The sequence below is a fragment of the Weissella uvarum genome (assembly GCF_016908785.1).
Taxonomy (GTDB): domain Bacteria; phylum Bacillota; class Bacilli; order Lactobacillales; family Lactobacillaceae; genus Weissella; species Weissella uvarum.
This window is the reverse complement of record NZ_JAFBEO010000001.1, coordinates 57,672-115,342: the sequence shown is the minus strand read 5'-3', so window position 1 is coordinate 115,342 and position 57,671 is coordinate 57,672. Positions and strand designations below refer to the sequence as shown.

At 40.8% G+C, this 57,671-nt stretch carries 55 protein-coding genes and 2 tRNA genes (1 of these 57 only partly in view); 44 read left to right on the top strand and 13 right to left on the bottom strand.

What is annotated here, in order from left to right; translation table 11 throughout:
• A protein-coding gene (locus tag JOC36_RS00585; protein WP_205144566.1) for a LacI family DNA-binding transcriptional regulator crosses the window boundary here: on the bottom strand, positions 1-101 show its start. The gene continues 895 nt to the left of window position 1, outside the view; 101 of the gene's 996 nt are visible here — the first part of the coding sequence; its start codon is at positions 99-101; the stop codon falls past the left edge of the window.
• A gap of 139 nt (positions 102-240) precedes the next feature.
• Here JOC36_RS00585 and JOC36_RS00580 point away from each other — a divergent pair, with 139 nt between their 5' ends.
• From JOC36_RS00580 to JOC36_RS00525, 12 genes are all read left to right on the top strand, one after another.
• Positions 241-1,590: an SLC45 family MFS transporter gene (locus JOC36_RS00580; RefSeq protein ID WP_205144565.1), complete on the top strand. Its 1,350-nt coding sequence runs from the start codon at positions 241-243 to the stop codon at positions 1,588-1,590.
• A gap of 13 nt (positions 1,591-1,603) precedes the next feature.
• Positions 1,604-3,283, top strand: a complete 1,680-nt coding sequence (locus JOC36_RS00575) for a glycoside hydrolase family 13 protein (protein WP_205144564.1) — start codon at positions 1,604-1,606, stop codon at positions 3,281-3,283.
• A 216-nt stretch (positions 3,284-3,499) separates the two neighbouring features.
• Positions 3,500-5,869: a CDP-glycerol glycerophosphotransferase family protein gene (locus tag JOC36_RS00570; RefSeq protein WP_205144563.1), complete on the top strand. Its 2,370-nt coding sequence runs from the start codon at positions 3,500-3,502 to the stop codon at positions 5,867-5,869.
• Between the two features lie 260 nt (positions 5,870-6,129).
• Positions 6,130-6,954 carry an ABC transporter permease gene (locus JOC36_RS00565; protein WP_205144562.1) on the top strand — a complete coding sequence of 275 codons (825 nt, stop codon included), beginning with the start codon at positions 6,130-6,132 and terminating at the stop codon, positions 6,952-6,954.
• A 71-nt stretch (positions 6,955-7,025) separates the two neighbouring features.
• On the top strand, positions 7,026-8,177 hold the full coding sequence (locus JOC36_RS00560) for an ABC transporter ATP-binding protein (protein ID WP_205144561.1): 1,152 nt from the start codon (positions 7,026-7,028) through the stop codon (positions 8,175-8,177).
• Between the two features lie 469 nt (positions 8,178-8,646).
• Positions 8,647-10,161 carry a glycerol kinase GlpK gene (gene glpK, locus JOC36_RS00555; protein WP_205144931.1) on the top strand — a complete coding sequence of 505 codons (1,515 nt, stop codon included), beginning with the start codon at positions 8,647-8,649 and terminating at the stop codon, positions 10,159-10,161.
• Positions 10,161-11,969 (top strand): FAD-dependent oxidoreductase, encoded by a 1,809-nt coding sequence (locus JOC36_RS00550; RefSeq protein ID WP_205144560.1) that lies wholly within the window; start codon positions 10,161-10,163, stop codon positions 11,967-11,969. The genes glpK and JOC36_RS00550 overlap by 1 nt, the downstream gene beginning before the upstream one ends.
• Complete coding sequence (gene tpiA / locus JOC36_RS00545) at positions 11,969-12,742, top strand: triose-phosphate isomerase (RefSeq protein ID WP_205144559.1); 774 nt, start codon at positions 11,969-11,971, stop codon at positions 12,740-12,742. The genes JOC36_RS00550 and tpiA overlap by 1 nt, the downstream gene beginning before the upstream one ends.
• A gap of 11 nt (positions 12,743-12,753) precedes the next feature.
• Positions 12,754-13,461 carry an MIP/aquaporin family protein gene (locus JOC36_RS00540; protein WP_205144558.1) on the top strand — a complete coding sequence of 236 codons (708 nt, stop codon included), beginning with the start codon at positions 12,754-12,756 and terminating at the stop codon, positions 13,459-13,461.
• Between the two features lie 122 nt (positions 13,462-13,583).
• On the top strand, positions 13,584-13,940 hold the full coding sequence (locus tag JOC36_RS00535) for a DUF1516 family protein (RefSeq protein WP_205144557.1): 357 nt from the start codon (positions 13,584-13,586) through the stop codon (positions 13,938-13,940).
• A gap of 149 nt (positions 13,941-14,089) precedes the next feature.
• A complete protein-coding gene (locus JOC36_RS00530; protein WP_239517485.1) occupies positions 14,090-14,500 on the top strand; it encodes a CidA/LrgA family protein in 411 nt (136 codons plus the stop codon).
• Complete coding sequence (locus JOC36_RS00525) at positions 14,500-15,249, top strand: LrgB family protein (RefSeq protein WP_205144555.1); 750 nt, start codon at positions 14,500-14,502, stop codon at positions 15,247-15,249. The genes JOC36_RS00530 and JOC36_RS00525 overlap by 1 nt, the downstream gene beginning before the upstream one ends.
• Positions 15,250-15,371: 122 nt before the next feature.
• Here the strand turns inward: JOC36_RS00525 and JOC36_RS00520 are convergent, their stop codons facing one another.
• The 4 genes from JOC36_RS00520 to celB are packed head-to-tail and all read right to left on the bottom strand — an operon-like array spanning position 15,372 to position 18,452.
• A complete protein-coding gene (locus tag JOC36_RS00520; RefSeq protein ID WP_205144554.1) occupies positions 15,372-15,695 on the bottom strand; it encodes a PTS sugar transporter subunit IIA in 324 nt (107 codons plus the stop codon).
• Between the two features lie 3 nt (positions 15,696-15,698).
• The gene (locus tag JOC36_RS00515) at positions 15,699-16,022 is read right to left on the bottom strand and encodes a PTS sugar transporter subunit IIB (RefSeq protein ID WP_205144553.1); all 324 of its coding nucleotides are present in this window, start codon (positions 16,020-16,022) and stop codon (positions 15,699-15,701) included.
• A gap of 13 nt (positions 16,023-16,035) precedes the next feature.
• Positions 16,036-17,124 (bottom strand): DUF871 domain-containing protein, encoded by a 1,089-nt coding sequence (locus tag JOC36_RS00510; protein ID WP_205144552.1) that lies wholly within the window; start codon positions 17,122-17,124, stop codon positions 16,036-16,038.
• A gap of 14 nt (positions 17,125-17,138) precedes the next feature.
• Positions 17,139-18,452: a PTS cellobiose transporter subunit IIC gene (celB, locus tag JOC36_RS00505; protein ID WP_205144551.1), complete on the bottom strand. Its 1,314-nt coding sequence runs from the start codon at positions 18,450-18,452 to the stop codon at positions 17,139-17,141.
• Positions 18,453-18,766: 314 nt separating this feature from the next.
• On the opposite strand from celB, the gene JOC36_RS00500 reads away from it, so the two are divergent.
• From JOC36_RS00500 to JOC36_RS00485, 4 genes are all read left to right on the top strand, one after another.
• Positions 18,767-19,606: a LicD family protein gene (locus JOC36_RS00500; protein ID WP_205144550.1), complete on the top strand. Its 840-nt coding sequence runs from the start codon at positions 18,767-18,769 to the stop codon at positions 19,604-19,606.
• Between the two features lie 11 nt (positions 19,607-19,617).
• A complete protein-coding gene (locus JOC36_RS00495; RefSeq protein ID WP_205144549.1) occupies positions 19,618-20,169 on the top strand; it encodes a hypothetical protein in 552 nt (183 codons plus the stop codon).
• A gap of 102 nt (positions 20,170-20,271) precedes the next feature.
• Positions 20,272-20,514 (top strand): GlsB/YeaQ/YmgE family stress response membrane protein, encoded by a 243-nt coding sequence (locus JOC36_RS00490; RefSeq protein ID WP_205144930.1) that lies wholly within the window; start codon positions 20,272-20,274, stop codon positions 20,512-20,514.
• A 228-nt stretch (positions 20,515-20,742) separates the two neighbouring features.
• Positions 20,743-23,487: a phage tail tip lysozyme gene (locus JOC36_RS00485; protein WP_205144929.1), complete on the top strand. Its 2,745-nt coding sequence runs from the start codon at positions 20,743-20,745 to the stop codon at positions 23,485-23,487.
• Between the two features lie 44 nt (positions 23,488-23,531).
• On the opposite strand, the gene JOC36_RS00480 is transcribed toward JOC36_RS00485, so the two are convergent.
• Both JOC36_RS00480 and JOC36_RS00475 read right to left on the bottom strand, forming a co-directional pair.
• Positions 23,532-24,794, bottom strand: coding sequence for a peptidoglycan bridge formation glycyltransferase FemA/FemB family protein (locus tag JOC36_RS00480; RefSeq protein ID WP_205144548.1), 1,263 nt, complete (start codon positions 24,792-24,794; stop codon positions 23,532-23,534).
• A gap of 164 nt (positions 24,795-24,958) precedes the next feature.
• Positions 24,959-25,774 (bottom strand): Cof-type HAD-IIB family hydrolase, encoded by an 816-nt coding sequence (locus tag JOC36_RS00475; protein ID WP_205144547.1) that lies wholly within the window; start codon positions 25,772-25,774, stop codon positions 24,959-24,961.
• Between the two features lie 145 nt (positions 25,775-25,919).
• Here JOC36_RS00475 and JOC36_RS00470 point away from each other — a divergent pair, with 145 nt between their 5' ends.
• The 6 genes from JOC36_RS00470 (at position 25,920) to JOC36_RS00445 (ending at position 31,618) form a co-directional block, all read left to right on the top strand.
• On the top strand, positions 25,920-26,423 hold the full coding sequence (locus JOC36_RS00470; RefSeq protein ID WP_205144546.1) for a DUF1836 domain-containing protein: 504 nt from the start codon (positions 25,920-25,922) through the stop codon (positions 26,421-26,423).
• Between the two features lie 119 nt (positions 26,424-26,542).
• Positions 26,543-26,962: a DUF805 domain-containing protein gene (locus tag JOC36_RS00465; RefSeq protein ID WP_205144545.1), complete on the top strand. Its 420-nt coding sequence runs from the start codon at positions 26,543-26,545 to the stop codon at positions 26,960-26,962.
• 1 nt (position 26,963) lies between these two features.
• Positions 26,964-27,365 carry a DUF805 domain-containing protein gene (locus JOC36_RS00460; protein ID WP_205144544.1) on the top strand — a complete coding sequence of 134 codons (402 nt, stop codon included), beginning with the start codon at positions 26,964-26,966 and terminating at the stop codon, positions 27,363-27,365.
• On the top strand, positions 27,358-28,101 hold the full coding sequence (locus JOC36_RS00455) for a hypothetical protein (RefSeq protein ID WP_205144543.1): 744 nt from the start codon (positions 27,358-27,360) through the stop codon (positions 28,099-28,101). Before JOC36_RS00460 ends, JOC36_RS00455 begins: the two co-directional genes overlap by 8 nt.
• 267 nt (positions 28,102-28,368) lie before the next feature.
• Entirely contained in the window at positions 28,369-29,709 is a 1,341-nt protein-coding gene (locus JOC36_RS00450) for a dihydrolipoyl dehydrogenase family protein (protein ID WP_205144542.1), read from the top strand.
• Positions 29,710-30,004: 295 nt separating this feature from the next.
• Positions 30,005-31,618 (top strand): Nramp family divalent metal transporter, encoded by a 1,614-nt coding sequence (locus tag JOC36_RS00445; protein ID WP_205144541.1) that lies wholly within the window; start codon positions 30,005-30,007, stop codon positions 31,616-31,618.
• Positions 31,619-31,717: 99 nt separating this feature from the next.
• Here the strand turns inward: JOC36_RS00445 and JOC36_RS00440 are convergent, their stop codons facing one another.
• The gene (locus tag JOC36_RS00440) at positions 31,718-33,685 is read right to left on the bottom strand and encodes a KxYKxGKxW signal peptide domain-containing protein (RefSeq protein ID WP_205144928.1); all 1,968 of its coding nucleotides are present in this window, start codon (positions 33,683-33,685) and stop codon (positions 31,718-31,720) included.
• 233 nt (positions 33,686-33,918) lie between these two features.
• Here JOC36_RS00440 and JOC36_RS00435 point away from each other — a divergent pair, with 233 nt between their 5' ends.
• The 13 genes from JOC36_RS00435 to folP all read left to right on the top strand — a co-directional run bounded on the left by JOC36_RS00435 (position 33,919) and on the right by folP (position 46,324).
• Positions 33,919-34,674, top strand: coding sequence for a hypothetical protein (locus JOC36_RS00435; RefSeq protein ID WP_205144540.1), 756 nt, complete (start codon positions 33,919-33,921; stop codon positions 34,672-34,674).
• 188 nt (positions 34,675-34,862) lie between these two features.
• Complete coding sequence (gene treR, locus JOC36_RS00430; RefSeq protein ID WP_239517484.1) at positions 34,863-35,558, top strand: trehalose operon repressor; 696 nt, start codon at positions 34,863-34,865, stop codon at positions 35,556-35,558.
• A 13-nt stretch (positions 35,559-35,571) separates the two neighbouring features.
• Positions 35,572-36,063, top strand: coding sequence for a PTS sugar transporter subunit IIA (locus tag JOC36_RS00425; protein WP_205144538.1), 492 nt, complete (start codon positions 35,572-35,574; stop codon positions 36,061-36,063).
• A 25-nt stretch (positions 36,064-36,088) separates the two neighbouring features.
• Entirely contained in the window at positions 36,089-37,585 is a 1,497-nt protein-coding gene (locus JOC36_RS00420; RefSeq protein ID WP_205144537.1) for a PTS transporter subunit EIIC, read from the top strand.
• 15 nt (positions 37,586-37,600) lie between these two features.
• Entirely contained in the window at positions 37,601-39,958 is a 2,358-nt protein-coding gene (locus JOC36_RS00415) for a glycoside hydrolase family 65 protein (protein ID WP_205144536.1), read from the top strand.
• Between the two features lies 1 nt (position 39,959).
• Positions 39,960-40,613 (top strand): beta-phosphoglucomutase, encoded by a 654-nt coding sequence (gene pgmB, locus JOC36_RS00410; RefSeq protein WP_205144535.1) that lies wholly within the window; start codon positions 39,960-39,962, stop codon positions 40,611-40,613.
• Between the two features lie 209 nt (positions 40,614-40,822).
• Positions 40,823-41,704 (top strand): phosphate ABC transporter substrate-binding protein, encoded by an 882-nt coding sequence (locus tag JOC36_RS00405; RefSeq protein WP_420825611.1) that lies wholly within the window; start codon positions 40,823-40,825, stop codon positions 41,702-41,704.
• A gap of 86 nt (positions 41,705-41,790) precedes the next feature.
• Entirely contained in the window at positions 41,791-42,276 is a 486-nt protein-coding gene (locus JOC36_RS00400; RefSeq protein WP_205144534.1) for a DUF2798 domain-containing protein, read from the top strand.
• A 152-nt stretch (positions 42,277-42,428) separates the two neighbouring features.
• Complete coding sequence (gene folB / locus JOC36_RS00395) at positions 42,429-42,791, top strand: dihydroneopterin aldolase (protein WP_205144533.1); 363 nt, start codon at positions 42,429-42,431, stop codon at positions 42,789-42,791.
• 2 nt (positions 42,792-42,793) lie between these two features.
• On the top strand, positions 42,794-43,288 hold the full coding sequence (gene folK / locus JOC36_RS00390; protein WP_205144532.1) for a 2-amino-4-hydroxy-6-hydroxymethyldihydropteridine diphosphokinase: 495 nt from the start codon (positions 42,794-42,796) through the stop codon (positions 43,286-43,288).
• A 5-nt stretch (positions 43,289-43,293) separates the two neighbouring features.
• Positions 43,294-43,854: a GTP cyclohydrolase I FolE gene (folE, locus tag JOC36_RS00385; RefSeq protein ID WP_205144531.1), complete on the top strand. Its 561-nt coding sequence runs from the start codon at positions 43,294-43,296 to the stop codon at positions 43,852-43,854.
• 47 nt (positions 43,855-43,901) lie between these two features.
• Entirely contained in the window at positions 43,902-45,203 is a 1,302-nt protein-coding gene (locus tag JOC36_RS00380; protein WP_205144530.1) for a bifunctional folylpolyglutamate synthase/dihydrofolate synthase, read from the top strand.
• Complete coding sequence (folP, locus tag JOC36_RS00375) at positions 45,200-46,324, top strand: dihydropteroate synthase (protein ID WP_205144529.1); 1,125 nt, start codon at positions 45,200-45,202, stop codon at positions 46,322-46,324. The genes JOC36_RS00380 and folP overlap by 4 nt, the downstream gene beginning before the upstream one ends.
• 38 nt (positions 46,325-46,362) lie before the next feature.
• Here folP and JOC36_RS00370 read toward each other — a convergent pair whose 3' ends face one another.
• Entirely contained in the window at positions 46,363-47,439 is a 1,077-nt protein-coding gene (locus JOC36_RS00370) for an ammonium transporter (protein ID WP_239517501.1), read from the bottom strand.
• A 241-nt stretch (positions 47,440-47,680) separates the two neighbouring features.
• Here JOC36_RS00370 and JOC36_RS00365 point away from each other — a divergent pair, with 241 nt between their 5' ends.
• From JOC36_RS00365 to ndk, 3 genes are read left to right on the top strand one after another with little or no spacing between them, the layout of a single operon-like run.
• The gene (locus JOC36_RS00365; RefSeq protein WP_205144527.1) at positions 47,681-48,241 is read left to right on the top strand and encodes an alpha/beta hydrolase; all 561 of its coding nucleotides are present in this window, start codon (positions 47,681-47,683) and stop codon (positions 48,239-48,241) included.
• A complete protein-coding gene (locus tag JOC36_RS00360; RefSeq protein WP_205144526.1) occupies positions 48,225-49,250 on the top strand; it encodes a YdcF family protein in 1,026 nt (341 codons plus the stop codon). Before JOC36_RS00365 ends, JOC36_RS00360 begins: the two co-directional genes overlap by 17 nt.
• A gap of 49 nt (positions 49,251-49,299) precedes the next feature.
• Positions 49,300-49,731 (top strand): nucleoside-diphosphate kinase, encoded by a 432-nt coding sequence (gene ndk, locus JOC36_RS00355; RefSeq protein WP_205144525.1) that lies wholly within the window; start codon positions 49,300-49,302, stop codon positions 49,729-49,731.
• A 50-nt stretch (positions 49,732-49,781) separates the two neighbouring features.
• Here the strand turns inward: ndk and JOC36_RS00350 are convergent, their stop codons facing one another.
• The gene (locus JOC36_RS00350) at positions 49,782-50,189 is read right to left on the bottom strand and encodes an Hsp20/alpha crystallin family protein (RefSeq protein ID WP_205144524.1); all 408 of its coding nucleotides are present in this window, start codon (positions 50,187-50,189) and stop codon (positions 49,782-49,784) included.
• A gap of 233 nt (positions 50,190-50,422) precedes the next feature.
• Here JOC36_RS00350 and JOC36_RS00345 point away from each other — a divergent pair, with 233 nt between their 5' ends.
• The 6 genes from JOC36_RS00345 to JOC36_RS00320 all read left to right on the top strand — a co-directional run bounded on the left by JOC36_RS00345 (position 50,423) and on the right by JOC36_RS00320 (position 55,453).
• On the top strand, positions 50,423-51,661 hold the full coding sequence (locus JOC36_RS00345; RefSeq protein WP_205144523.1) for a DUF2075 domain-containing protein: 1,239 nt from the start codon (positions 50,423-50,425) through the stop codon (positions 51,659-51,661).
• On the top strand, positions 51,648-52,754 hold the full coding sequence (locus JOC36_RS00340) for an isochorismate synthase (protein ID WP_239517483.1): 1,107 nt from the start codon (positions 51,648-51,650) through the stop codon (positions 52,752-52,754). Before JOC36_RS00345 ends, JOC36_RS00340 begins: the two co-directional genes overlap by 14 nt.
• Positions 52,751-54,433, top strand: coding sequence for a 2-succinyl-5-enolpyruvyl-6-hydroxy-3-cyclohexene-1-carboxylic-acid synthase (menD, locus tag JOC36_RS00335; protein WP_205144521.1), 1,683 nt, complete (start codon positions 52,751-52,753; stop codon positions 54,431-54,433). Before JOC36_RS00340 ends, menD begins: the two co-directional genes overlap by 4 nt.
• A complete protein-coding gene (gene menH / locus JOC36_RS00330; protein WP_205144520.1) occupies positions 54,420-55,232 on the top strand; it encodes a 2-succinyl-6-hydroxy-2,4-cyclohexadiene-1-carboxylate synthase in 813 nt (270 codons plus the stop codon). The genes menD and menH overlap by 14 nt, the downstream gene beginning before the upstream one ends.
• A gap of 44 nt (positions 55,233-55,276) precedes the next feature.
• Positions 55,277-55,349: transfer RNA gene (locus JOC36_RS00325), tRNA-Lys, on the top strand.
• A 30-nt stretch (positions 55,350-55,379) separates the two neighbouring features.
• Positions 55,380-55,453, top strand: a tRNA-Ile gene (locus tag JOC36_RS00320).
• A 274-nt stretch (positions 55,454-55,727) separates the two neighbouring features.
• Here JOC36_RS00320 and JOC36_RS00315 read toward each other — a convergent pair.
• The 3 genes from JOC36_RS00315 to JOC36_RS00305 all read right to left on the bottom strand — a co-directional run bounded on the left by JOC36_RS00315 (position 55,728) and on the right by JOC36_RS00305 (position 57,507).
• A complete protein-coding gene (locus tag JOC36_RS00315) occupies positions 55,728-56,162 on the bottom strand; it encodes a hypothetical protein (RefSeq protein ID WP_205144519.1) in 435 nt (144 codons plus the stop codon).
• 197 nt (positions 56,163-56,359) lie between these two features.
• Positions 56,360-56,500: a hypothetical protein gene (locus JOC36_RS00310; RefSeq protein ID WP_205144518.1), complete on the bottom strand. Its 141-nt coding sequence runs from the start codon at positions 56,498-56,500 to the stop codon at positions 56,360-56,362.
• Positions 56,501-56,940: 440 nt separating this feature from the next.
• Positions 56,941-57,507 (bottom strand): LOG family protein, encoded by a 567-nt coding sequence (locus JOC36_RS00305; protein ID WP_205144517.1) that lies wholly within the window; start codon positions 57,505-57,507, stop codon positions 56,941-56,943.
• Between the last annotated feature and the right edge of the window lie 164 nt (positions 57,508-57,671).

The window sequence follows — 57,671 nt, the reverse complement described above, 5'->3', positions numbered from 1 at the left end:
TCAGCGGTAGCTTGCGTATATTTTCCTTTTTGATTTAAGACCCGAGAAACCGTTGCGGTTGATAGGCCAGTTCGTTTGGCAATATCTTTAATTGTTGACATAAATGAGTGTGCTCCAAAAATAAATAAAATGTAAACGTTTACATTATGAATCATACATGTTATTCTATGAAATGTAAACGTTTACATTGCTCGTTGGGAAGACTAACACGATATAGAAATAGGATAAGGGAGGCCGGCGATGGCTACGAATGATTCAAATACAAGCGCTCCTAAAAAGAACACCTTACCAAAATTGAGTCTCATGACCATTTTTGGAATGACATTTGGGTTCTTTGGCGTTAATATGGCATTTTCACTGCAATCATCACAGATGGGACGAATTTTCCAAACTCTTGGAGCTGATCCCACAAAATTAGGATTTTTCTTCTTGTTACCACCTTTGGCGGGGATGATTATCCAACCACTAGTGGGGAAGTACTCAGACCGGACTTGGAATCGTTTTGGTCGCCGGATGCCTTATTTAATGATTGGGGCACCAATTGCGGCTTTAGTGATGATTTTGCTACCTAATGCTGGTTCACTTGGTTTGAAGCATTTGCAAGTTTTGGCCTTTGGTGCCGCTGCCATTGCAGCCTTGGACCTATCTTCAAACGTTTGTATGCAACCCTTCAAGATGATTATAGGGGATATGGTAAATGAAGACCAGAAAGACTTAGCGTTTTCTTGGCAACAATCATTTTCAAATCTTGGTGGTGTGTTGGCCACAATGATCCCATTCATCTTGACGCTTATTGGGGTACCAAATGTGGCTAAGAGTGGTGAAGTACCAATGTCAGTTAAGTTGGCCTTTTATATTGGTGCCGCAGTCCTATTACTAACTGCGCTCTTGACGATTATGTCAGTCCACGAATATAATCCTGAAGAATATGCAAAGTATCATGGAATTGAAGAACAAAAACAACAAAAGCAACCTAGTTTGTTGGCACTATTGAAAAAGGCACCTCGTGCTTTTTGGGAAGTTTCATTCGTGCAACTATTTACTTGGTTCGCTTTCCAATATTTGTGGACATATGGAACTGGTGCAATCGCACAAAACGTTTGGAACACAACTAACCCAGCCTCAGCCGGCTATCAAGCTGCAGGTAACTGGTTTGGTGTTTTGACCTGTGTCGAATCATTGGCTGCTGTGGTTTGGGGGATGTTTGTGATTTCAAAGTCTAAGCCCCAATCACGTAAATTATGGTTTAAAATTAGTTTGGTAATTGGTGGCCTTGGTTTCTTATTGACCGCCTTCACGCACTCACAATATATGTTGATTGTGGCCTTTGCCTTTATTGGAATTCGTTTCTTAACGATGCAAACGCAATCACTTTCTCTTGTCACGGAATCACTAAATGGTGAAAACGAAGGGGCTTATCTTGGTTTGTTTAACTGCAGTATTTGCTTGCCACAAATCATTGCCTCATTGGCTAGCTTCGTCATTTTTCCATTAATTGGTAAGTCAATGCCTGGCATGTTGATGATTGCTGGTGCTGCATTACTTGTTGGTGTCTTTGCAGTTAACTTGATTCACTCAAAGTTTGAATAAAAGGAGTTCTAATATGAAGTCAACTTGGTTTAAAGATTCAGTTGTATACCAAATTTATCCCCAATCATTCCAAGATAGTAATCATGATGGGGTTGGAGATCTAAAGGGAATTCAATCACGTTTAGATTATTTAAATAAGCTGGGGGTTGATGTGGTTTGGTTGAACCCAATCTATACGTCACCAAATCAAGATAATGGTTATGATATTGCTGACTATCGTTCCATTCAAAGTCGTTATGGCTCAATGGATGATTTCGATGAATTGTTAGCTGATATGCATGAGCATGATTTGAAGTTAATCATGGATTTGGTGGTTAACCATACTTCTGACCAGCATCATTGGTTCCAAGAAAGCAAGAAGTCTAAGGATAATCCTTATGCTGACTACTATATTTGGCGTGATCCAGTTGATGGACATGAGCCAAATAATTGGGGGTCATTCTTTAGTGGTCCAGCTTGGACGTATGTACCTGAGCGTGGACAATATTATTTGCACCTATTTGCGGATGGACAACCTGATCTAAATTGGGAAAACGAAAAAGTTCGGGAAGAAGTGTATGATTTGATGCGCTTTTGGCTTGATAAAGGGGTTGACGGTTTCCGGATGGATGTTATCAATTTGATTTCAAAGCCAGCTGGTTTGCCAGATGCACCGCAAGCGCCGGATGCACCATATGGTAATGTTGAACAAGCAGTCGCCAATGGTCCACGCGTTAATGAATTCTTGCAAGAAATGAATCGCGAAGTTCTTTCAAAGTACGATATTATGACGGTTGGTGAATGTGCCGGTACTACACCAGACGAAGCTATGCATTATGCTAATTTGGATGATACTGAATTGAATATGATTTTCCAATTTGAGCATGTTAATTTGTCACCAAATGAAAATCCAGCCTTGACCAAGTGGAATGATGAACCAATTGACTTGGTCGAATTGAAGCAAGTCTTTTCTCGTTGGCAAACTGAATTGGATGGTAAGGCTTGGAATAGTCTTTACTGGAATAATCATGATCAACCACGCGCTGTTTCACGCTTTGGAAACGATACGCCGGAGTATCGTGAGTTAGCTGCTAAGATGTTGGGAACCATTTTGCACATGATGCAAGGAACACCTTATGTTTATGAAGGTGAAGAACTCGGCATGACGAATGTGCACTTTAAACAATTAAGTGATTATGAAGATTTGGAATCAATTAATGCTTATCATCAATTTGTTGATGAAGAACAACTAGTCGATTCACAAACGATGTTGAATTATTTGGAAGACCGTTCACGTGATAATGCGCGGACACCAATGCAATGGGATGATAGTACACATGCTGGCTTTACTGATGCGACACCATGGTATGGGGTTAACCCAAACTATACCGACATCAATGCCAAGGCGGCCTTAGCTGATGACGAGTCTGTTTTCTACTACTATCAGAAGCTTATTCAATTGCGGCATGATTCAGAATTGATTCGCTATGGTAGCTATCGTCTTCTTGATGGTGATAACCCAGATGTTTATGCTTACGAGCGTGAGTATAATGGACAAAAATTAGTCGTGCTTGGCAATTTCACTGATCAAACGCTTGTTTATGGGGCCGTTGAACAAACACAAGGTAAGTTGCTCATTGGCAATTATGATGATGACCAAGGTGAAACGTTACGTCCATACGAAGCGAAAGTTTATTTGGTTGACGCCGAATAAGGTTCGGCTGAAGCGTGATGTAATGCGAGATTAAAGTAATGAACCCCCTGACCAGTTTCTGGTGAGGGGGTTTGTGTGTGCAATGGGATTTTCTTACACAAGTCTTTAGAATTAAAGCCTTGCCAATGCGCGCTGATATGTAATAAGATTGTCTCGTATGTATTAAGCTAGAAAATGGACAATTTTGTGAAAAATTGATAACTGAGGTGTAAGAAAATGAAGGTAAGTATCTTTGGGTATAATTTATTTGGTATTGGGGGGACTGTTAGAAGTAACCTAAATACAATTTATGAATTTGCGAAAAACCCTGATAATGAAATTGTTTATTATAATTTCGTAGAATTTAATAATCGAGATGTTCGAAAGCTTGTTAAGGAGCATCCTTATCTTAAAGATGTCAAATTCAAGCCAATGAACGCTTTATTCAAGTTGCGTCGTGATGAGTCTGACACCTCGCTATACTTTATTACGCGTGAAAGTTTCTTTGCGATTGCAAAGTTAATTCGTTCAAAGCGTCCTAATGCAACCATTTTGGGGGAGATTCATGCACCACTTGCATTCTTGAGCCCAGATATTGAAGAATACCTACCTTATTTCTCTTATATTCGTGTTGCAACGGATAGTATTAAGAAAGAATTTATCGACACTTATGGTTTCGATCGGGTCTTTGTCCAACGGGTTAGTTTGGAACATTTGTCACGGGAAGACATGCATGCTAATACGCCAACGACCAATTTTGCCGTAATGTCACGTTTCTTTGAAAAGCAAAAGGATATCGCATACTCAATCCGTTTGATTGATTATTTGGTTAATTATATGCACCAAGACGATATTCGCTTCTATATTCAAGGTTCTGGAGGTGGAAAACGCCTCTATCAAAACTTGATTAATTATTACCATTTGGAAGAACATGTCTTCATTAATGAGCCATTGCCAGATGACTATATTTATCTTTCAACGGCCGGCTATGAAACATTAGGTTATTCAATTGTTGAAGCCGTTGACCAATCTCGTTTAGCTTGTGTTTACGTTGGTGAAGACAAGGTTAACTATGAGAATTTGCATGATGTTAAGGCCATTAACTGGTTAACTGGTGAACTAGAGCATGATGCTCAAGTTATGTTAGATACCACGACTGAGCAATTGTCACAAGCTGATATGCAAGACAGTATTGAAGCAATCATGGCCCCAAGTGATGATTACTTGAAGAATATGATGGCAAATGTTGCTGAGCCAGTTCATTTTGATGAAAGCTTGACGCGTCCATTGACTGAAGATGAAACGGCTTTGGTTAAGAATGATATTGTTAATCAAACAATCACAACAACTAGCTTCTTCTCAAAGTTCCGTAAGGTATACCGTAAGATGAAGCGTTGGCCAATTATTGGTAAGTTAGTTAAGAGCCCTTGGATTAAGTCAACAATCAAGAATGAAGTGCTTAAGCTTGATGATAAGCGTCGTGTGGATAAGGAATTGCCTGAGATTCAAGAACATTACTTCTTCTTTGAATCATTCCACGGAAAGAATTTCTCAGGAGATCCAAAGTACTTGGCTTTGGCGATTGCCGAAAAGTATCCTGATGCCAAAATCTTTGTGAGTTCGGTTAACCAATTGGTCGATATTGAAATCCGTAACTATGGCTTTGAAGCAGTTCGTTTAGGTTCAAAGGCGTACTTGGATGCGTTCAGTCGTTCAAAATATATCTTCGTTAATGGAAATACTCTTGATCGTGCTGGAAAGCGGCCTGAGCAAATTGTTGTCGAAACTTGGCATGGTTTCCCAATCAAGAAGATGGTTAATGATTTGGAAGACCCTGAGCAACGTCAAAACGAGTCAGAAAAGTTTGCTCCTCGGATGCAAAAGTGGGATTACCTAACGACAGCATCTGATTATCAAAAGGAATTGTTGTCTTCAGCATTCCGTCTTGAAGATAATGAACATCTAACGATTCTAAACGAAGGTACGCCTAAGAATGGTTATGTGATGAAGGAGAAGGACTCTGAACTCGAAAAGGAACGTTTGCATGTGAAGTACTTCAATGCGCCAATGCAACCTGGTAAGAAGTATGTTCTCTTCTGCCCAACTTGGCGTAAAGATAAGCGACAAGACGTTACTGAATTAGACTTGAAGGAAGTGATTGATCAACTTCCTGAAAACTATGAAATTATCGTTAAGCTACATCCATTGGAAGGTCGCATGCGTGCCCATTATGCCGATCTTGATCCACGGATTCATTGCTTCTATAACGAATTAGTTGATATTCAAGAATTGTATATCTTAAGTGATGTGTTGATTTCTGATTACTCATCAGCGATGTTTGACTTTGCTCACACTGGTCGCAAGATTATTCTTTTGCAAGAAGATGCCGAAGAATACACCAACCAAATTGGTATGTACTTCGATGCGCAAGAAGTGTTGGGCTTGAAGGGTAAGGCCTATACTGCTGAAGAGTTAGCCCAAGAAATTGTACACAGTGAACAAGAAACACCTGCTGATCATCCATACGATGCACGAATTGTTGATACACTATTGAATAAAGACAGCATCGACTCAGCCCAAGAAATTCTCGATAGTATTGGTTTATAAAATTGGCCGCTAACCTCAGGTGACTGGGGTGAGTCTGAATATAACGGCATGGACCAACGCGTCGATGATGCTAACAAACCGTTTTGAGATTGCATTAGGCCATCAACGCCAGCAATGGTGGATGGCCTAATTTTTCCCTTGAGATGAATTTGTGGGAAGACTAAGGTCTATTTTAGAATTGAATTATAGAATGATATAATCAATTTTTATAGAAATAAGATATAGAGCAAATCTTTTGAAAATAAGGAGTTATATCCATTATGATTAATGCACTCAAAATACTTTGGGAGCAAATCACACATTTACCATTGATTGTCCGAATGGTGAAGTTTGGTGATCAAAGTACGTATAAAAATTTTATTTTGGGGCAAACATGGAAATTTGTTAATCCGATTTTGCAAGTGACCGCCTACTTCTTGATGTTTGGTTTGGGATTACGACAAGTTTCAATGCCTGGTGCACCAACCTCAAGTCCGCTTTATTATTTAGCTTGGATGCTATTTGGAATGGCCATGTGGCGTTTTATTAATGAAGCGGTTATGAGCGGGTCACAAGCGATTAAGCGTCAACTTGGCTTAGTGACAAAAATGAAGTTTCCTATGTCAATCTTGCCATCAGTTTCAATTGGTTCATCGATTTGGACACTGATTGTTTTGACGGTCTTGGGAGTGGTGATGTTGTTACTAACTGGTCAACCACTAAGTCCAAATTGGCCATATGTCATTTATTATCTTTTGGCATCGTTTTTGTTCATTTATAGTTTTGACTTAATCAATTCAACGATTTTAATCATCATTCCAGACTACATTAGTATTTTGCGTTTGGTGATGTCGATGGGAATGTGGTTCGCCGGTGTTATCTTCAATTTGAATTTAATGAATAATGCAATTGGAGATATCCTCCGTTTGACACCATTCTATTATTTGATTGGTGGTTATCGTGATGCACTATTTGCACCTGATGCAAGTTTTGCAAGTTTCTTTACCCCAGCAACGATTATTTTCTGGAGCACGGTCGCAATCTTTATGATTGTTGGCGCATACTTACATTTACGTTATAAGGACGACTTTGTTGAATATAAGTAGTACCATTGGCTAATTTATTTAAAATATCGCTATCGCGTTCTTAATAGAAATTAAAAGACGAAGGTTGAAACATGAGTGAAGATGATAAGAAAATTGTTGCTAAACAAGTGACAAAACGTTTTGAACTTGAAACAAGTTCAAAAGAAAAAATCAAAAATCTTTTTAAACCTGCTAGTCAAAAGGATGACAATGGCTTTTGGTCGCTAAAGGGCGTTTCTTTTGAAGTGGGCGCCGGCGAGGCCATTGGTGTCGTAGGATTAAACGGATCTGGAAAGTCGACGCTGTTAAATGTGGTCAGCGGGATTTTCCCGCAAACAACTGGTGATGTCGAAATTAATGGTGATACATCAATTATTTCAATTGGGGCTGGGTTGAAGATGAATTTGACCGGTCGCAATAATATTGAATTTAAATTATTGATGATGAACTTTAATCACAAACAGATTAAAGAGTTGATGCCACAAATTATCGAATTTTCTGAATTGGGTGATTTCATTGATCAACCGGTTAAGAGCTATTCATCTGGAATGCGTTCAAAACTTGGTTTCTCAATCATGGCTTTCACGGATCCTGACATCATGATTATCGACGAAGCTTTATCAGTTGGTGATTCTACTTTTGCAAGTAAGAGTTTTGATAAGATTCGTGAGTTTAAAAAGCAAGGTAAGACAATCTTTTTCGTTAGTCATTCGAATGCACAAGTTAAAGAGATTGCGGATAAGATTATCTGGATGCATTATGGTGAGCTGCGTGAATTTGGCCCAACTGATGAGGTGATGCCACATTACGAAGCTTGGCAAAAAGACTTTAAGCAGAAGTCACAGTCAGAACGTGATGCTTATGTCGCTGAAAAGAAGAAGGCCCAACGTGAGTTTTCATATACTGATGCGGCTACACAACAAGTTGATGAAGAGTTAGCAGAAAATCCTAATGCCAAGCAATTTGACAGTGAGGCTGATAAGGAAAGCTATATTCAGAAGTTAGCTAAGAAGATGGCTAAGCGTGGTGGTAAATTACGCTTTGGTTGGATCAATTTGTTAGTGGTTATTGCGCTATTTGTTGGTGTCGGTTATGCAACTTATGATACGTTGACAGAAGCGCATCAAGAACGCGTACAAACGCAACAACGCAAAGAGCAAAAAGCTAAGCAGAAGCGTGAAGCTGCAAAGAAAGAATCAAGCAAAACTGATGCTAATACCATGTATGGTAATTCAAGCAATTAGTGCTGCTCAAAAGAGAGGTAATGTTGGAAAATCCAGCATGCCTCTTTTTTTGTACCTCAAAATTGTTGAAAATTATTTTCATGGTTTTTAGATTTTTGCGTAATTGATGAAAAAAACAAAAACTTTTGAAATAAATTTATTTGAAAATTGCACAAAGTCGATGAAGAAAAGTAATCATTTAGTAAAACGATTAATGGTTAACGGCTTCGGTAATTTGCCTGGGAATTTCACAAACGTATGGATGACTTCTACATGGTTAGGCAAGTGGTTTAAATGCTTAGGATATAGGCTTTTGACTCTGAAAAAAAGTTACATGCTAAAAGGGTCTTGTGAAATGGTGCGGTCCAGTGTATTATTTAATACGTAAAGAAAGCGCTTTCTTGATTTGATTTTTTCATGCAATTTATGTAAAAAAGGACCGACTTTGTGAAGTTGGTTACTCGATTATTCAAGAAACCGAGAGGGATAAATTATGTCAAAGTATGTGTTGTCAATTGATGAAGGAACTACAAGTACGCGTGCAGTCATTTATGACAAGCAAGGAAATACGGTTGCCCAAGCGCAACGTGAAATCTCAATGTTCTACCCAAAGCCAGGTTGGGTTGAACAAGATGCCAACGAAATTTGGGTTTCAGTTCAAGCGGTAATCGCTACGGTTCTAATTCAATCAGGCATTCAACCAACTGACATTGCCGGAGTTGGAATTACAAATCAACGTGAAACAACCGTTGTTTGGGATAAAGAAACTGGTTTGCCAATTCATAATGCGATTGTTTGGCAATCACGTCAAACGGCACCAATTGCGCAAAAGTTGATTGATGATGGTCATTCAGAAATGATTCAATCTAAGACAGGTTTGATTCCAGATGCTTACTTCTCAGCAACTAAGGTGCGTTTCATTTTGGATCATGTGAGTGGCGCACAACAACGTGCCGAAAATGGTGAATTACTATTTGGAACCATTGATACTTGGATCTTGTGGAAGTTGACGGGTGGTGCGGTTCACGCAACTGATTACACTAACGCTTCACGTACAATGATGTTTGATATTAATAAGTTGCAGTGGGACAACGACTTGCTTCGCTTGCTCGACATTCCAGCTAAGATGTTGCCAGAAGTACGTCAATCATCTGAAGTTTATGGAACGGCTATTCCAGTTCACTTCTTTGGTGCTGAAGTTCCAATCGCCGGAATTTCTGGTGACCAACAAGCTGCTTTGTTTGGGCAATTAGCTTTGAACCAAGGTGATGTTAAGAACACTTATGGAACTGGATCATTTATCATGATGAACACTGGCGACAAGCCAAAGATTTCAAAGAATGGTCTTTTGACAACAATTGCTTATGGTATGAATGGTGAAGTCACATACGCTTTGGAAGGTTCAGTCTTCGTTGCTGGATCAGCAATGCAATGGTTGCGTGATGGTATGCGTGTGATTGAGCGCAGTCCAGAAAGTGAGGAAATGGCCTTAGCTTCAAAGAGTGATGATGAAGTTTATGTTGTACCAGCCTTTACTGGTTTGGGAGCTCCTTACTGGGATTCAGAAGCACGTGGAGCGGTCTTTGGTTTGACGCGTGGAACGACACGTGAAGACTTCGTTAAAGCCACTTTGCAATCACTTGCTTATCAAAGTAAGGATGTTATGGAAGCAATGCATCAGGATACTGGTCTTCGTGTGGCTAAGCTTCACGTTGACGGTGGCGCCTCATTAAACAACTATCTCATGCAATTCCAAGCTGATTTGATTCAAAAGCCAGTTGTTCGGGCGGCTAATGTTGAGACAACAGCGATTGGTGCAGCTTACTTGGCAGGATTAGCAGTTGGTTTCTGGAAGGATACTGATGAGCTAAAGACTTTGACCAATCAACCAACTGAATTTGAGGCGCAAATGCCACAAGAGCGTGCTGAAGATTTGTATGAAGGATGGCAATCAGCTGTCGCAGCCACACAAGTATTCAAGGCTAAAAAGCGGGGGAACAAGTAATGCAATTTAAGAGTGAACAACGTGTAAATGATATTGAAGCTTTAAAGAACACTGAGTTCGATGTTGTTATTATCGGTGGTGGAATTACTGGGGCTGGAATTGCTTTGCAATCTGCAGCGTCAGGCTTGAAAACAGCAATCATTGATATGCAAGACTTCTCGGAAGGAACCAGTAGTCGTTCAACCAAGCTTGTGCATGGTGGAATTCGCTATTTGAAGACTTTTGATATTGATGTTGTGGCTGACACAGTTGGTGAACGGGCCCGGGTCCAAAAAATTGCTCCCCATATTCCACGTCCATCACACATGATGATGCCACTTTATAATGAACCAGAAGCAACTTTCACACCACTAAGTGCTGAGATTGCGATGGAAATTTATGATAAGTTAGCTGCCGTACCACGGAATAGCCCCTTCGTTCATCGACTTTTGTCATCTGAGGAAGCCAATGATTATTTGCCAATGCTTAACCAAGAAGGCTTGGACGGCTTAGCAATTTACTTGGACTTCCAAAACAACGACGCACGTCTAACAATTGAGAACATTAAGCAGGCCGCTAGTGATGGTGCCGTTGCGGTAAGCCATTTGAAGGCCCTTCAAATTTCAGATAGTGGTGATGACAAGAAGGTACATGTGCAAGACAACATGACCAATGAAATTTTTGATATCACTGGAAAGATTGTGATTAATGCGGCTGGCCCTTGGCATGACACGATTACGAAGATCGCGGACGAAGAAACAACGGATTCAATTCGTCCAACTAAGGGCGTGCACTTAGTTGTTAACCAAGATCGTTTGCCAGTTCCAAATACTCTCTATTTTGATTCAGGTTTCCATGATGGCCGAATGATTTTTGTTATCCCACGTGCTGATAAGACTTATTTTGGAACGACTGATACGGATTACCATGGTGATTATAGTCATCCAAAGGTAGAACAAGAAGATGTTGATTACTTGTTAACCGCCATTAACCATCGTTTCCCAAATGCTAATATTACACTTGATGATATTCAAGCTAGCTGGGCTGGTTTGCGTCCATTGATTGGTACGGGTGATTATAACGGTAATACACAAAAGAAGAAGGTTTCAGATGAAGCCTTACATGAACTTGATGATACTTTGGATCAATACTTTGATAACAAGGTTGACCGCAAGGCTGTTGATGCTGAATTGAGTCAATTAAATGGTGGCGCTAAGAGTGCTTCAAGCGTTTCACGTGGTTATAAGATTAAGGTCGAAAATGACATCGTCAACGTTTCAGGTGGTAAGATTACGGATTATCGTTTGATGGCATCAGATACGATGAAGGAAGTTGCTAAGATTCTGCGGGATAAGTTTAACCAGGAAGCCAAGCTTGTTGATTCAACGAATTATCCCGTTTCTGGTGGCCATTTCGATCCAACTCATGTTGATGAAGCAATTGCTGAATTTGCCAAGGATTTGGAAGCAGTTGGCGTAACGCCACAAGAAGCCCAAGAAATTGCTGATTTCTATGGCTCAAATACGGCTGAATTGATTGAATATATTAAGACTGGGGAAGCAGCCCCACATTTGTCAGTAACTGAAACAAGTATGTTGCATTACGCAATTGATAAGGAATTCGTCTTGCGTCCAATTGATTTCTTCTTACGTCGGACAAACTACTTACTCTTTAAGTCAGAAGATTTGCCACGTTTGGAAACACCAGTGATTGACGAAATGGCTCGTTACTTGGATTGGTCTGATGAAACCAAGGCGGCAATGCGCCAAGAATATGAACAATTACGTGATGAAGCGCAATTGAAGGCGCTCAAAGAAGAGGCAGAATAATGACAAAACGCACACCAATTATTATTGGAAACTGGAAAACAAATAAAAAAGCGCATGAAGTGAATCAATTCTTGGAAGAAGTTCAAGGTAAGCTTCCTGATGCTAGGGATGTCCAAGTCGGCATTGCTGCGCAAGATATTTTCTTGCATGAGATGGTTAAAGATGCCAATAGCTTAGAACTACCGCTTGGTATTTTTGCTGAAAATGTGTACTGGGCCGATGAAGGTTCATATACCGGTGAAACATCACCAGCTGCTCTGGCTGATATTGGGGTCTCAGGATCAATTATTGGCCACTATGAGCGCCGTAAGCTGTTTAAAGAAACGAATGGATCAGTTGGCTTGAAAGTTTCAGCTAGTTTACGCAACGGTTTAACGCCAATTGTGGCCATTGCCGAAGATACGACCCGTTATAATCCAGATGACGTTGAAATGGCACCGCTAACGGAAATTGCGGTTGCCTTAGCAGGTGTTGATAAAGCTGTGGCTGATCGAATTGTCATCGCGTACGAACCAGCTTGGGCAATTGGGGCCGCCGAAGCACCTTCACTTGAAGTGATTGAACACGCTGCTCGTGTCATTCGAAATTCATTGGCCATTTTATTCTCGCAAGATGTGGCGGATAAAATTCGGATTCAATATGGTGGTTCAGTGACGCCTGAAAATGCGAAAGGCATCTTAGGCCTTGAAGACATTGATGGCCTATTGATTGGGCGTGCTTCACTCGAACCTGCTGCTTTCTTAAACATGGTTCAAGATGCGTTGGAAGGATAAGGAATGGAAAAATGAAACAAAAGTTATTTGGTGAAATTGTCGGAACGGCCTTGTTGCTGTATTTTGGTACCGGCCTAGTCATCTTTGCCACTGGTTACAATGATGTTGTGGGACCAGCGCTTGGTTGGGGGTTGACCCTAATGGTTTTGATTTATGCTTTCGGACCTATGTCGGGGGCTCATTTTAACCCTGCCGTAACTTTGTTGATGTATTTGACGAAGCGGATGCCAGCAGCAGAAGCCGGTATTTACGTGATTGCTCAACTAATCGGGGGCTTGATTGGTGAAAGCTTGGTTGTCTTCACTTATAAGAGTTTATTGCATGGCACTGGAATGAGTTGGGGACAAGCGGTTGCGCAAAACCACTTGAATAGTACGATTTTCCCTAACATCTCAAGTGGCATGGCCTTCCTAACCGAGGTTATTCTAACAACATTCTTGATGTTAGTTATCTTGATGCTAAATCATTCAAAGATGAATACTTATGCGATTCAATCACCAATTGCGGTTGGTTTGACGATTACAGTGCTCGTCTTCGTTGCTGGTAATTTGACTGGCGCTTCAATGAACCCAGTTCGTTCATTGTTCCCAGCTCTCTTTGCTGGTGGGATTGCGCTTCAAGACTTGTGGGTATACCTTACAGCGCCATTCTTGGCTGCCTTTATCGCTGCCTTGATTGATCGCTATATCTTGGATGAAAAGGGACCCCTAGCAGCTTAATTAAAAAAAGATGGTTATCTGATGAAGATAATCATCTTTTTTTGTGTTCAGAGATAGCGTATGATTTAAGTATAGACAATAAAGATATGGGCTGTTAGCCAAAAAGCAGATAGGAGTAGGGTATGACTTTTTTATGGATTCATTTAATTACATGGGTTGTTTTAATTGTCGTTGCAGCGGTAGCTGTATTGAGTAACAATGAAAAGATTAGTAAGGTTTGCATGATGATTGCACGTTTGTGCTACATCGTTGCAATTGGAAGTGGGATTCCGTTGTTTGGTTATGCCTATCACCAAGATCCTTGGTTAACCTTGATTAAGGTCATCTTAGCCATCTTGCTAATCGGTATTATTGAAATGACCTTCGCACGTAAGCGTCAACATAAGCTCACCAGTCGCTTTGCATTCATTGTTTTGCTCCTAACAATTTTGTTGGGAATGTTTGGCATGTATTTAGCAGGTGGAGCACCGCTTAAATAGTTATGAGAACAGTTGCTTAGCATAAGTAACTGTTTTTTTGAGGCCTTTTTTTATCAATGGATTGCGTATGGCAAGATTATAGACAGCGCTTACAAAAAAGCCGATAATGATGGTATAGGAGTGCATGATTATGAATGGAGGAGTATGATATGCAGGGTTTAACTAAGATGACAAAGGCGTTTTTTATCTATGCAACAATCTTATTTATTAGTTATTGTTTGCAGTATGGTATCGGTATGATTGCGCCAGAATTTCCGGCGCCCGCCCCTTTAATTGGGTTGATTTTATTATTCTTAGCGTTGCAATTTGGGATTGTAAAGCTAGAATCAGTCGATAATATGGCTTCTACTTTGATGGCTTTAACGGGTTTCCTTTTCGTGCCATCAGGTATTTCAATTATTAATTCAATCGATGTCATTAAGCATGATGGTATTAAGTTATTAATTATCATCGCCATCGCCACAGTGGTGATGTTGATTAGCGTTGCTTATACGGCACAATTAATTTTTTCACGTCGTCGTGAAGCGCTTGATGCTGAAGTAGAAAAGGAGCTGAACTAATGGAGCCATTTTTCACATCACCCTTTTGGGGTATCTTTTTAACCGTTGCAGCATTTACAGTAGGTGAATTTTTATATCGTAATACGAATAAGTTGTTTGTTTTTCAACCGTTATTCGTGGCCACGATTATTGGCGTGTTGACGATATATTTAGTGAGTCAATTGACTGGGCAAACAATTAGCCAAGCTTATGCTGACTATAAGCACGGCGCTGATATTATCTTTTGGTTTATCGGCCCTGCGACAATTTCATTTGCGGTTCCACTTTATAAGAAGCGCAATATTTTATATAAGTTCTTTATCGAGATTTTTGCGAGTCTCACGATTGGGATTTTAATTTCAATTACGGTGGTTTATTTACTCTCAAAGGTCTTGGGACTAACGAAAATCTCAACTGGTGCGATGATGCCCCAGGCAGCGACGACAGCGATTGCCATGCCAATTTCATCAATTATTGGTGGCGGTGGCGCAGCTGGAAAGGCGGCTGCTTCAATTACGGCCGTTACGGTAATTCTAAATTCAGTCATTATCGCAGCACTTGGATCTCAATTTATTAAATGGTTCCATTTGGAAAAGAATCCAGTGGGGATGGGCTTAGGATTTGGAACAGCTGGTCACACGATTGGATCGGCAACGGCGTTGACCTATGGTGAAACCCAAGGTGCCATGGCGGCTGTGGCTGTAGTTGTGGTGGGCTTGGTTGTTGATATTGTTGCACCATTCTTCGCTCATTTAGTTCATTTTATGTGATTTAAAGGCAATTCAAAAGGAATCCTGCTAAAAGGTGACAGGGTTCCTTTTTAGTTTGATAGTGGCATGCTTTTATGCACTAACAAAAAAACAGCTCCACCTGAAGGGGTGGAGCTACTTTCTTATGCTTCAGTATTATGAACGTGTTGGTAAAGTTCAATAAACTCGCCAACGAGATCACGGTAAGTAATCGCATTCATTAAGTGATCTTGTGCGTGCACCATATAAAGGTTCACATCAGTATGTTCACCTTGTGCTTCTTTCGTTAAGAGATCAGTTTGGACATCATGGGCTTGTGAGAGGGCTTGATTAGATTGTTCCATCAAATCCTTTGCTTTGTCCAAATCGCCATTCTTGGCAGCGGTAAGCGCTTCATGAGCCAACCCCTTAGCATTACCAGCGTACATGATGATATTCATCACGACTTGCATGTATTGTTCATCCATGGGTTACTTCTCCATCAAATCTTCAGCAAACTTTAGGATGTTTTCTCCGTTCATCATCCCGTAATCCATCATAGGCATAACATCCATCGGAATGCCCTTTGCATCAGTCTTCTTTTTAATATCATCCTTTAAGTAGGATACTTGTGGTCCAAGTAAAACAGCATCAGGAACCTTGTCTGAATTTAATTGTTGTTCAAGATCAGCCGTTGACTTAGCAAAGATTTCATAATCTTTACCGGCAGCTTTAGCTGCTTCTTGAATCTTTTGAACCATAAGTGAGGTCGACGTACCTGCTGCGCAGGCGAGCATAATTGTTTTATCTGCCATAATCAATGAACTCCTATTTTTCGATTAATGTAAATGACTGCCAAGGCTTGATTGTTTCTAAGACTGGCATGTTTGAAGCGTGGACGTGACCGACGACATTGTAGTGACCATCATTCTCCCAAGGGGCGAGGTCGATTTGTAGTTCGCCTTTATACTGTCCAAATGATGTGTTGCCGATAACAATATCGCCAGGCTGAATGTCGATTAAATTATGAGCCGGAACATCTTCGGCTGCGTATTTAATCCGGGGCTGACTCGAACGAATCATATAACCAGAACAATCACCGCGGTAAAGATGGACTTCATCCAAAATAATTTGGCGCTCAATAGCGGTTAAATCATCAGCTAGTTCAATTTCTAAGACCGGGTAAGGTGTCTGATAAGCATCAGCGATTAACTTTAATTCATCATGGCTCACTAGCGAACTGCTAATATAAAGATTATCAATTAAATTGATTTGCTTCATTAGCTGGACTTGGCTAGCCGCTGACATGGCACGTTGGGCTTCCATTGAAACCATACGTTCGGCAACTGGCCAGGGGCCAACTTTACCAGTTGTACCATCGATAAACGCTGAAGTCTCTAAGTTATATTGCTTGTAACGTTCAGTTGTTTGAATAAAGTAATCTTTTTGCAAACCAGTTCTGATTTGCGGATAGAAATTGTGAGAACCAATTAAGTTACGTGGGTTAGGACCAAAGTCCCAGACCATGTCAATGTAGTGTTGACCACGTGAAATATTCGTTTCAATCTTAAGATTGTAGGGATTATAGGTCATTTTTGCTTCTTCATAACCAGTGAACCCTTCATCTAAACGAACAGTTGTTGCACCAATTTTTGCAAAGAAACCTAATTCATCATAAGTAATCCCAAGTTGCTTAAATAGTTTGGGATTAATATCAACTGTGGTTTGCATCCCCAGTTCATTCCCGTACATGATAATGTTCTTAAAATTCTCGACTACGCTCTTGGCATCGCCAGTTACCTCTAATAGGGAAGTGAAAATTCTCGTGTAACCAAGACTGTGAGCGTCATCTAAGTAAGCTTTCATCTCATCAAATTGGCTCTTTGATGGATAAATTGAAATTCCAAGTTCGTGCATCGTTGCGGCCTCGTTTATTCGTTTGTTGCAGCAGCTTCAAGATCTTGTTCGTTCTTTAGTTCAACGCGGTCAACGTTACGCATGAATGGTAGGTAAAGCGCTGTGTCGATTACCAAAAGAACGATTTGCAATACTGTTCCAGAAATGTGTGAACCGGTTGCCAAGAATCCTGAGATAATTGGTGGAGTGACCCAAGGAACCATCACACCAACGGTTGCGTGCACGATACCAGTTGACATTGCAACATACGTAATGATGGCGTTAATTACAGGTACCAATACGAACGGAATAATCAAGCTAACATTCAAAACGACTGGAACACCAAACATTGTTGGTTCGTTGATGTTGAACAAACCTGGTGGTGTGATCAACTTTTCCAAAGTCTTATAACGCGCTGACTTAGCAACTAGCCACATTGCGCAGACCAGACCAAGTGTGGCACCACCACCACCAAGGTAAACGAAGAAGTCCATGAATGGTTGGGTAACCATGTGTGGCATGGTAGCGTTAGGATGAGCTTGATAGACCTTCAAGTTTTCAGCCATCAAACCAAGCCAGATTGGGCTCATAATGGCTCCAGTAATGTTTCCACCATGAATACCGATGAACCAAAGCAATGAAGTCAAAATAGTTACGACAATTGCACCAATTAGTGATCCACCAAAGGCACCCAATGGACGGCCCAAGACAACTTGTAAGATTTGGTGAATATCACCAAATGGCGTCATCTTAAGTCCGGCGTATACAAGACCCCAGAAGATAATGATGACAAAACCAGGAATCAAAGCAGCAAATGAATTTGAAACGGCAGGTGGAACACCATCTGGCATCTTAATTCGAATATCACGCTTAACAAACCAGTTGAAAATTGCGGTACTTACTAATGCGACAATAATAGCTGCGAATAATCCACCAGCACCAAGATGGCTGTAAGCAATCCCGGTTTGTGGTTCTTTACCACCAGTTGTAAGATCTGGTGTCACTAAGAAGAAACTAGCAAGTGAAAGGATACCGGCTGATAATGCGTCAGTACCATGTGATTCAGCATAACGATAAGCAATTCCAAAGGCGGCTACCAAGCCAATTAAACCAAAGCTGGCATTGGTAATCTTAACCAACCAATCGAAAATCCCGTTATCAACTAGCCAATTCTTAAATGGTTCGATTGAAAAACCGTTGGCAATCAATAATGCCATTGATCCAACGATCACTAATGGCATACTCAGGGCAATTCCATCACGGATGGCATTCAACGGCTTATTGGCCGCTAGCTTCACCCCAATGGGTTGCAAATATTTCTCCAAAAACTTTGTAACCTTGTCATTCATAATCCTTGCCTCCCAACAAGTTATTTAATAAATATTCCCTATGCCTATAATGTAAACGCTTTCATAATAAAAAGCTAGCCCTAAAAACGTTGATATGACGGTTCTGGTATATACCAATTAGATGGTTGGAAAATGGTGTTTCGATTTACTTATCGGTGGGATGCTCTTCGAAAAAAAGAGCAATGCTATAGCACTTGTTAAAAATTTTTTGGGAATTTGAAGGGGGCGTGGTTGGGGTGCGCCTTGTAAAAAGAGGGTATGCTATAATGTCTTGTTAGTATCAGTAAAAGAATAAACAACGAAGGTAGAAAATTATGGTGGCGTCGGAAGACTTTTTAACAATTGAGGAAGTCCATTTGTATATGTTGGAGATTTTGGATGATATTTTAGATTATCTAAAGCAACATAATATGACGTATGTCTTAACAGGTGGCTCGGCTTTGGGGGCAGTTCGGCATCATGGGTTTATTCCATGGGACGACGATATTGATTTAGCAATGCCACGTGAGGAATATGATGCATTTGTTGCTAATTATCGGCCCACTCAGCCTCGGTTGAAATTAATCAATCTGGAGCAAACGGATGGATCAGGGATTGCTTATACGCGAGTTGCCAATGTCCAGACTGGTTCACAAAATGAATTGTTAAATGTGAATAATGGGATTTTTGTTGATGTTTTTCCATTAGATCATGTTCCTGATCAGCAATCTGGACAGAAAAGTGCCTATTATCGTATGAAAATTTTAGATGGACTGCGGAATTCAACTCGGCGGACTGCCTTTAATCGGGATGAACCTTGGTGGAAGGTCTTCATCAAGCAAGTCACAACGAGTTTGGTTAAGCACCAATCGACTGACGGATATGCGGCGAAAATTGATCGTTTGGCGCGCAAAGTAAATGAAAAAAATCAGACGAGTCACACAATGTCGTTGTATGTGGTCCAAGGGATTAATGCGATGCGTGAAAACCAGTCTGTGGAAATATATACAACCAAACGTCAGCCAGCAGTTTTTGAAGGACGCACTGTGAATATTCCTGGTCCAGGGTACTTGGAAAAATTATTTGGTCCAAATTACATGCAAATTCCAGATGAACATAAGTCGCATGGGAATTTTTACATTCGGCATGATGCCACACAAGATGGTTTAGGTTAAAGAGGATTAAGATGGCAATTGAAGCAACATATTATATTGATCAAGTTTATGAAACAATTGAAGCAACACTTCGAACAGCATTGGAACACTTGTTATTGAATGCAGCTCGTAATGGCCAATTTGGTGTCGTGATTGAAGAATCTCCGGAATTATTTGATCAATTACGTCGCTATAATTTTTTTACGATGCCGATGGGATTTCAATTAGATGCCACAAATGATGGTCCAGAGCATGTGCAAACAATCTTACATTGGTCAGATATTAGTAAGCAACATGCGTCACTGGTTAATGATTTGGTCGCAATTTCAATTGAAAATTTCCCAGAAAAACTTGATGATGCAGAAACAGTAATTTATTTAAACATTAAAGCGCAGTTAGATGAGCATGATTTTGTTAAAAGTTCAGAAGTGATTTTCGAAGATGCGGCAGCGGACTTTATCAAGCAGCATGTTGATTATTTTAAAGCGGTGGGCATGCGCATCCGTAATGGGATTAAAGAAGTTGATATTGATGAGGGACAAACAGCGACCGATCAACAGGTGCTAGCTTTGACCATTTATTAATTTAAAGAGTGATTTTCCTGGAATTTTTGAAAAAAGCGAGTAAAATTGAACTATTGGCGTTATTCGCTAATTAGAAATTATTCAAGGAGGGTTGTACAAATGATGAGTACAATTTGGATGCTAATTATTGGAGCAATTATTGGTGCTATCGGTGGTGCGATTACTCACACTTCTATGGGTTGGATCGCTAACATCTTGGCTGGCTTGATTGGTTCATGGCTTGGTGAAACTTTGCTAGGAACATGGGGACCAAGCTTGGCCGGAATGGCTATCTTCCCATCAATCATCGGTGCTGTAATCGTGGTTGTTGTTGTTAGCTGGGTTATGAGCAAGATTAAGAACTAAGAGTTTTAAAAAGACGTCTATTACAAATAGGCGTCTTTTTTTTGTTTTTTAGCGGTCAGTGCCATTTAAATGATTTTAAGCTTAGTCTGGTTGTGTTTATTAGAAAACGTTTATTTTTGATTGACGTTAGGTGCGATATTAGGTATATTAAATTTATTAAGAATATTAAGAAAACCTTATGAATTTAATTAAATCTAAAAATCATGACAAAGACGATGAGGATGAATCATGGCACGTTTAAAGATGTATAAAAGTGGTAAGTTTTGGGTGAGTTCAGTTGCAACAACTTTAGGAACTGCGACCGCCTTGTTGGGTGGTACCGGAGCTGCTCAAGCCGATGAAGTCGGTACAAATGCAATTAATCAAGCTGATCAAACTGCACATGATCAAGCCGATTCTGATGAAACAACTTCAGTTAAGGATCAAGTTCAAAATCAAATTGCTGCTAAGCTGCAAGCTGATCCAACTAATACACAAACCGTAGCACAAGCCCCAGTGAAGGCGGAAGTTACCAGTCAAGCACCAGCCTCAACTGCGGTACAAAGCGTATCATCCGGTGCAAATCAAAAGATCAGTCAAGCTACCAGTGTGAGCCAGACTGTCGTAAGTCAGTCCGTTAACAATCAATCGGTTACGAGTGGCACAGCAGCGCAACAAAGTGGTGTGGCAAACAAGGTCACTAGTCAATCGATGAGTTCACAGACGACTCAACCAAGCAATGGTATTAGTAAAGCAACAAGCCAATCAGTAAGTTCGCAGACTACTAAATCTACACAAGCATCAACGTCAACGGCTAAGAGTGCAACGACAAAACAGTCGACTTCAATGGCCAATGCTACTCAACAATCAGCTTCAACGAAGCAAACAAATGGGACTAAGCAATCAACAGCTGCTAAAAATACTCAAGCACAGTCAACTAGTGCGACAAAGACTAGTGCAAGTAACCAAGTGTCAGTTAAAAAGACCGTGACCGTAGCGCCTAAATCAGTCCAAACGGCCTCAACCTATAACTATTCAGAAACCCAAAAGGCCAATGCTCGCTTTTTGTATCAGTATTTTTCAGCGCGTGGTTGGACTCGGAATGCCATCGCTGGAATGTTGGGGAATATGACGATTGAAAGTTACTTATTGCCTGATATTACTGAAATTGGTGGCGGCGGTGGTTATGGACTAGTGCAATGGACCCCAGCCAGCAAGTTAGTTAATTGGTGTCGTCAAAATGGTTATGATTACCGCACTCTAACAGGCCAAGCGGCACGAATTCAATTTGAAATGGTAACGCCGGGAACACAGTTTTTCCCAAGTCGCTATAGTAGTATGACGGCATCGCAATACATGAAGAGTAAAGCGTCAGCCTTTGATTTGGCCATGGTCTTCATGAACAATTATGAGCGTCCATATGACTCATACCAACCTGTACGTGGTAATATTGCGAATTACTGGTTTAACTATCTTGGTACTGTGGCGAGCGGATCGACAAATACCGCGCCAAATACTAAAAATGGTTATGTAAAGAGTAGTAATAACTGGTATTACTATGTGAATGGTAAGGCGATGTCTGGTCTTCGTACTTATGGTACGAATGGTTTGGAATATTATGATCCAACCACCAAAGCGCAAGTGCGTAATAAGCGGGTAACTGTTAACCAAGCTACTTATTACTTTAATGGTGAAGGTGATGCCATTACCGGTTTGCGGACGTATGGCAAGAATTCAATTGAATATTATGGTCAAAACCATAAGCGGTTGTCGAACGTCTATGTTCCTGTGGGTAGCACTTATTACTACATGGGTAGTGATGGACAAGCAGTTTCTGGCTTACGACGTTATAGCGCAAGTGGGTTAGAATACTATAATCCAACGACCCATAAACAAGTCCAAAACCAACGGATCACTGTTGGTCAAGATACCTATTATTTCAATGCCGTCGGTGATGCAATTACTGGATTACGTAAGTATGGCAAAAATTCAGTTGAATATTATGGTAAAAACCAAAAGCGGTTATCAAATCTTTACGTACCAGTGGGTAACACTTATTACTACATGGGTAGTGATGGACAAGCGGTTTCTGGCTTGCGCCGTTACGGAACAAATGGTTTAGAATACTATAACCCAACGACTCGGAAGCAAGTCCAAAATCAACGTATTACTGTTGGTCAAGATACTTATTATTTCAATGCCGTTGGTGATGCAATCACTGGCTTACGTAAGTATGGTAAGAATTCCGTTGAATACTATGGTAAAAACTTAAAGCGTTTAAAGAATGTTTATGTGGCAACCGGTTCAACTTATTACTATATCGGTAATGACGGGCAAGCTATGACTGGTTTGCGTAAGTATGGTAAGAATGGGTTGGAATATTATGATCCAACGACCCGCAAGCAAGTGCGTAACCAACGGGTAACGCTAGGTAATACAGCTTATTACTTCAACGCCGTTGGTGATGCGATTACAGGCCTACGGCGTTATGGCAACAATGCTGTTGAGTATTATGATCCTCAAACGCATCAACAAGTTCGGAATAAAACGTTAACGATCAATGGGAAGCAATATCATTTTGACGCAAATGGTCAAGCAGTTGCTGGTGGCTTTAAGCGTCCGGATGGTAAAATTGAATACTACGATCCAACAACCAAGGCGCGTGTTATGGTTCCGGGTTATGTTAAGACTGGGTCAACGTACTATTACTTTGATAAGCAAGGTTATGCGGTAACTGGCTTGCGTAAGTATAGTGCGACCGGTTTGGAATACTATGATCCAACGACTGGCAAGCAAGTTCGGAATGCAACTCGTACTGTGAATAATAAAACGTACTATTTCAATGCAGTTGGGGATGCAATCAACGGACTACGCCAATTGGGTAACGGTCAAGTTGAATACTATGTCAATTTCCAACGCGTTGAAAATAAGACGCTAACAATTAATGGTGTAACATATCGCTTTGATAAAACAGGGCGTGGTACCCGGGTTTAAAAATAAAAAGGAGCAGCTAACTGATAGTTAGCTACTCCTTTTTATTAACTGCGTCCTAAGAGACGTTTTGCAAGTCGATATAATTGATACTTGGTTTTTTTAACCGGTACAATGTAGGTTCCAACCTTTTCTTCAACAGTACCACTGAAACCAGACTTAAAGCCTAAGACACCATCTGATCCATCAAAAAGGCCTTCAATCCCGTAAAAGTTAAAGTTTGGGATTTGACGTTCAATAGTCCGATTGAATGCATATTGTTGGACTGCATATGGACCATAGTACTTTTTAAACTCGTCATAGGTGCCAGAATATAGATAAATCATCTCATTCGCCGTGGCGATAAAGAGAGCTCCCGATAGGACAACCTTTGCTTTACCGGCCTTAGCCATGTCGGCTTTTGCATCAGCGATGCGCTTTTCATGTTGCTTAACCTGTTCGCCTAATTCATTCCGTTCGCGCTTAAGCTTTTTGTAGTTAGGCTTTTCTGCAATTCGGGCATCAAGCGCTGCAATCTGAGTTGATAGGTCTTGAATGGTTTGTGTTTGTTCAGCAATAAGTTGTTCAAAATCAAGTTCTGAGAATACAAAATAAGCATCATCACCAAAGTTATCATAGACTTTGTAATAAAAGTCGAGATCTTTATCATGATAATTGAGACGGTCAGCAGTGGCTTGAGTTAAGGCCTTGAAATCAGGGAGTTCATCACGTTGTAACCGTCGGGTTGTAATATGGAATTGTTCAACCTTTTTTGTATAATATTTACCATCTTTACCAAAAGAGTCACGCAAGGCCTTTTGAGGGTCATCAGCGGTAATGATTGGACGAAAGTCCTTTGTATATTGCCAAGCTGGTGATTCGCTGGTAGTCCATCCTTGATGGGGTGCGATATGCTCAGAAGCTAAAGGCATCAAAGCACGGTCAACGATTTGATCTGGTTCGCTTAACGCGTTCCCCTGATCGTCAAAGGTTTGGAGAATTTTATTTGGAACAATTTCTAAATAAAGCCCACCACGGTCTTTAGCGAATTTGACAACATTCTCAATAAATTCACGAACGAGAGCGGTGTCTTGATAGTCAATTAACATACCACCATCAATTTTAAATAGTTGACCAAGGTGAACGGGGGTCCATGCCACGACTGCGGCAGCAATTACGTCACCAGCATCATCGACTTCACCTAACAGCGCGGTTTGCCAATCCCGTTCATTGAGTAACTCAGCTTGTGCACTGGTTTGTAGATAGTTACCTTGTGGGTGGGGTTGGGCAAAGGCGTCGAATTCTTGTTGTGTTAATTCTTTAAATTGCATAAGTTATGCAGTGCCTCTCTTAATCTCAGTTTTAAAGCCCTATTGATGATAGGGTAGATGACAATATCTTAACATTTAATGAGAGACGTTGCCTAAATTGAAACTAAAAGGTTATTTCCTTTATGAAAACATTACTTTTTAGATGGTATCTTAAATTTTATGACCTAGGCAAAATAATTTTCTAAAAAGAGCGCTACACCATCTTGTGCGTTTGAGGCAGTGACATCAGTAGCCAAGGCTTTAATCTCTGGAATGGCATTGCCCATGGCAACACTGGTACCGGCTAGCTTAAACATTGGTGCGTCATTTTCTTCGTCACCAAAGACCATGAGTTGTTGTGCATCGAGGTTAAAGTGATCTAATAATTTTTGTAGACCACTAGCTTTATTAACGCCTTTAGGAACGAATTCAAGTAGGTTACGCCGTGAACGAACATGATCCATCGTTTGGGTTAATTCAGGGTGTGCTGGGAGTAATTGAATGAACTGGTCTAAGGTGGCCTCTGGTGCAGCAACAACAAATTTATTGAAGTTCAAATCAGCTGGTAAATTTGCTAATGCGATTTGTTGATAAGGCATTCGTTTATTTAATAATTCATGATAAGGCGATTGACCATAATCTTGAATTGAGATGACTTCGTTTTGAGCCACTAAATCTATCGGAAGTTGCTGGTCATGAATAAATGCAAACATGTCTTGGACATCTGCTAAGTCAAAGTGTGCATCAAAGAGATTAGCGTCACTGACGATATTCTTAACACAGCCACCATTGAAAAGAACAACGAAATCGTCAGGATGGTTGAGCTCTAATTCGTTTATGAAAGGGGCAACATTTGGGAATGGTCGGCCAGTGCAAAGCACAATGTGTTTACCCGCTTGATGTAATTGTTTGAGCACCCGTGTGGTGCGTGGCGATAATTGTTTTTCTGGATTGAGTAAAGTGTTATCCATATCAAAGGCCAATAGTTCAATTTCAGACATTAGTAAATCCTCCAGTTGCTTTAATAACTTGATACTAAGTCAATTCTGGTTGAATGTAAATTATCCAGTGTGTGTTCTATTAATATGATGCATGCTATAATCTAGTTATTGAAACTAGCTATAGTAGATTAGAGGATTGATTACCATGACAGAACAAAAGTTTACATTACCACGATGGAATGAATTGCCAACATTAGATTTATACTTAGATCAAGTCGTTAGTTTAGTTAACGGCTATGTGGCTGAAATTATGCCCGCTAATCAGAAGAGAGTCCTGACAAATGCCATGTTAAATAATTATGTTAAACACGATTTAATGCCAGCGCCAGTTAAGAAGAAGTATAGTCGCCAACATGTTGTTTTTTTAATTTTGATTAGTTTAATGAAACAGGCATTTAGTCTTGATGAGGTGCAGCGTGTATTAGACTTAGCTTTAAGAGACCGTTCTTTAAAAGACTTTTATGATGAATACTGCGATGCGCAAGAAGCGGCGGTTATTTTTGTACGAACTGCGCAGGTAGAAAATGCCATGGCCTTAAAGGCACATGGTGAGTTGAGTCAAATCGTGGCCTTGGCAATTGCCACCAATCTCTACAGTAAAACTTTGATTGCCCAATTGGAGCAAGATCAAGAGCATAAAACCCTATAATTTTAAGGTAATTGTATTGTTATCCGTGTTTAATAAGTAACAATGCTGAAAAATCTGTTTAAAAGCGTTATACTTAATAACTAACAGTTTTTAAATAGTTAAAAAGAATGGAGAATGTAATGGAATATCTATTAGCATATTTGAATGAATTAAATGGCTTTAAATTTGGACGCTTGTTCTCATTTAAAGGTGATTTAGATCGAGAAAGCTTCTTTTTAGGTGGCTTGGCTTGGGTAATTTTAGTTAGTTTGGTGGTAACACCAATCGTTTACCTCGGTATGTTTGCAGCAAACATGTTGATGATGAGTGGGAATTTTAATGCAGCCCAATCTGTTTTCTATATCTTAGCTGCACTATTAATTTTGATCGCAATTGTTGTGATTGTGCAAGCTTTGGCTGCCATGAAGCGTCGTTTACATGATGCTGGCGTTTCAGGATATTACTTATTGTTCTGGATTGTGCCAATCCTTGGAGCACCAATTACTTTGTGGCACGCCATTAAGCCTAGCCAAGGACAGTCAACCGTAACGGAGGCTTAAGATGGAGTTTTTAAAGCAATTTTTAAATCAAGAATACGGGTTGTATTCATTTTCAGGGCGGTTAAGCCGAAGTAGCTTCTTCCTTGGCGCTTTGTTGCTATGGTTCTTTATTTCAGCGATCACCGTTCCAGTTAGCTATTTGTTGTTTGCTTTTGCACCACAACTTAGTGTAGCGGCAGGTTCTGGTTTACCAGTTTGGCTTGGTATTATTTTTGCGATTTATGTGTTTATTCTTGTGAACTCATTTATTATTGTCTTAGCAGCAGCTGTACGGCGCTTGCGTGACGCAAAAGTATCACCATTCTGGTTGTTACTAATGTTGATTCCTTTCTGGGGTGAAGCAGTTGTCTTCTGTCAACTAATCCGTCGACCAGCACAAACAACGGAGGCAGATCATGAGTAAAAAAGTTAGAATTTCGATTGTGTTAGTTGTTTCTGTGTTTATTGCTGCGTTGGCTGGTGTGGGTGTTTACCAACAAGCCTCTGTCGTTGAATCAGTTTTGCAAATTACGCCGGCTGAGCCAGCTAAACCAGCTGATGTACGTAAACAAGCCTTAGCTGGTGTGCGTGGTAAGAATAAGCCAGATGCTAAGCAGGTTGAGAATCTCGAAAAGTCAAAGACTTGGGTCGGGGCTGATAAAGGTGGTTACTTCCAATTACCTGACTACGGACATCGTAAAGATGTTGTAAGCGCTCAATCAAACGATAATTTGCAACAAAACGGAACATTCACACAGACCTTTGCTGAGAAATCAGATAAGATTTTTGTAACGCATACCAAGGTTGCTGCTAAGAGTCAAATTGCGCAACAGATGAATCAGGACGTGACACAATTGGCGCAACAATCTATGCAATCATTGCAGGGCTTGAAAAACTTATCTGGTCACCAGTTAAATAAGGATGCCATTGTTTTGACAGGTTACAGTGATACGGAGAACAAGAAGCAAGGTCAAGTGAAGGAATTCATTTCCATTGTGTTCGTTCGCGACAGCTATGGTAACTTGCATATGTATTCTGTTGAAAGTCGTCAAGATAAAGAGAGTGTTGCCAAGAATATTGCAACTTTGACAACATTAGCTGGATCTCGGACCGAAGCTCAGCCAGATGGTATTAGTTTTAGCAAGCATGTGCAAAAATAAGGCTTGAAATAGGATTTAAGTTTCACTTCAGTGCGCTTTAACTTTTGTTTATAGTTAATCCTTTATATTAATAATCATAGAGTTAACCCAAAGCTCTATAGCTTAATAATGATTAGCACATTGCATAACTTACTCCTACTCCTTAATTAAAAAATACATGTTAATCAGAAAAGGTAGCTAGTGTTTCAGCACTAGCTACCTTTTTGTTTTGACTTCAATCGGTTAACCAGTTAGGCTATGATTAAAGCAAAGAATGGAGGTCGTAAAATGGTTCAATATGATTACGATGTTGTCATTATTGGGGGTGGCCCTGCTGGACAACAAGTTGCCTATGGTTTAGCTGAGCAAAAGCGGATTTTAATTATCGAAAAAGATCTTTGGGGTGGTACATGTCCAAATCGAGGCTGTGATCCAAAGAAGATGTTGTATGGTGTCGTTGAAGCTAAGCGTCAAACTGAAGCCTTTCAAAACAAAGGGCTACAAGGCGTTCCTGAAATTGATTGGGCTGCGATGATGGCATTTAAGCAAAGTTATACAGATCAAATTCCATCTGGGACTGAAGCCGGACTCCGACATGCTAATATTCATCACAATCATGGTACGGCGCGGTTGCTTTCTGACCATGCCCTTGATTTAGATGGCGAAGAAATTTCGGCCGATAAAATCGTGATTGCAACCGGAGCAACAGCGGCGAAGCCTGAAATTCCGGGTCAAGAATTATTAGAAACTAGTGATGATTTTTTGAATCAAACGACTAAACCAAAACAAATTGCCTTAATTGGTGCTGGCTATGTTGCCATTGAGTTAGCTAATATTGCGGTTTCAGCCGGTGTTACAGTGCATATTTTTCAACATAATCACGCCATTTTGGGTGGTCAACCACAAGCATATACGGATGAACTCACTGAATTATTGACTCAAAAAGGAATTATCTTCCATTGGGATAGTGACGTGACGGCTGTAGAAAAACAAGACCGTAGCCTCGTGGTAGAAACTAATCAAGAGACAGTTGCTGGCTTTGATCATGTTTATAGTGCCATGGGTCGACCAGCAAATGTCGCTGATTTAGACTTAGCCGTAGCCGGGGTGAAGTTAGCTGAACATGGTGGCATCCAAGTGAATGATTATCTACAAACGACGGCAGCTAATATTTATGCTGTAGGAGATGTCGCAGCAAGTCCTGCACCAAAGTTAACCCCTGTGGCTGGTATTGAGGGACGATACGTGGCTCAAGTGTTGAGTGGGAAAATTGATAAACCTATTCAATATCCAACAATCGCGCATACTGTTTTCGCAGGGCCAGAATTGGCTCAAGTTGGGGTACCTCTGGTGGAAGCACAAGCCCATCCAGATAGGTACGTCATTAATGATCAGCAATTAGGAGCTTGGTACACCTATATGCGCATGGGCGATGCTCATGCGAAGGTCAGTGTTATTACCGATAAACAAACCGGTATCATTGTTGGTGCAGTAGTTTTGGCCACGAATGCGGAAGAAGTCATCAATTACTTTGCTGAGATGATTGGACAACAACAAAGTGCTGACGTATTGCAAACATGGGTACCAGTTTATCCAAGTGCTGCTAGTGATTTAACATACCTATATTAATAACGATAAGCAACTAGGAAACTGGTTGCTTTTTTGTAACCCTTTTCAAGTTAGAGGGTGGTTAAAAATAAATTTATGAAAAAGTGAATAAAAAAATCGTTTAATTTTTTTATCATACATGTAAAATTAAATTTGCGATGAAGATAAAATGTATTTTAACTAAAATGCAATATAAATGTTTGCTTTATTTAAAGTGTGGGCGTAAAATGTATTAAGTTAAAGCAGGGCTTAAGCTATGTATGCATTGGGCCTATGCAAGCACTCATACTTAAAATAGTGTAGAAAGGTGGTTTATATGAGTGAAACAAACGAACAACAAGCACCAGAAAAGAAGTTTCGTTTAATTCAATATGCGAATGGTAAGTCGCTTGAAGAATTGAACGGCTCAATTCCAGTGCCAAAGGAATCTGATGCCGGATTCTGGAAGACGCTTTTGCGTTATTCAGGTCCTGGTGCTTTGGTTTCCGTTGGATATATGGATCCAGGTAATTGGTCAACGTCAATTACGGGTGGTCAAAACTTTGGCTATCTCTTGATGTCTGTAATCTTACTATCAAGTTTAATTGCGATGCTTTTGCAATACATGGCAGCTAAACTTGGTATTGTGACTCAGATGGACTTGGCGCAAGCAATTCGTGCGCGTACAAGTAAGGCGCTTGGTGTGATTCTTTGGATTTTGACTGAGTTAGCCATCATGGCAACTGATATTGCCGAAGTTATTGGAGCGGCGATTGCCTTATATCTATTATTTGGAATTCCACTGATTATCGCGGTGTTTATCACCGTCTTAGACGTTTTCGTATTGCTATTATTGACTAAGGTTGGATTCCGTAAGATTGAGGCCATTGTGGTTGCTTTGATTTTGGTTATCTTATTTGTCTTCGTTTATGAAGTTGCGCTTTCTGACCCAAACTGGGGTGGTGTGTTAGCTGGATTGATTCCAACGACTGAAACTTTCTCAGCAAGTAAGGAAGTTAATGGTATGACAGCTTTGAGTGGTTCGCTTGGTATTATCGGTGCGACAGTTATGCCTCACAATCTATACTTGCATTCAGCTATCTCACAAACTCGTCAAATTGACCATGATGATGAAGAATCAGTTGCACAAACAGTGCGTTTCAGTACTTGGGATTCAAACATCTCGCTTACAGCAGCTTTCTTCGTTAATGCATTGCTATTGATTATGGGTGTGGCCGTCTTTAAGACTGGCGCAGTACAAGACCCATCATTCTTTGGTTTGTATAAGGCTTTGTCAGATACATCAATGTTGAGTAACCCGGTTTTGATTAGTGTTGCCAAGTCTGGTGCACTTTCAATCTTGTTTGCGGTTGCTTTGCTTGCTTCAGGTCAAAATTCAACCATTACTGGAACGTTGACTGGACAAGTTATCATGGAAGGATTCATTCATATGCGGATGCCTTTGTGGGCCCGTCGTTTGATTACACGTTTGCTTGCTGTTATTCCAGTTGTCTTGTGTGTCTTGTTGACAGCAAATCAACCAGAAGTACAACAACACGAAGCCTTGAACACGCTTATGAATAACTCACAAGTCTTCTTGGCCTTTGCTTTGCCATTCTCAATGATTCCATTGTTGATGATGACTGATAGTCGTCAAGAAATGGGAGACCGTTTCAAGAACACCTTGATTATTCGGGTCTTGGGTTGGATTTCAGTTTTGGCCTTAACGGTCTTGAACCTGTATGGTTTGTTCGGAAAGGCTGGATCAATTGCTGCCTTCTTCGGTGATACTGTTTCAGGTCAAACATTGGTTGAGGCTAATATCATCGCTGCGATTGCAACTATTTTGGTTTTGGCCTTGTTAGCATGGACAATTTACGATTTGCGTCGTGGTAATAAGCGTTATGCTGAACAAATTGCTCAAGCACAAGCTAATCAAAATGCTGAATAAAAATTATTAAAAATAGTTTGAATCATGCTGATTCAAGCTATTTTTTTTGTGCAAAAAAAGAACCATGCTCGATGACATGGTTCTTTTAATTTTTAAATATTAGTGACGCTTTTTAAGCAAGCCACCCATTCCAAGCGTTCCGATCAGAACGCCTAGTCCAGTCAAAACATTTTCGCTATCTGATCCTGTATTAGGAAGGGTAGCCTCGTGTTGCTTTTGACCAGCTTGTTTAGCAACTGTCGTGTTATTAAGTTGTTCGGTTGCAGTCGTTGAACCTAGGGTTTGGCTAGTAGCAGCAGATTGAGAACCTTGAGTTTGTGATTCTGGTGTTATTATAGCAGAACCAGTAGAACCGTTAGATTCAGGAGTTACTGTTTCAGAACCGGTAGAACCGTTAGATTCAGGAGTTACTGTTTCAGAACCGGTAGAACCGTTAGATTCAGGAGTTACTGTTTCAGAACTAGTTGAGCCATTAGACTCAGGATTGGTAGTTTCAGAACCGGTAGAACCATTAGATTCAGGGGTAGTAGTTTCAGAACTAGTTGAACCATTAGATTCAGGGGTAGTAGTTTCAGAACTAGTTGAGCTGTTTGACTCAGGATTGGTAGTTTCAGAACCAGTTGAACCGTTTGACTCAGGGGTAGTAGTTTCAGAACTAGTTGAGCCATTAGACTCAGGATTGGTAGTTTCAGAACCGGTAGAACCATTAGATTCAGGGGTAGTAGTTTCAGAACCAGTAGAACCATTTGACTCAGGGTCAGTTGTTTCAGCGGTTGGGATAGCACTAATATCTAGATTAATGCCAAAGTTTTGTGTTTCTGAGAAACCAGGGACAGAAATTGTTACGCTACCATTGAGTAGGCTTGATAGGCTGTCAGTTGGCAAATCAAAGGTCCAAGAAGAACCATCTTTGACTCCAGTCACACCATTAACGGTCATATTCGCAATCATGGCTGCAGTTGTAGAACTAGTTGCAGAAATCTTTAATTGTGCACGATCACCGTTAATTGTGACACTGGCACCAGAAAGAAGGCTGCGACTCATCCCTGGTGAAACTTCAGTTGAATTTGGCTTGAGGTATGTGGCTGAAATATCGAAAGTACCATTTTGTAGCTTGCGATTTTGGGTTGTCTGTGAGTCAGTTGTGCCAGTTTCTGAAGTAGTTGATCCATTTGATTCAGGCGTAGTGGTTTCTGAATTAGTAGAACCATTTGAATCAGGGGTAGTCTCAGAAGTAGCTGGGACATATGGCGCAACTTGACTCAAATCCAAAATAACAACATAGTCTTGTGTCTCGTTAAAGTCGAGCGCTGCAACGTAGACCTTAACGACACCTGTAAGCGTCTTATCAAGGTCGGCCGTTGGCACATTAAATACGAAATTGTCGCCTGAGCGAACACCAGTAACGCCATCCAAAGTAATATTTTGGATCATGTCGGCATTGGTTGTATTCTTAGCGGGCAAGGTTAGGGTTGTTGTGGCGCCATTGACTTGGATGGTACCAGTAGTACCCATGAAACTTTGCATTGTTGACTTTTGCGTTGTATCGCTAGCCTTACGGTAGGCATTTGATGTATCGGTTTGGTAAGTACCATCAGCGTACTTTGGAGTTGCTGCAGTCGTTGCAACGGCTGCCTTAGTTTGAACTGGTGCAGCTGTACTTGTAGCAGTAGCTGTTGTTTGTGCTGAGACAGTTGAATCAGCTGTGGCTTGGCTTGAAACTGCTGCACTGGTTGCTTGTGTGGTAACAGCTTGTGTTGATACGGCATCGCTGACTGCTTGAGATGCAGCCGCTTGTGATGTGGCACTTGTAGCTGAAGCGGCACTAGTTTGTGAAGCAGTGGTTGTTTGAGCTGGTGCGTCAAGGGTTACCGTGTTGGCATCGGTTGTGGTTGAACCTTGCTGAACAATACTAGGGTCTTCATTGTTAGTGGTTTGAACGTCATCAGCATGGGCATTGGCTGTGTTTAAGCCTAAGACACCTGCTGAAAGAAATGTACCAACTAGGGCTGAAACCCAAAGCTTACCAGACTTGAAAAGCTTTACGTGTTCTTTATACTCGCTCATCTTGTTCTCCTTTAATGTGAAAAAAATATAAAAGTTCTTACGTATGAATATTCTAACAGAAAAAATGACAAAAAGCCCGAAAATGTCATTATTTTATGACGAAAAATTGAGAAATGTCAGAAAAACGGTGACAAGTTTGCTTTGGTTGGTAGATAGACATTGGAAATAAAGCTTTTTAAATAATTTTAACCTTAATTTGATATAGTTAAATTATTATCCGAGGAGGAGTAAGCATGAAAGATAAATATGTATTAGCAAATCAAACCATTGCCGCGTTAGTGAAAATTCCGACCGTGCAAGTGGACCGAAAAAATTTCTTGAAAGATCAATTTAAAGGCGATCCAAATTTAAAAAGGATTTTAGCCGAAGGACCACAAGCGGTTTATTCCGCTGATGAATTACGTGATATGGCTAACGACATTATTAAAGATAATGTTGGCAAGGCCGCGACAACATCAATCCTAGCTGGATTGCCAAGCAACCCATTGATTATGTTGGGGACTGGTGCAGCCGATGTGGCCCAATTCTTTGGGCTATCTTTGCGGATGGCGCAACAGTTAGCTTATCTATTTGGTTCAGATGAGTTATTCAGTGCTAAGAGTAAGTTGACGGATGCCGAAGAAGAACGATTGCTAGCATTGTTGGGGGCGATGTTTGGCGTATCTGGCGCGGCAGCCGTGTTGTTTGTGGGTTCTAAGCGAATTGCTGAACCAATCGGGACCAAGTTAGCTGGTAAAGCGGCAATGAAGGCTGTCGGTCATCCGGTTATTAAAAAGATTGGTCACGCAGTGGGAAGTCGTATTTTTCATCAAAGTTTAGGGCAAACCTTAACCAAGTCAGTTCCTGTGATTGGAGCCGTTTCATCAGGAGCTTTGACTTACGTCACCTTTAAGCCAATGGGCGCCCGTTTGGCTGATTTATTAGCGGAAAACTTAAAAGAACAAGAAAAGTTGGCAGCTGATCAAGACCAATTGATTAATGAAAAATAAAATGCTTTTGAAGATCGTTTCGTTTTGAAACGGTCTTTTTTTATTGGAAAAAGTTGTCCAGTCGATAAATAGGGTCAGCTAACGTTTTTTAAACAACATGACTAGCCATGCTGTTAAGAACCTGTCATAAAGCAGTTGTAACCGCTTTCATATCATGATAAATTTATGGCGGAAGGATGGCAGAGGTGATGGAAAAGTATCGCGAGATTTATTCTGATTTAAAACAGCGTTTAGATGCAGGTGAGTTTGAAGCCGGTAAGTTATTACCAAGTGATCACAAGCTGATGCGAGATTATCATGTGGCGCGTGAGACAGTGCGCAAGGCCATGAAATTATTAGCAGAAGAAGGCTATGTGCAACGGTTACGTGGCAAAGGGACAATTGCAATTGATCAAAAGCAATTCCATTTTCCTTTGTCCGAAATCACGAGCTATAGCGAGTTAGTACAATTGGAAGATTTGAATTCAACCAATCGACTAATTGATTTTGAAACGATGGAATTGCCAGCTTACTTTGGAGCTGATGAAAAAATTCCAGTATACAAGATTGTCCGTTTACGTTTGGTCGATGGGGAGTGCGACATTATTGATTATGATTATGTTTCGCAAGCTGTTGCGCCAGATATAACGCCTAAAGCAGCTCAGCAATCACTTTTTTTGTATTTTGAAAAGCAGTTAGGTTTAGAAATTGACTATGCTGTTAAGACTTTGACGGTTGAAGCAGCTAATGCAGATGACCGGCGCTATATGAACATCCCTAGCCATACCCCCATGGTTGTTGTACGTAGTAAAACTTATTTAAAGGATAGTCGCGTGCTGTCGTATACCGAGTCTCGTCATCGGGCGGATCGGTTCTCAACAGTGGTATTTGCTAAGCGACATTAGCAAAGGAGTAGATATGTTTGGATTTGGAAAGAAGAAAACCTTGATTGAAGATGCTCGCATTTTCGCCGCAACTGATGGTCAACTCCATCCTTTGGCCGATGTAGCTGATCCAGTTTTTGCAACTGGCATGATGGGGGATGGTTATGCCATTGAGCCAACTGATGTAAAACAAGTGGTGGCTCCAGTTTATGCCAAAGTGACAGTTGTCCAAGGTCATGCAATTGGGATGGAACGCGCAGATGGATTGCAATTTTTAGTTCACGTTGGCATTGATACGGTGAACTTAAATGGGGCGCCATTTAAAGCAACTGTTGCCGTCGGTGATATTGTGGAACCTGGTGATACGCTCGTTGAAGTTGATTGGGCTGCAATTGATGCGTCTGGACTTGCTAAAACGGTAATGGTCTTGATGCCAAATGAACAAAAGTTAGGGGCGCATGTTGCGATTGACACGAAGCCAAGAACAGTGACGGTTGGCGACGAGTTAGGATCAGCACAACGTTGATGATATAAATAATAGGAGCGAACAGATGGGACAAGATTATCAAGCATTAGCAAGCGCAATTATTAGTGGCGTTGGTGGAAAAGAAAATATTAATTCAGTGATTCATTGTATTACGCGTTTACGTTTTTACTTAAAGGATGAGAAGAAAGCGAACAAGGCTGCTTTAGAAGCATTGGATGGTGTTGCAGGTGCTGTTTATAATAGTCAACTTGGTCAATATCAAGTGGTCATTGGGCAAGCTGTAGAGGATGTTTACGATGAAGTGATTAAGCAATTGGGACCAGCTTATGCTGGTGGAACCACTGATGAAGAAATTGTTGATGAACCAAAGCAAGAAAATCCTACTACTTTGTGGGGGTGGGTTGTTTACGCTTTCCAACTTTTGATTGGAACCATTACTGGATCAATGATTCCGGTGATTGGCTTGTTGGCCGCTTCGGGTATTCTAAAAGGGTTCTTGACTCTCTTTACCCAAAACTTACATTGGATTGATCCAGAATCTTCGACTTTCATTATTATTAACGCGATGGGCGATTCGGCCTTTTATTTCCTACCAATTTTGGTCGGCTTCTGTGCTGCTAAGCAATTGAAGTCAGATCCAATGGTTGTGGCGACAATTGCTGGGGTTTTGGTGCACCCATCAATTGCTGCTATTTGGCAAGAACCAACGAAGGGGATGCCAACTTTGTTTAGCGTGCCATTGAACGCAAACTTCTTCGGTTTACCTATTCACATTCCACAGTATTCTTATTCAATCTTCCCAATTATTTTTGCAGCGTGGATGGCACGTCCAGTTGGAAATTGGTTGAAAAAGCATACACCATTAGCATTACGTTCGATTTTTGTCCCATTGTTTACCGTATTCATTGTGACAACAACGGTCTTGATTGTGATGGGACCAGCCGTTTCATTGTTATCAGCCGGTTTGGCTGCTGGAATTAATTGGTTAGTTACATTGAACGAAGCAATTGCCGGAATGATTATTGGTGGTTTGTATCAGTGCTTGGTTATCTTTGGTTTGCATTGGATGGTGATTCCAATTATTTCAAACGACATTGCTTCAACTGGGCACTCTGTTTTGAACGGTTTGATTAGTTTCACAATGGTTGCGCAAGGTGCTGGTGCTTTGGCGGTTTGGGCTAAGACTAAGAATGAAAAGCTTAAGGGTCTTTCATTGGCTGGTGCGTTGTCAGCCTTTGCCGGTGTGACTGAACAAGCGATGTACGGAATTAATTTGAAGTATGGTCGTGTTTTCTGGATGGCTAATATTGGTGGTGCCGGGGGTGGTTTGCTAGCCGGCTTAATGAAAATTGATATGTTTGGCTTTACGGGGTCATTGATTGGCTTCCCATCATTCTTCTCACCAAAGAACGGCTTTAACATCTGGGCTTTTGTCATTGCATCAGCAGTAACGGTGATTGTGTCATTTATCTGTGTTTACTTCTGGGGCTTCAGTGATAAGGACATTGCCAAGGCAAAGACAGCTGAACAAAAGAATGTCTTTAAAGATGCAGTTGAATAATTAAAGGAGACCAGCATGCAAGCGACAGATTGGCAATTACATTATGATACGATTGCACAAACGGAAAAGGCGTATGGACGCGAAGCGCTACTGACACTTGGTAATGGTTATATGGGCTGGCGTGGGGCTCCTGTATGGACTAAACAGACTGATAATCATTATCCAGGTCTATACGTAGCTGGAATTTTTAATCAAACAGCTACACCGGTAGCAGGACGTGATGTGATTAATGAAGATTTAGTGAATTTACCTAATCCACAGTATTTGCGGATTGTGGTTGATGGACAGGTTTTAGATGAAACGAATTTAGTGGAACAAGAGAGCACATTAGCGTTTGATTCAGGCCAACTCCATGAACGTGATGTTTTTCAAATCAAAGCAGGGCATATATGGATTGACACAACGAAAGTGATTAATCATTTTGACTGGCATCAAGCAGGCTTTAAGCTGAATTTGTCGGCCGACTTTAAGGCTTCCATTGAATTAATAAGTTTGATTGATACCACAACCATTAATGCCAATGTGAAACGTTATCGAGATTTTGTATCACATGAATATGATGTATTATCGATTGATCCCGATGAACAAAGTGTTTGGATTAAAACAAAGCAATCGGCGTTAACGATTGGAATTGGTGCTAAAACAACATTAAAGCAACAAAGTCAGTATATCGACAAGCAAGTAATGGCTGAGGGAAATGGTTTAGCTGAAACCTTTGCCGCGACACTTGTACCTGGTGTACCGCTTGAGCTTGAAAAGCAGTTTGCAATTGTGACCTCCCAGGAAACTGGTTTGGATTTGCCAAGAGCATTACAAGCACATATGCAAGATAATCAGTTTGAACTAATTAAAGCTGCTAGCCAACAATATTGGTCAAAAGTTTGGGAAGACGCTGATATTCAAGTGGATACCGCAGATGAGCGCACGCAACAATTAGTACGCTTAAATATCTTCCACTTGCATCAATTGGCTCAAAAGTATGCAAATCCACAATTAGATGTGTCAGTAGGATCACGTGGACTAACCGGTGAAGGTTATCGGGGACACATTTTTTGGGACGAATTGTTCTTGATACCATATTATGCTGCCAATGAACCTGAAACGGCGAAGGCGTTACTACAATACCGGATTCGCCGCTTATCAGCAGCCCAAGCCAATGCCAGTAAGGAGGATGAAGTAGGAGCCATGTATCCTTGGCAATCAGGGCTATATGGGGATGAACAAGCACAAATTATTCATCTAAATACGATCGATAATAGCTGGATTCCTGACAATTCACGTTTGCAACGACATGTAAGTTTAGCAGTTATTTATAACTTGTGGGTTTATACAAAAATTACTGGGGACACCACCTTATTGAATGAAGGTGGCTTAATGATGACCTTGGAAGTGGCAAAATTTTGGCTAAATAAGGTTGAGCAAGGCACAGATGGTCGCTTTAATTTAAATGGGGTGATGGGACCGGATGAATTCCACGAGGGTTATCCAGATGCTCAAACTGGTGGGGTGAAAAATAATGCGTATACTAATGTGATGTTGGCTTGGATGCTGGCTTGGATTGGTGAACTGTCCGAAGACTTTGAGCCGTTCCAAGCGATTGCAGCAGCAGATGCGTTTAATCAAGCTTTGCTAGCTAAAGCTGAGCAAGTGGCGCAACAATTGAATTTAGAGATTGATGCCGCCGGTGTAATTGCACAATTTGATGGTTATTTTGATTTGGAGCGCTTAGATTTAGCAGCATATCGTGAGAAATATGGGGACATTCATCGAGTAGATCGCCTTTTGAAGGCGGAGGGAAAGTCGCCAGATGCTTATCAAGTGGCTAAGCAAACTGATTTGTTGATGTTGCTTTACAATTTTGATGCAACGCAGGTACAACAGCTTTTGACCCAACTGGGGTATGCGCCGGCTGAGGATTGGTTGCAAAAGAATAAAGATTACTATTTAGCACGAACGGTGCATGGATCAACGACTTCACGGCCCGTTTTTGCTGGAATTGATGTGACATTGGGTAATTTGGATGAAGCAAATACATTCTTGATGGAAGCCTTGCGTTCCGATGTTGATGATATTCAAGGTGGAACCACGGCGGAAGGTATTCACACGGGTGTGATGGGAGAAACGTTGTCGGTGATTCAAAATCATTTTGCTGGAGTGAGCTTGACACAAGATATCTTAGCAGTAGACCCGCACTTACCAAAGAACTGGTGCTCAGTGCACTTTAAGCAACGATACCAGGGACAGTTGCTTGATTTATATATTAATCAACAGCAGGTGCGGATTACGACCGACGGGCCGTTGCAGATTAAGGTGCAAAGCAAAGTTTATGATGTTGATGAGATGCAACCATTGCAAGTTCAGTTAGAGGGATAATATGCAAAAATTTGAAAAAATTCGGGGCGCTGCTTTTGATTTAGACGGTGTTTTAGCAGATACAGCTAAGTTTCACACCCAAGCTTGGCGGGAATTAGCTGAGAAAGTAGGGGTTAAGTGGACTGATCAGCTCCAAGAAGCTTTGAAAGGGGTTGGCCGCATGGACTCCTTAGAGATGATTTTAGCGGCTGGCAATATAGAAAATACTTACAGTGATGAGCAAAAGCGCGCTTTAGAAGAAGCTAAAAATCAGCGTTATCAAAACTTGGTGAATCAATTGACCCCAGATGATGTTTTGCCGGGGATGCACCAGCTCCTTGATGATTTACGCGTTGCTGGAATTAAAATGAGCGTTGCTTCAGCTTCAAAAAATGCGCCGATGATTTTAGAGCGCTTAGGCTTGTTAGGTTATTTTGAAGGTATTGTTGATCCTGCCGAAGTTCAGGCGGGTAAGCCAGATCCAGCAATCTTTAGTAAGGCTGCTGAATTATTGCATCTGCCACCTGAGGTCGTGATCGGTTTTGAAGACGCGCAAGCTGGGATTCAATCAATTCGGAGTGCTGGTGAATTAGCTGTCGGAATCGGTGTGCCGGGTGATATTACTTTTGAAAATACGCACGACGTTACCTTAGCTGCGTTAAAAGAAAAAATATAGGTGAAAAGGCTTGATACGTGATTGTATCGGCCTTTTTTGTTTGGTAACGAAAAGCGTTACATGTTATTTACATGAAATCCACGAAACTTACAGTCCTTATACAATGATTGTCTATAATAGATTTTGTTGAAAGGGATTGAGCCTTCTAATTGATGCTACTACACAATCACTTGATGCCTTTCAACATTAATTTTAAAGGAGATACTTTCATGATGAAAAGTACATTAATTAAGACAACGCTAGGTGCGAGTGTTTTAACAGCTGCAACAATTATCGGTGGTGCTAACATTGCCCATGCGGATACAAAGGTGATGGCTGTTGGATCAACCGCAATGCAACCATTGGCCCAAGAAGCCGGTGAAAAGTTCGGTGAAAAGCACAGTGATATCTCAGTTAACGTGCAAGGTGGTGGATCAGGAGCTGGCTTGAGCCAAGTTGGCAAAGGTTCAATTGATATTGGAAATTCTGATATTTTTGCATCACAAAAGAAGGGGGTTGACCCTAAGAAGATGCAAGATAATAAGGTTGCTGCCGTTGGGATTGCACCCGTTGTGAATAAGGATGTTTCGGTCAAAAACTTATCATCAAAGCAATTGAAGGATATCTTTAGTGGTAAGATTACTAACTGGAAGGAAGTTGGCGGTAAGGACGAGAAAATCGTTGTGATTAACCGAGCTCAAGGTTCAGGGACACGTTTCACATTTGAACAAAATGTTTTGAATGGTAAGTCTGCTAAGACGGCTCAAGAACAAGATGATAATGGGGCGGTTCAAAAGATTGTTGGCCAAACGCCTGGTGCAATTTCATACTTGGCCTTTTCATATACGCAAGGTCATTCAGCCGATAAGTTGAAGACGATTAAGGTGGATAACGTCAAGCCTAGTGATGAAAATGTAGCCAACAATAAGTGGAAGATTTGGGCGTACGAACACATGTACACAAAGAAGAACCCAAACAAGGCAACAAAGCAATATGTTGAATTTGTGAAGTCAGATGCGATGAAGAAGACCACAAAGAAGTTGGGATATATCCCAATGTCTGACATGAAGGTTCAAAAAGACGACCAAAATAAGGTCACTAAATTAAAGTAAAAAACTAAAGCATGTCCATAATTTGGACATGCTTTTAAAATGTTTGGAAATCGGAATCTAATTTGTCAAAAGCGTAAAAATTCGGTATGATGGATGGGTTGTTGATTTTAGAACAGTACATAGAAAGTAGTTTAAATTTGAAAGGTCATTTAATTTTCTTAACCATGATCACCACAATGGTGACAATTAATACCATCATCGCATACGGGTTAAATGCGGTTGATGTTGCGATTATCTTGCAATTATTAGTTATGATTATTCCGGGTGCTTTTGCTGTCCGTCAATTTGTGACAGTACCCTTAGTAAAAAACATTGAAGCACGTTTTTTGCAGAGTATTCACCAACATTGGCGGCAATTAATTATTTTCCCAGCGTTAGTGATTTTTATTAATTCTGGGATTATGACGTTAATTACAACCGTTCTCAAGAATTTGGGTGAATTTCCGCTCCTAACCAACTTTTTGCAAGGTTGGGGCTTTAAGTTAGCGATTATTTTTCCGCTATTCTTTTTTGTGGTTCGCCCCTTATGGAATAAAATTTTTGCATGGTTCGAAACGGTGCAAGCAGATTAAGTTAATTTTGCCCAAGCTATCCTAAAGGGGGATAGCTTTTTTTGTGTACAAATTATCGCTTTTAGGGCTGGTTTTTAAGCTATAATAGAAATTAAATCATAAAAGAATAACATTTACTCTATGAAACCATAGAAAGTTAGAGGAGCGTGCTGGTGAAAATTAAGTTAAATAAGATGCGATTCCATAGTTACATTGGCTATTTTGAACAAGAACGCGTGGTAGGACAAGATATACTAGTTTCGATCGTTTTGACGTTACCGGAAAAGGATGTTTCAGCTTACTTGGCTGATGACTTAGAACAGACGGTTAATTACGGTGAAGTTTATCAGTTAATTGCTGATTTGATTCAAAATAATCATGAGATTAAATTGCTGGAAACTTTGGCAGCGATGATGATTGAACAAATTCATGCCCATTTTCCAGATCAAATCGACTTGGTTCAAGTGCAAATTGAAAAGTTGAATTTGCCGATTGATGGCATTTTAGATAGTGCAGAAGTTGAATTAGCGGGGTAGTTATGGAAAATATTGCATATGTTGGCTTAGGTAGTAACATGGGGAATTCTAAACAAACTTTACAAGCTGTTTTAGAGGACTTAAATCAAGAACCAGACCTTGATGTTGAGCAAGTATCGCATTTTTATGTGACAGATCCGGTTGGTATGGTTGACCAAGATCAGTTTGTGAATGCGGTCATAAAGCTTAAAACGTCATTAACAGCTGAAGCGTTATTAGATGTATTACATCGCTATGAACAGAAATATCATCGCGTTCGAACGATTCATTGGGGGCCACGCACGCTTGATTTAGATATTGAACTTTTTAATAATGATGTGATTAATAATGCGGTTTTGGATGTACCACATCGTGAAATGTTTAATCGTTTATTTGTTTTAGTTCCATTACAAGAAATTATGGATAAAACGCATCCAAAATATCAGCAAGTTAGTGATGCGATTAATACACTTAATGGCAGCCAATATATTATGCGCCTGGACGAAATAGGAAAGTGATAAGTATGGATCAACAATTAATAGAAGAAAGTGTTCGCAATATTTTTAAAGCGATTGGTGAACAACCTAATCGGCCTGGGTTACAAGAAACGCCTCAACGTGTCGCAAAGATGTATGAAGAAATCTTTAGTTCGTTGGATCAACCAGAGTTCGAAGCTTACAAAATATTCGATACCGACCATACGAATGATGGCGAATTAGTGACAGTTACTGAAATCCCATTTTATTCAATGTGTGAGCACCATCTGTTGCCTTTTTTTGGAACGGTTTCTGTTGGTTATGTGCCACAAAATGGACGGGTAATTGGGTTGAGTAAGATTCCACGGTTAGTCGATTATGCAACGCACAAACCAACCTTACAAGAGGAGGTTACCAGCACCATTGGGAATACATTAATGGATATTTTGGATCCTGCTGGCGTGGCAGTTTTGGTTAAAGCACGGCACATGTGCGTGGAAATGCGTGGCGTTAAAAAGCCGGGTAGTGAGACCAAAACGACCTTTTATCGTGGTGCTTTTGAAGATAAGGCATTACGCCAAGAATTTTTGGAGACGATTAAGAGCTAAAGATGACAATTGGTTAGTGGTACGGAACAGATGGGAGCGTGCAAGTGATGATGACATACGCAGAAATCATGCAACAAATCCCAAAACAGATGAAGTATGTTGATGATATTGATCGAGTGGCGCTGTTAAATCGAATTTTAAAGCAGTTGGGACAGCCCCAGGCTAATTATCCATTGATGCACATCTGTGGGACGAATGGGAAAGGTTCAACAGGCGTGTTGGTACGAGACTTTTTAGTAGCAAGCCAAAAGCGGGTTGGACATTTTAGTAGTCCGCCGATGTACGATGACTTAGAACAAATTGCAATTAATGGAAAATCAATGTCGGAAAATGAATTTGTGGAAGTTTACCAAAAGCTACTGGAAGCTTTACAAGCGCTTAATTTGACACAAGCTGATATCACAATTTTTGAAACGTTTGTCTTGATTGCAGCAGTCTATTTTGCGGAACAAGCTGTGGATTTTGCCATTTTTGAGTGTGGCTTAGGTGGCGCACTCGATGCTACTAATGCTTTGGGGATGAGCGATTATACGATTTTTACTAAAATTGACTTGGACCATATGCAAGTTTTGGGGTCGACCTTATCGGAAATTGCGACTAATAAGGCACAAATTATTGATCCAAATTCAATTGTGTTTAATTACCCCGATCAAGATACGCAGGTTACGGATATTTTAAAGCAGGAAGCAGCGCAAAAACAGGTAGCATTCATTGATAAAACCCCTTATCGGATTACACGAGTTAAAACGCGAGATGGTCATCTATATGTGGATGTCCAGTTAGCGGACGGGCTTTACCCTAATCAGCCTTTTGGTTTGTTAGGAGCTTACCAAGTCGAGAATCTACAAAATGCCTTGAATTGGTTGTATATCTACAATCAGCAACATCAAAATCAACCGATTGCGGATACGTTAATTTTACAGGTAATTAAACAAGTTAGTTTGCCGGGGCGGATGCAACAAGTGCATCAAAACCCCGATATTTATATCGATGGCGCGCATAACGAGAATGCTATTGCCGGGCTAGTTGCGACTTTAGGGACACAGCAACGTTACGATGTGATTGTTGGCTTTTTGAAAGATAAAGACTATGCTGACTGTGTCGCATTGTTGGGGCAACTAAATGCACATTTTATTCTCACAGAACCAATTCAGCCAGAACGGGCTCTAAGTTACACTGATCTCGCACAAACATTTAAGGCTGAAGGTATTACGGATTTTTCAGTTGCCGATGACCTTACAGATGCGTTGCGCCAAGTACAAGGTACAAAAAATCCAATAATTGTCACAGGTTCATTCTATCTCATTAATCATGTCGTACCGCTTATTCAACAGGAGGAATTGTTTTGAAAATTACAGAATTAACGAAGCAAAGGGCCCAAACATCGGCTGAACAACTATTAACTCAACAAGCTTTGCGGCAAAGAAGCGTTGTCGTTGCTTTTGTGGCCGAAACGCCTGAAGAGCAGCAAAAGTTGGCGCCGGTGTTGCGTCGCTTTAATGTGGTGTATGTTGCTGACCATGAACGTAATTTAGCAATTTTAGATTTTAATGCATTGGCTGCGCTTGAAGCAGAATTTTCAAAAGTATTCGATGACGCAGCAACGCAGGCACTAGCTTCAATTCAACGAGCCCATCAGGTTGTTTGGCAAGCTGGAGATTTTCATTTTGATTTGACCACCAAAGGATTGGTTTATGCCATTTTGAATACGACACCTGATTCTTTTTATGATGGTGGTCAGTATTTTGATGAGATTGCGGTTCGAGAACACGTTGCTGAGATTTTAGCGCACGGGGCTGATGTCATTGAAGTTGGTGGCCAATCAACACGTCCTGGTTATACTGAAATTTCAAGTCAGGCTGAAATTGATCGAATCATGCCATACATCAAATTGATTCAAAATGAATTTCCTGAGGCGGTTATCGCAGTTGATACATATAAGCCGGTGGTTATGGAGGCGGCTTTGGACGCTGGTGTGTCAATTATTAATGACATTAATGGTTTTGTGGATGACCCAGTTAAAATTGATTTAATGCGCCAATCAAATGTCGGCATGGTCAGTATGTTGAACCGACGGTTGATGGATGAACCGATTACTTACGACACGGTCATGGCTGTGTTCCGAGATCAATTGCAACAATTTAAGGCGGCTGGTATTGATCTTAATCGGGTTGCACTTGACCCTGGTGTTGGTTTTTCAACGGTGGGAAATTTGCATAACGATTTAGCTTTGATTCATGGCATTAGTCAATTGAATGATTTTCAATTGCCAGTTATGGCGGCGGTTTCTAATAAGAGTTACCTTAAAAAGTTGCTTGATTTAGAGAAGGATGACCGGGTGATGATGAGCGTTGTGACCGAAGCGCTCATGTATGAGCAAGGCAATCAAATTATTCGGGTGCATAATGTTGAAGAAACAGATCAAATGCGCCGTTTGATCGATAATATTCATGAAAGTTATTTAGCTTAAACAAAAACCTGGATTCTAATTTGAATCCAGGTTTTTTGTTATTCAACTGAAAAGCTATCTTGGTGGTGCTCGTATTGATCACGCGAACTGTTTTGAGGTTGGCTAGTTAATGGCATCCAATGTCCAATTAAACGAATTAAGACATAGCTAAGACTGCTCGTGAGTAAGATGGTAAAACTAATTCCTGCTAACTGTGTTAGTAAGAGTGACCAATTGCCGGAGATTGCGCCTAAATGACCAGAAAGGTGAGGACTAGCGAAGAGACCGGTTGCTAAGCCACCAAGTACGCCACCTAGGCCGTGGACACCGAAAGCATCTAAGGCATCATCATATTGAAAATGTTGTTTGGTGAATTTGATGAGGCCGTAAAGGATGGGGGTGCCAATTAGAATTGTTAAGAAGGCTGATTGAGGGGTCATGAAACCGGCTCCGGGTGTAATTAATACGAGACCGCTTAGGGCGCCTGTAAAGCTACCAGATAATGTTGGTGTTTGTTTTTGCCAGTATTCTAGTGCTTGCCAAATGGTAAAGCCGAGTGCTCCGGCTAAAATTGTATTAAATAGGGCGATTAGAGCAGATTCGTTTAAGGCGAGTGCAGAACCAGCATTAAAGCCAAACCAACCAAGCCAAAGTAGAATCGCACCAATTGTGACCGAAGGTGCGTGATGCACGGTTGCTAAAGTGGGCTGCTCACGTGAACCAATCACTAGCGCTAAAACTAAGCCAGTGAAACCAGAGGCGATGTGGACCACGTCACCACCAGCGAAATCAAGCACGCCAAGTTGTTGTAATAAACCACCACCCCAAGTCATGTGGGCCAGCGGGAAGTAAACGACAATTAACCACAGGATGATAAAAACGTTAAAAGCTTTAAAGTTGATTCGATCAATGACGGAACCGGCGATAATGCCCATCGTGATTAATGGAAACATCCCTTGAAACATTGCAAAAACAGCATCTGGGATGTGCAATCCCCGTGTGCTATGGATGAAACTGACATGATTGAATAAAAACTGATGAAAATTACCGAAGAATAGGCCATTTCCGCTAAACGAAAGTGTGAAGCCAAATAAGTACCAGATGACACTGGCGAAACCTAAGGGTAATAGCACCATCATCATGGTATTGATGAAATGTCCTTTTTTTTAGAAAGGCCACCGTAAAAGAGGGCGAGACCCCCGGTCATGGTCCAGACCAATAGGGTGCATAAGATAACGAAAACTGTGTCAGTTGTATTTGCCATTAATTTAATCCCCTTTCATTTATAACTATACCAATCATTATAATGATTGCAGTTGATTTTAGTGATAAAATGTGAGGGAAGCTAACAAAGGTCATTTTAATGAGGTGATTAACATGCATTATTACATTGTGCCAGGATATGGGGGCACCCCCGACGCAGCATGGTATGCGTGGCTTAAGGGGGGTATAAAAGAAAATACTGGCTCGCCAGTAACGATTATTGATGTTCCAAAGACGCAAATGGCTGATAGTAATGTTTGGCAAACAGTATTAGAACAGACAATTGATGTTAATCAATCCATTTGTTTAATTGCTCACAGTTTTGGTTGTTATAATAGCTTGCGTTTTATAATGGATAATGAGGTTCGGCCAGATGCACTTTTGATGGTTGGTGCGTTTGCGCAACCTTTAACGGTGTATCCTGAATTAACGCCGGCATTAAGTCAGCATCAATTAGATTTTAATAAATTACGCCGTTTGATTCGAAATGGGCTAGTGTTAACGGCTTTGGATGATCCAGTTGTTCCTTGGATGCAGGCGCAGAAAATTGCGGAAAATTTGCGCTTAGATGTATTGATTAAAGCGTCAGGTGGGCATTTTGTAGGACGGCGTGCACCGCTTGTAGCCCAAGCGCTCCAAGCGGTTGTGAGGGAAATTGATGTTAATAATAGCTAGTTTCGAACTTGTGGCTCTGTTAGCGCTACTGATTAACCAACGCCGAGGGCATATTAACCTTGGAAATGGTATTTGGCCCCTGTTGGTTATGTTGCTCAGTCTATTGTTAATAACGCTGGGATTGCAAAGTTGGCCTTTTACGGGTTGGTTAAAGGCTTGGTTATGGGTGCTCGCGATTGGCGGGATTCTAGGTGGGTGTGGTTTCCTTTGGCTTGGCTATTTGATTCTCCAACAAGCTTGGATGTATCGCCATATTCGCGCCTATCGTCGGGTGAATGTGACTTTAGTTGGCATGTTGATTATTTTGCTATGTTTTAGTAGTTTGATACTTTTACAATTACACTGGCCGGCACTAATTTATTTGACTGTGTTGATGGCCGCATGTATCGGTTATGTCGCATTCTTTTGGTGTGCATTCGGCATCGCGTTTTTACATTATCGTTGGCGTAATAGGGTTGGTCATCAACGAATTGCGTATGTTTTGGTCCTCGGAGCGCTATTAGAACAGGACAACCAAGTTTCCTTAACATTGAAAAAGCGTCTTGATTTGGCACTAAGTTTCGGAGAGCGGCAAATAAATCAACCAGTGTATGTAATGTCTGGTGGTAAAACTGGACCTGGGCAAGTGAGCGAAAGTTCGGCGATGCAGCAATATGCTCGCCAAGATGGTATTGCTGACGAGCGTATTTATTGTGAAAATCAGTCGCGGAATACATATGAAAATTTTCAGTATACACAGGAATTACTGAAAAAACTTGAAGTTCCAATACAGCAAGGGGTTTTTGTTACCAGTGATTATCATGCGTTTCGGGCTGCAATCTTTGCTGATCGATTTGGCTTAACTACTCAGAGTGTGGTGGTACATACGGCGCGGAAAAAAATTTGGTATGGTTATATGCGTGAATTTTTTTCAATCATGTTTAACAAATGGCGGTGGCATGCGTTTTGTGTAAGCGCTTTAATTTTAATCGTATTTTTGGCGTTAATTACTGGGAAATTGTCAATTTAGCAGGTATAATAAAGCTTGTAAATATACAATTATATGGAGGTAGTGGATGATGGATGCGCAACAAACCTTGATTTTGATTAAGCCAGATGGTGTTAGTCAAGGACATATTGGGGAGATTATTACCCGTTTGGAAAAGAAAGGCTACCGAATTGATGCTTTGAAGGTAACTCAAGAAACTGATGAGTTGTTGGCGCAACATTATGCTGACAAAGTCGATAAGCCATTTTATCCTGAAATGAAATCATACATGCAAGAAGGGCCAATTGTGGCGATTGTTGCAAGTGGAGTCCAAATTATTTCAGTATTCCGACGCATGGCGGGAGCAACAAATCCATCTGAAGCAGCCTTTGGTACGATTCGCGGTGACTTTGGTCGTGAATATGCTGATGAAAAATTGCGTAATGTGGTGCACAGTTCTGATAGCCCTGAGGCGGCCGAGCGTGAAATTAAAATTTGGTTTGGTTCTGACTTTAACAATTAGGACACAAAAAAGGCAGAGCCGACCGGCTCTGCCTTTTATTTTTATTTAAATTAGTCGATTGAAATCTTGTGATCTGCTTCTTGAACCTTTGGAAGTTCAATAGTTAGAACACCGTTATCAAGTGAAGCGCTAATCTTGTTCTCGTCAACCCCAGCTAAGTTAAAGCTGCGATGTGCTGATCCTTCTGAACGCTCACTTAGCAAAACATGTGTATCTTCATCTGAGTGATCCTCAAAGTGATCATATTTTGCATCGATGTTTAATACACCGTCATGGTAGCTCATGTTGATATCGTCTTTATTAACACCAGGTACATTTACATGAACAATGTACTTGTCATCAGCTTCGGTTACATCAGTTCCGAGAACAGCAGGTGTTGTTCCTTCATTGAAGAATCCGCGTGAAATTTGGTCAATCAAATGGTTCAAATCGCTATATGTCCGTACTTCGTTACTCATGGTAAATACCTCTCTTTATCATTTTTTTATCATTTTTATTTTATAAACAAAGTTCTTAAGGCTTTTCTTTATTGCCCTTCCTTGCTTACATCTATTATATTACACCCTTTAAAAATAAATGCAAGGGTTTTGAGCAAATTTTTAGCACTTTATTTGTTAGAGTGCTAATTTTGTTATCAGGGTTGCTTGAAAAGACTGATTGCGAAGCGGTTTTGACGGTGTATAATGGGTGCATGGAAAATTCATCAATTGAAAAATTTAATGTCGAAAAATTAACTACACAACAAGAAAAACAGTTAAATGCGATTGAAGCCTTTATTCAAGATCATTTGTATGATGAGGGGCCTGTGGCGGTTGGAGTTATTCGAGGTGCAGCCGGGACAGGGAAAAGTGTTATTTTAACTGAATTATTTAAACGTTTGCAGCATGGTGCTAGAACCCAAACGGGGCCCTATGCAGACACTAAAAATGTTTTTACGGTCAACCATCCTGAGTTGTTAAAAGTATATCAAGAGTTAGCGGCACAACAACCAAATTTAAAGAAAAAAGATTATCAGCGGCCAACTTCAATTATTAACCAAGCCCATAAAACTGGGCAGCGCTATGATGCGATTGTCGTCGATGAAGGCCATTTATTACTATCTAAGCCGGAACCTTATATTAAGTTTTATGGCGATAACCAATTAAGCGAATTAATGAAAATTGCGAAAGTGGTCATTGTCGTCTTTGATTTTGAACAAGTGATGCAATCAAAGGCTTTTTGGAGCCCAGCTTTGTTGGATCGAGTAACAGCATCTGCTACAGTACAGAATTTTGAGTTAGATTTACAGTATCGAGTGCATGCTAATCAAGCAGTGTTGGACTGGCTGGCTGCGCTTGGACGCGGTGAATTGCGACCTTTACCGGAAGATTTGGGTGCTTATGATTTAAGAATTTATGATCGTGCAGCTGATTTATATGAAGCAATTAAGCAACGCAATGCTGAAGTCGGATTGTCACGAGTCATGGCAACGAGTGGGTTTAAACGGCTAGGAAATGGAGATCATGCTGTTTATATGGATGATTTCTGTTTACCTTGGGACGAGTATGATCCACAAAAAACGCCTTGGGCTGAGCGACCTGAGTCAATTAATGAAGTTGGTTCAATTTATACGGTCCAAGGTTTTGACTTAAATTATGCTGGTGTGATTTTAGGGCCACCCTTTAAATATGATAAAAAGCAGCAACGGATGTGGATTGATACAGATGAAGTTACCCATCGTGAAATCTATAAAAAGTCGCCGCACTTACAAAAGGCTGGTGAGATTGCTCAAATGCAGTCTGACGTAATGTTACATGCCGCTAGTATCCTAATGACCCGAGGGATTGAGGGGTTATACCTCACGGCAGCTGACGATGAATTAAGACAAGCTTTAACAACGTTACAAGCAGATTGGAAAAGAAAAAATGCAAGCATGGATGAAAAAATTTAATGAGGCCGACCAAGCTGTTTATTTTGCATCAGCTGATAAGCAGACCCAGCTAGCTGGGTTTGGTGTAGCTGATGAATTGAAGAACTGGCAGCAACCAAGTGAGTTAGCAAATTGGTTAGCCCAGCAAACGCAGCTTGTGTTTGGCGGAGTCCCCTTTGATGAACAAAAACAGGACTCGGTATTGATGAATGGCTATTTTTTCGCTCCAGCAGAAACTGTTGATTTAAGGCAGGTGCCAAATGATTCGGTGCAAACGCCTTTGCAGTCTAATGCGGTCTTAAAAGAAGATCAAGAAGTTGACTGGGTTGATCGAATGACTCCAACGCTTACAACCTTGCAACGTGAAGTGGATAAAGAAAAAGTAGTCTTAGGGATGCAAACAACACTGCAATTAGCACATCCCTTGGATTTGGGTCAATTGATTGCTGATTTGCAAGTTAAACAGCCTAATAGTTATCACTTTGTTTTAAAACGTGGTGATGAAGCCTTTATTTCTGCAACTCCTGAACGTTTAGTTCGTTTAGCGGGACAACATTTTGAAACGGCTGCAGTGGCTGGATCAATTAAACGTGGAGAAAATCAAGCAAAGGATGCAGCCTTGGCGAGCCAACTGTGGCATGACCCCAAAAATCGAACAGAGCATGCAGTGGTTGTTGATACAATTGCTAATGTTTTGTCTGATTTGGCGACGCTACATTATGACAAAGAGCCGACCCTTTTGAAAACACCACAAATTCAGCATTTATACACACCAATTCAAGGTGAGTTAGCTGAAAACACGTCATTACCAGAGTTATTGGAACGTTTGCATCCTACGCCTGCACTAGGAGGTTTTCCAAAAGATTGGGCGCAAGCAGTGATTAAATCGGTTGAAGCACAACCGCGCGGACTATTTGCGGCCCCAATTGGTTATTTAGAACCAAATGGTATGGGTGAATTTGTTGTGGGGATTCGGTCGATGTGGCAAAAGGGCACTGAGGTGCATTTGTTTGCTGGGGCAGGGATTCTACCTGATTCAGATTTGGCACAAGAAGCTCAGGAAATCCAATTGAAAATGACGCCAATGAAAGAATTAATTGAGGCACAACAATGAATCAGAATTTAACAGAACAAATTAAACATTTAATATTAGGACTGTATGAACAAGGCGTGCGGCATGTCGTCGTATCACCAGGTTCGCGCACAACGCCAATTGCTTTGCTATTGGCTGAATTTAGCCAACATATTGTAGACGATTTTCAGTTACATGTTGCGCTAGATGAGCGTGATGCAGGCTTCTTAGGGCTGGGAATTGCTAAAACTAGCCAAGAACCAGTGGCCTTGTTGGCAACATCAGGGACAGCGACGGCTAATTATGCCCCCGCCATTGCTGAAGCAGCGGTTTCACATGTGCCGTTGTTAGCTTTAACAACCGATCGGCCTGAAGAGTTACAGCACATTGGCGCACCACAAACGATTGCGCAAACTGGGTTATATGGTGGCAACGTTAAGAATGCCGTGACGCTAACGTTACAAAGTGAGAGCCCAGATGCTTTAGCTTATCTTGATTACGAGGTTCAACACTTAGTTCATCAAAGTGTGACTGCACCAGCTGGTCCAGTACAACTGAATTTACCGTTACGTAAACCTTTGATGCCAGACTTAGAGATGCCTTGGCCGACTATCAAACCACAGGCTTTTCCGGATTTAACAGCACAAGTTGAATTGAATCCAGCCTTAGTAGAGTTATTGCAGCGTGAAATTGTCTTTTTAGCCGGACCCGTTGAACGTGGTGATTATACGCAATTACTAGTTGATGTTGCAAAGAAGCATCAAATCCCAGTTATTGCCGATGTGCTAAGCCAAGTGCGACCGGCACCAGGCCAAATTATTGGTATTGATAGTTTGGTGGCGGCCAATCAATTGGCCAGTTTACCAGTACCACAAGTGATCGTTCGGTTTGGTGCAACACCGGTTTCAGCAAAATTATTACAATGGATTCAAAGTGAGCATATTCCGGTGCTTCAAGTTGGCAAACAATATGTTGGTCATGATCATAGCCGACAAAGTGAGATGTCCTTAGATGTTAATGAAACTAGCTTTTTAAAGGCGTTTGATCAGCAAATTGGTCAAAATACGTCGACATTCTATCAAGCATGGTTGGCAACTCAAACGCGTTTGACAGAAATTGGACAACAAATGGTACAGACGCCTTTGGATGATTTAGGTGTGGTACAAACGATGAATAATCTGCCGATGGGGACACGGTTGTTCATTGCTAATTCAATGCCAATCCGGGATTATGATAATTACTGGCAACCAAAGCATGCAATTAAAACATGGGCTAATCGTGGTGCGAATGGTATTGATGGGACAGTTGCCACTGCAGCAGGGATGGCCTTGGCTGGTGGAAATAACTGGCTGGCGATTGGTGATTTAGCCTTATTCCATGATTTGAACGGGATTGCTTTAGCAAAGCAGCTTGGGGTTGATCTAACAATTTTGGTAACAAATAATGCTGGTGGAGGTATTTTTTCATTTTTGCCACAAGCTAGTGCTGATGAATATTTTGAGCAATTATTCGGGACGCCACAGGGGTGGTCAATCGAAAAAGTGGCTGATTTATTCGATGCGCAATATCAGCGCATTCAACAACCACAAGCCTTGCAACAAGCAGTTGATCAGCCTGCTGATGGTTTGAAAATTATTGAAGTGACCACTCAACGGCAACAGAATGTGGTGACGCACCAAACTGTGCTGAATCAGTTAGGAGCAGATTATGCCAACAATTGAAGTCCGTGGATATCCATATCACTATGAACAAAAGGGGACAGGAACACCAACTTGGCTTTTTTTGCATGGCTTCATGGGCAGTCATGCAGATTTTGAGGCGATTAATCCACGTGGTACCGCAATCTATTTAGATTTGCTAGGCTTTGGTCCGAATGCGCCAGTGGTTAAAGATAGTCACCGTTTTCAGGCTGAACAACAAATTGCTGATTTGCAGACGCTTATCCAAAATTTGACGCAACAACCCGTGCAGCTAGTTGGCTATTCCATGGGTGCTCGGCTTGCGCTAGCGTATGCTTTAGCGCATCCAGAGGACATTCAATTGTTAGTGCTAGAAAGCGGAACCCCTGGCCTTGCAGATGCTGATGAGCGCCAGGCGCGTCAGTTAGCGGATGAAAAAAAGGCGCACAGGGTGCTTGAATCTGGTATGGAAGCATTCATAAATGAATGGGAACAGCTACCGATGTTTGCTAGTCAGCAGCAGTTGCCAGCAACACAAAGAGCGTTTATGCACGCTCAGCGAGTAGCTCAGCAACCTGAAAATGTGGCGGCTTCATTGCGTGAGTTTGGAACAGGGGCTATGCCGAATTTATGGCCACAGTTGCGGGCTTTAGATGTGGCAACGGTATTGATTAATGGTGCTTTAGATAAAAAATTTCTCTGTATTACACAAAATATGCTGTTGCACCTGCCACAGGCTCACGACGTACAAATTCCAGAAGCTGGACACAATGTCCATTTCGAGGCGCCGATGATGTTTACACAGGTGTTAAACGACATGCAAGCTATGCTATACAAATAAATCGGCTTCATGTATAATAATGTTTGGTCTTTTAAGACCTGTTTGTCTCCGTAGCTCAGTTGGTAGAGCAAGGGACTTTTAATCCTTGGGTCCACGGTTCGAGTCCGTGCGGGGACATCATTTAATCATTTGATTAAATTCGTTCAGGTTCCTTTAGCTCAGTTGGTTAGAGCAGACGGCTCATAACCGTCCGGTCGTCGGTTCGAGTCCGACAGGGAACATTCTAATTGATGATTAGATCGTTAATAAAAGCGCTAACTTAGCTACTTAGATAGCTTGTTAGCGCTTTTTGTTTCTTGGAAATATTTTTGCACAAAAAAAGAGCATTTTTAAGACATGCTCAGGTCTGATATCGAGATTAACCCTGCTATAAAGCATCCACTCAGTAGGAGGGATGTGTTTTTTTATTTGTTGTTCAAAGTTTTTTTATCTGCAGTGGTGATTGCTTAATTGAAAAGGCGTTAAATTTTCTAAATTACGGTAGGTTGTTTCAGATTAACCATGATAAGGGATGGATTTTTCCATCATTGCTTGACTATCATTATCGTAATCTTCATTCCAGTCTTTCATATATTCGTCGCGATCATCTTCACTTGTTCCTGTTCCAGTCTCTCCGCCCATTTGTTTAAATGACAATTGGTTGTAGGTGGTACGACCAGGATGGCCATTACTGGCTGCTGAAGAGGTTCCTTCTTGCCAATATTCCGAGGTAGGAGCTGTGCGGCTTAGGCGAGTTGTACCGTCGGCAAAAACTAAAATATAATTATAACCGTCATCTGTTGGTTGGGTAGCTTCTTGTGATGAGGCAACTTCAGAAGATGACGTCTCTTCAGAAGTTGATGTCTTTTCTGAAGATAACTTTTTGGAAGATGATTCTGAAGATACATGTGAATTTGAAGACTTGGAAGAGCTTGAAATATAAACTCCCATGAAAAAAATTGCGATAGCTGCTAAGATACCAACAAAGATGGCTATCAAAATTAGCCAGATGTTTTTTGATTTTGTTGGGTTATTGTTAGTAGAACGTGTTTCTTTATTGTTATTCATAAACTTTCATTTTTCTCCGTTGTGCTTGAAGGTGACATGTTTTATTAGTGATGATTAATTACTTTACGCATTGTGATTATTTATTGGCCATCGTTATTGATTTCATTCAGGACTTCGACCTTTGTATTGAAAATTTTAGATACACCATCAACACCGTATTGCTTGATTAAATTAGGTGTTTCATCTTTTAATTGTTGTGAATAAACATTTTTAGATGTCATTGTGTGTGCTAGCAATTTGATAAGTACGATAGCCCATAACTCCCAAAATAATGAGCAGCCTTATCATTAAGAACCAAAACCCGAATCCCTTATAAAATGCTTTTTTTGTACATACACATTACCGTTAGCGTCTTTAATTTTTTTAGCCATATGGCGCTCCTCCTATAACAGCTTTTTATATCGTTCAGTTAATTGGATATGTTTACTTAAGTAGTAAATACTTCAGTAGAGCTTTTTACGTTTTATTTGCATTACAACTATCACTCTCTAATAATGTAATCCTTAATTATTTTTTATCCATCAGGACAAGTAAGCAATAAAAAAACTATCACTAATGGCTTTGCCACTTGTATGGTGATAGAAAATTTAGGCCTATTTAAGATATATTGAATTTAGCACGAGATTGTAGGTTTAGTCAAATTAATTGAATATCGTTAACTTTAATGATATTGGCGTACAGCCGGTGGTATATAGGCGTCGATAAAAGGGATGATCTCATCTAATTGCGTAATAAACCCAAGTTTTTGAAAATCCGATTCAGTTAAAAAGGCTTTTTCAACCATCTCTTCAAGTAGCTGTTTTAAAGGATTATAATAACCAGCTACATTGTAAAGCAGGCAAGGGTTTTCGTTATCGCCAATTCTGGCCCAAGAAAATGCTTCAATAATTTCCTCAAGTGTTCCTGGACCGCCAGGGAGTGCTAAACAAGCATCTGATTGTTCGAGCATTTTTTGCTTACGGATGGACATATCTGGCACGATTTCTAATGAAGTTAGTCCATTATAAGCGGCGCCGCGGTCATAGAGGTTTTGTGGCATGATGCCGTGCACGTGCCCTCCATTATCAAGGACGGTTTGCGCTAAAAGGCCCATTAGGCCAACGCCACCTCCGCCGTATACTAAGTCAAACTGGTTGTTGGCTAACCAGATGCCTAATTCGTGAGTAGCTTGTTCATACTTGGGATCATTTCCAGTGGTGGCACCACAATAGACAGCGATTTTTTTCATTGTATGTCTCCTTATGCTATTATCATTTAAATTGGTATAACATAAATACATGCGTAAAGATATCCAATGTTATAAAGTAATGGCATGATCAAGTCTTAATTAAACAACTTTGCCTTGTTGGATTTTTAGTCATTATTCAAAACTTTCTTAATGAAGGGAGCGCA

What these genes read in the sequence shown, in the direction of transcription:
- JOC36_RS00580 (WP_205144565.1), top strand. Translation starts at nt 241, where the DNA reads ATGGCTACGAATGATTCAAATACAAGCGCTCCTAAAAAGAACACCTTA.
- JOC36_RS00575 (WP_205144564.1), top strand. Translation starts at nt 1,604, where the DNA reads ATGAAGTCAACTTGGTTTAAAGATTCAGTTGTATACCAAATTTATCCC.
- JOC36_RS00570 (WP_205144563.1), top strand. Translation starts at nt 3,500, where the DNA reads ATGAAGGTAAGTATCTTTGGGTATAATTTATTTGGTATTGGGGGGACT.
- JOC36_RS00565 (WP_205144562.1), top strand. Translation starts at nt 6,130, where the DNA reads ATGATTAATGCACTCAAAATACTTTGGGAGCAAATCACACATTTACCA.
- JOC36_RS00560 (WP_205144561.1), top strand. Translation starts at nt 7,026, where the DNA reads ATGAGTGAAGATGATAAGAAAATTGTTGCTAAACAAGTGACAAAACGT.
- JOC36_RS00550 (WP_205144560.1), top strand. Translation starts at nt 10,161, where the DNA reads ATGCAATTTAAGAGTGAACAACGTGTAAATGATATTGAAGCTTTAAAG.
- tpiA (WP_205144559.1), top strand. Translation starts at nt 11,969, where the DNA reads ATGACAAAACGCACACCAATTATTATTGGAAACTGGAAAACAAATAAA.
- JOC36_RS00540 (WP_205144558.1), top strand. Translation starts at nt 12,754, where the DNA reads ATGAAACAAAAGTTATTTGGTGAAATTGTCGGAACGGCCTTGTTGCTG.
- JOC36_RS00535 (WP_205144557.1), top strand. Translation starts at nt 13,584, where the DNA reads ATGACTTTTTTATGGATTCATTTAATTACATGGGTTGTTTTAATTGTC.
- JOC36_RS00530 (WP_239517485.1), top strand. Translation starts at nt 14,090, where the DNA reads ATGCAGGGTTTAACTAAGATGACAAAGGCGTTTTTTATCTATGCAACA.
- JOC36_RS00525 (WP_205144555.1), top strand. Translation starts at nt 14,500, where the DNA reads ATGGAGCCATTTTTCACATCACCCTTTTGGGGTATCTTTTTAACCGTT.
- JOC36_RS00520 (WP_205144554.1), bottom strand. Translation starts at nt 15,695, where the DNA reads ATGGATGAACAATACATGCAAGTCGTGATGAATATCATCATGTACGCT.
- JOC36_RS00515 (WP_205144553.1), bottom strand. Translation starts at nt 16,022, where the DNA reads ATGGCAGATAAAACAATTATGCTCGCCTGCGCAGCAGGTACGTCGACC.
- JOC36_RS00510 (WP_205144552.1), bottom strand. Translation starts at nt 17,124, where the DNA reads ATGCACGAACTTGGAATTTCAATTTATCCATCAAAGAGCCAATTTGAT.
- celB (WP_205144551.1), bottom strand. Translation starts at nt 18,452, where the DNA reads ATGAATGACAAGGTTACAAAGTTTTTGGAGAAATATTTGCAACCCATT.
- JOC36_RS00500 (WP_205144550.1), top strand. Translation starts at nt 18,767, where the DNA reads ATGGTGGCGTCGGAAGACTTTTTAACAATTGAGGAAGTCCATTTGTAT.
- JOC36_RS00495 (WP_205144549.1), top strand. Translation starts at nt 19,618, where the DNA reads ATGGCAATTGAAGCAACATATTATATTGATCAAGTTTATGAAACAATT.
- JOC36_RS00490 (WP_205144930.1), top strand. Translation starts at nt 20,272, where the DNA reads ATGAGTACAATTTGGATGCTAATTATTGGAGCAATTATTGGTGCTATC.
- JOC36_RS00485 (WP_205144929.1), top strand. Translation starts at nt 20,743, where the DNA reads ATGGCACGTTTAAAGATGTATAAAAGTGGTAAGTTTTGGGTGAGTTCA.
- JOC36_RS00480 (WP_205144548.1), bottom strand. Translation starts at nt 24,794, where the DNA reads ATGCAATTTAAAGAATTAACACAACAAGAATTCGACGCCTTTGCCCAA.
- JOC36_RS00475 (WP_205144547.1), bottom strand. Translation starts at nt 25,774, where the DNA reads ATGTCTGAAATTGAACTATTGGCCTTTGATATGGATAACACTTTACTC.
- JOC36_RS00470 (WP_205144546.1), top strand. Translation starts at nt 25,920, where the DNA reads ATGACAGAACAAAAGTTTACATTACCACGATGGAATGAATTGCCAACA.
- JOC36_RS00465 (WP_205144545.1), top strand. Translation starts at nt 26,543, where the DNA reads ATGGAATATCTATTAGCATATTTGAATGAATTAAATGGCTTTAAATTT.
- JOC36_RS00460 (WP_205144544.1), top strand. Translation starts at nt 26,964, where the DNA reads ATGGAGTTTTTAAAGCAATTTTTAAATCAAGAATACGGGTTGTATTCA.
- JOC36_RS00455 (WP_205144543.1), top strand. Translation starts at nt 27,358, where the DNA reads ATGAGTAAAAAAGTTAGAATTTCGATTGTGTTAGTTGTTTCTGTGTTT.
- JOC36_RS00450 (WP_205144542.1), top strand. Translation starts at nt 28,369, where the DNA reads ATGGTTCAATATGATTACGATGTTGTCATTATTGGGGGTGGCCCTGCT.
- JOC36_RS00445 (WP_205144541.1), top strand. Translation starts at nt 30,005, where the DNA reads ATGAGTGAAACAAACGAACAACAAGCACCAGAAAAGAAGTTTCGTTTA.
- JOC36_RS00440 (WP_205144928.1), bottom strand. Translation starts at nt 33,685, where the DNA reads ATGAGCGAGTATAAAGAACACGTAAAGCTTTTCAAGTCTGGTAAGCTT.
- JOC36_RS00435 (WP_205144540.1), top strand. Translation starts at nt 33,919, where the DNA reads ATGAAAGATAAATATGTATTAGCAAATCAAACCATTGCCGCGTTAGTG.
- treR (WP_239517484.1), top strand. Translation starts at nt 34,863, where the DNA reads ATGGAAAAGTATCGCGAGATTTATTCTGATTTAAAACAGCGTTTAGAT.
- JOC36_RS00425 (WP_205144538.1), top strand. Translation starts at nt 35,572, where the DNA reads ATGTTTGGATTTGGAAAGAAGAAAACCTTGATTGAAGATGCTCGCATT.
- JOC36_RS00420 (WP_205144537.1), top strand. Translation starts at nt 36,089, where the DNA reads ATGGGACAAGATTATCAAGCATTAGCAAGCGCAATTATTAGTGGCGTT.
- JOC36_RS00415 (WP_205144536.1), top strand. Translation starts at nt 37,601, where the DNA reads ATGCAAGCGACAGATTGGCAATTACATTATGATACGATTGCACAAACG.
- pgmB (WP_205144535.1), top strand. Translation starts at nt 39,960, where the DNA reads ATGCAAAAATTTGAAAAAATTCGGGGCGCTGCTTTTGATTTAGACGGT.
- JOC36_RS00405 (WP_420825611.1), top strand. Translation starts at nt 40,823, where the DNA reads ATGATGAAAAGTACATTAATTAAGACAACGCTAGGTGCGAGTGTTTTA.
- JOC36_RS00400 (WP_205144534.1), top strand. Translation starts at nt 41,791, where the DNA reads ATGATGGATGGGTTGTTGATTTTAGAACAGTACATAGAAAGTAGTTTA.
- folK (WP_205144532.1), top strand. Translation starts at nt 42,794, where the DNA reads ATGGAAAATATTGCATATGTTGGCTTAGGTAGTAACATGGGGAATTCT.
- folE (WP_205144531.1), top strand. Translation starts at nt 43,294, where the DNA reads ATGGATCAACAATTAATAGAAGAAAGTGTTCGCAATATTTTTAAAGCG.
- JOC36_RS00380 (WP_205144530.1), top strand. Translation starts at nt 43,902, where the DNA reads ATGATGACATACGCAGAAATCATGCAACAAATCCCAAAACAGATGAAG.
- JOC36_RS00370 (WP_239517501.1), bottom strand. Translation starts at nt 47,439, where the DNA reads ATGGTGCTATTACCCTTAGGTTTCGCCAGTGTCATCTGGTACTTATTT.
- JOC36_RS00365 (WP_205144527.1), top strand. Translation starts at nt 47,681, where the DNA reads ATGCATTATTACATTGTGCCAGGATATGGGGGCACCCCCGACGCAGCA.
- JOC36_RS00360 (WP_205144526.1), top strand. Translation starts at nt 48,225, where the DNA reads ATGTTAATAATAGCTAGTTTCGAACTTGTGGCTCTGTTAGCGCTACTG.
- ndk (WP_205144525.1), top strand. Translation starts at nt 49,300, where the DNA reads ATGGATGCGCAACAAACCTTGATTTTGATTAAGCCAGATGGTGTTAGT.
- JOC36_RS00350 (WP_205144524.1), bottom strand. Translation starts at nt 50,189, where the DNA reads ATGAGTAACGAAGTACGGACATATAGCGATTTGAACCATTTGATTGAC.
- JOC36_RS00345 (WP_205144523.1), top strand. Translation starts at nt 50,423, where the DNA reads ATGGAAAATTCATCAATTGAAAAATTTAATGTCGAAAAATTAACTACA.
- JOC36_RS00340 (WP_239517483.1), top strand. Translation starts at nt 51,648, where the DNA reads ATGAAAAAATTTAATGAGGCCGACCAAGCTGTTTATTTTGCATCAGCT.
- menD (WP_205144521.1), top strand. Translation starts at nt 52,751, where the DNA reads ATGAATCAGAATTTAACAGAACAAATTAAACATTTAATATTAGGACTG.
- menH (WP_205144520.1), top strand. Translation starts at nt 54,420, where the DNA reads ATGCCAACAATTGAAGTCCGTGGATATCCATATCACTATGAACAAAAG.
- JOC36_RS00315 (WP_205144519.1), bottom strand. Translation starts at nt 56,162, where the DNA reads ATGGGAGTTTATATTTCAAGCTCTTCCAAGTCTTCAAATTCACATGTA.
- JOC36_RS00310 (WP_205144518.1), bottom strand. Translation starts at nt 56,500, where the DNA reads ATGACATCTAAAAATGTTTATTCACAACAATTAAAAGATGAAACACCT.
- JOC36_RS00305 (WP_205144517.1), bottom strand. Translation starts at nt 57,507, where the DNA reads ATGAAAAAAATCGCTGTCTATTGTGGTGCCACCACTGGAAATGATCCC.